This is a genomic window from Mycobacterium sp. SMC-15, assembly GCF_045310925.1.
Classification (GTDB): domain Bacteria; phylum Actinomycetota; class Actinomycetes; order Mycobacteriales; family Mycobacteriaceae; genus Mycobacterium.
Window position 1 is genome coordinate 1 of sequence record NZ_JBJIAJ010000010.1, and the last position, 56542, is coordinate 56542.

General features: G+C 66.6%; 59 protein-coding genes and 1 pseudogene (1 of these 60 cut by a window edge). 38 read left to right on the plus strand and 22 right to left on the minus strand.

Annotation, left to right across the window (positions count from 1 at the left end; translation table 11 throughout):
- Positions 1–102: 102 nt before the first annotated feature.
- Entirely contained in the window at positions 103–1002 is a 900-nt protein-coding gene (locus tag ACJH71_RS15325; RefSeq protein ID WP_406758863.1) for an alpha/beta hydrolase, read from the minus strand.
- Between the two features lie 48 nt (positions 1003–1050).
- Between ACJH71_RS15325 and ACJH71_RS15330 the strand changes: the two genes are divergently transcribed.
- Positions 1051–2415, plus strand: a complete 1365-nt coding sequence (locus tag ACJH71_RS15330) for an FAD-binding oxidoreductase (RefSeq protein WP_406759020.1) — start codon at positions 1051–1053, stop codon at positions 2413–2415.
- Here ACJH71_RS15330 and ACJH71_RS15335 read toward each other — a convergent pair.
- Positions 2412–2948: a TetR/AcrR family transcriptional regulator gene (locus ACJH71_RS15335; RefSeq protein ID WP_406758864.1), complete on the minus strand. Its 537-nt coding sequence runs from the start codon at positions 2946–2948 to the stop codon at positions 2412–2414. The two genes, ACJH71_RS15330 and ACJH71_RS15335, sit on opposite strands and share 4 nt — an antisense overlap.
- A 163-nt stretch (positions 2949–3111) precedes the next feature.
- Between ACJH71_RS15335 and ACJH71_RS15340 the strand changes: the two genes are divergently transcribed.
- Positions 3112–3729 carry an SDR family NAD(P)-dependent oxidoreductase gene (locus ACJH71_RS15340; RefSeq protein WP_406758865.1) on the plus strand — a complete coding sequence of 206 codons (618 nt, stop codon included), beginning with the start codon at positions 3112–3114 and terminating at the stop codon, positions 3727–3729.
- Here ACJH71_RS15340 and ACJH71_RS15345 read toward each other — a convergent pair.
- Both ACJH71_RS15345 and ACJH71_RS15350 read right to left on the minus strand, forming a co-directional pair.
- Positions 3706–4512: a thioesterase family protein gene (locus ACJH71_RS15345; protein WP_406758866.1), complete on the minus strand. Its 807-nt coding sequence runs from the start codon at positions 4510–4512 to the stop codon at positions 3706–3708. The two genes, ACJH71_RS15340 and ACJH71_RS15345, sit on opposite strands and share 24 nt — an antisense overlap.
- A gap of 10 nt (positions 4513–4522) precedes the next feature.
- On the minus strand, positions 4523–5383 hold the full coding sequence (locus ACJH71_RS15350) for an SMP-30/gluconolactonase/LRE family protein (RefSeq protein WP_406759021.1): 861 nt from the start codon (positions 5381–5383) through the stop codon (positions 4523–4525).
- An 88-nt stretch (positions 5384–5471) separates the two neighbouring features.
- Between ACJH71_RS15350 and ACJH71_RS15355 the strand changes: the two genes are divergently transcribed.
- Entirely contained in the window at positions 5472–6371 is a 900-nt protein-coding gene (locus ACJH71_RS15355) for an acyl-CoA thioesterase (protein WP_406758867.1), read from the plus strand.
- Here the strand turns inward: ACJH71_RS15355 and ACJH71_RS15360 are convergent.
- Positions 6366–7061 carry a DUF427 domain-containing protein gene (locus tag ACJH71_RS15360; RefSeq protein WP_406758868.1) on the minus strand — a complete coding sequence of 232 codons (696 nt, stop codon included), beginning with the start codon at positions 7059–7061 and terminating at the stop codon, positions 6366–6368. The genes ACJH71_RS15355 and ACJH71_RS15360 overlap by 6 nt on opposite strands.
- A gap of 144 nt (positions 7062–7205) precedes the next feature.
- Between ACJH71_RS15360 and ACJH71_RS15365 the strand changes: the two genes are divergently transcribed.
- The 7 genes and pseudogenes from ACJH71_RS15365 to ACJH71_RS15395 all read left to right on the plus strand — a co-directional run bounded on the left by ACJH71_RS15365 (position 7206) and on the right by ACJH71_RS15395 (position 13606).
- A complete protein-coding gene (locus ACJH71_RS15365; RefSeq protein ID WP_406758869.1) occupies positions 7206–7763 on the plus strand; it encodes a hypothetical protein in 558 nt (185 codons plus the stop codon).
- Complete coding sequence (locus ACJH71_RS15370) at positions 7763–8479, plus strand: NIPSNAP family protein (protein ID WP_406758870.1); 717 nt, start codon at positions 7763–7765, stop codon at positions 8477–8479. Before ACJH71_RS15365 ends, ACJH71_RS15370 begins: the two co-directional genes overlap by 1 nt.
- Before the next feature lie 50 nt (positions 8480–8529).
- Positions 8530–9705, plus strand: a complete 1176-nt coding sequence (locus tag ACJH71_RS15375; RefSeq protein ID WP_406759022.1) for a cytochrome P450 — start codon at positions 8530–8532, stop codon at positions 9703–9705.
- Positions 9706–9708: 3 nt separating this feature from the next.
- Positions 9709–10677, plus strand: coding sequence for a zinc-binding dehydrogenase (locus ACJH71_RS15380; RefSeq protein WP_406758871.1), 969 nt, complete (start codon positions 9709–9711; stop codon positions 10675–10677).
- Positions 10674–11415 (plus strand): annotated as a pseudogene (locus ACJH71_RS15385) (HpcH/HpaI aldolase family protein). Before ACJH71_RS15380 ends, ACJH71_RS15385 begins: the two are co-directional and overlap by 4 nt.
- Positions 11412–12143 carry an SDR family NAD(P)-dependent oxidoreductase gene (locus ACJH71_RS15390; protein WP_406758872.1) on the plus strand — a complete coding sequence of 244 codons (732 nt, stop codon included), beginning with the start codon at positions 11412–11414 and terminating at the stop codon, positions 12141–12143. The pseudogene ACJH71_RS15385 and the gene ACJH71_RS15390 overlap by 4 nt, the downstream one beginning before the upstream one ends.
- The gene (locus tag ACJH71_RS15395) at positions 12125–13606 is read left to right on the plus strand and encodes a flavin-containing monooxygenase (RefSeq protein ID WP_406758873.1); all 1482 of its coding nucleotides are present in this window, start codon (positions 12125–12127) and stop codon (positions 13604–13606) included. The genes ACJH71_RS15390 and ACJH71_RS15395 overlap by 19 nt, the downstream gene beginning before the upstream one ends.
- On the opposite strand, the gene ACJH71_RS15400 is transcribed toward ACJH71_RS15395, so the two are convergent.
- Complete coding sequence (locus ACJH71_RS15400) at positions 13587–14702, minus strand: alcohol dehydrogenase catalytic domain-containing protein (protein WP_406758874.1); 1116 nt, start codon at positions 14700–14702, stop codon at positions 13587–13589. The genes ACJH71_RS15395 and ACJH71_RS15400 overlap by 20 nt on opposite strands.
- Before the next feature lie 14 nt (positions 14703–14716).
- On the opposite strand from ACJH71_RS15400, the gene ACJH71_RS15405 reads away from it, so the two are divergent.
- From ACJH71_RS15405 to ACJH71_RS15480, 16 genes are all read left to right on the plus strand, one after another.
- Positions 14717–15193: an acyl-CoA thioesterase gene (locus ACJH71_RS15405; protein ID WP_406758875.1), complete on the plus strand. Its 477-nt coding sequence runs from the start codon at positions 14717–14719 to the stop codon at positions 15191–15193.
- 36 nt (positions 15194–15229) lie between these two features.
- Positions 15230–15670: an SRPBCC family protein gene (locus tag ACJH71_RS15410; RefSeq protein ID WP_406758876.1), complete on the plus strand. Its 441-nt coding sequence runs from the start codon at positions 15230–15232 to the stop codon at positions 15668–15670.
- A 20-nt stretch (positions 15671–15690) separates the two neighbouring features.
- Complete coding sequence (fadD5, locus tag ACJH71_RS15415; RefSeq protein ID WP_406758877.1) at positions 15691–17274, plus strand: fatty-acid--CoA ligase FadD5; 1584 nt, start codon at positions 15691–15693, stop codon at positions 17272–17274.
- Positions 17275–17597: 323 nt separating this feature from the next.
- Positions 17598–18335, plus strand: coding sequence for an ABC transporter permease (locus tag ACJH71_RS15420; protein WP_109413487.1), 738 nt, complete (start codon positions 17598–17600; stop codon positions 18333–18335).
- A 1-nt stretch (position 18336) separates the two neighbouring features.
- Positions 18337–19206, plus strand: a complete 870-nt coding sequence (locus tag ACJH71_RS15425; protein WP_047320359.1) for an ABC transporter permease — start codon at positions 18337–18339, stop codon at positions 19204–19206.
- 5 nt (positions 19207–19211) lie between these two features.
- On the plus strand, positions 19212–20423 hold the full coding sequence (locus ACJH71_RS15430; protein WP_046190985.1) for an MCE family protein: 1212 nt from the start codon (positions 19212–19214) through the stop codon (positions 20421–20423).
- A complete protein-coding gene (locus ACJH71_RS15435) occupies positions 20420–21448 on the plus strand; it encodes an MCE family protein (protein ID WP_046190986.1) in 1029 nt (342 codons plus the stop codon). The genes ACJH71_RS15430 and ACJH71_RS15435 overlap by 4 nt, the downstream gene beginning before the upstream one ends.
- Positions 21445–23049, plus strand: coding sequence for an MCE family protein (locus ACJH71_RS15440; RefSeq protein ID WP_083071079.1), 1605 nt, complete (start codon positions 21445–21447; stop codon positions 23047–23049). The genes ACJH71_RS15435 and ACJH71_RS15440 overlap by 4 nt, the downstream gene beginning before the upstream one ends.
- Positions 23046–24611, plus strand: a complete 1566-nt coding sequence (locus tag ACJH71_RS15445; RefSeq protein ID WP_046189170.1) for an MCE family protein — start codon at positions 23046–23048, stop codon at positions 24609–24611. Before ACJH71_RS15440 ends, ACJH71_RS15445 begins: the two co-directional genes overlap by 4 nt.
- A gap of 14 nt (positions 24612–24625) precedes the next feature.
- Complete coding sequence (locus tag ACJH71_RS15450) at positions 24626–25777, plus strand: MCE family protein (protein WP_046189171.1); 1152 nt, start codon at positions 24626–24628, stop codon at positions 25775–25777.
- Positions 25771–27363: an MCE family protein gene (locus ACJH71_RS15455; protein WP_046189172.1), complete on the plus strand. Its 1593-nt coding sequence runs from the start codon at positions 25771–25773 to the stop codon at positions 27361–27363. The genes ACJH71_RS15450 and ACJH71_RS15455 overlap by 7 nt, the downstream gene beginning before the upstream one ends.
- Positions 27333–27989: a hypothetical protein gene (locus ACJH71_RS15460; RefSeq protein WP_046189173.1), complete on the plus strand. Its 657-nt coding sequence runs from the start codon at positions 27333–27335 to the stop codon at positions 27987–27989. Before ACJH71_RS15455 ends, ACJH71_RS15460 begins: the two co-directional genes overlap by 31 nt.
- Complete coding sequence (locus ACJH71_RS15465; RefSeq protein WP_406758878.1) at positions 27986–28942, plus strand: RDD family protein; 957 nt, start codon at positions 27986–27988, stop codon at positions 28940–28942. Before ACJH71_RS15460 ends, ACJH71_RS15465 begins: the two co-directional genes overlap by 4 nt.
- Entirely contained in the window at positions 28939–29487 is a 549-nt protein-coding gene (locus ACJH71_RS15470) for a mammalian cell entry protein (RefSeq protein ID WP_406758879.1), read from the plus strand. The genes ACJH71_RS15465 and ACJH71_RS15470 overlap by 4 nt, the downstream gene beginning before the upstream one ends.
- Entirely contained in the window at positions 29454–30179 is a 726-nt protein-coding gene (locus tag ACJH71_RS15475) for a mammalian cell entry protein (RefSeq protein ID WP_406758880.1), read from the plus strand. The genes ACJH71_RS15470 and ACJH71_RS15475 overlap by 34 nt, the downstream gene beginning before the upstream one ends.
- Before the next feature lie 29 nt (positions 30180–30208).
- Positions 30209–30877 (plus strand): YoaK family protein, encoded by a 669-nt coding sequence (locus tag ACJH71_RS15480; protein WP_406758881.1) that lies wholly within the window; start codon positions 30209–30211, stop codon positions 30875–30877.
- A gap of 23 nt (positions 30878–30900) precedes the next feature.
- Here the strand turns inward: ACJH71_RS15480 and ACJH71_RS15485 are convergent, their stop codons facing one another.
- The 10 genes from ACJH71_RS15485 to ACJH71_RS15530 form a co-directional block, all read right to left on the minus strand.
- Positions 30901–31686, minus strand: coding sequence for a mannan-binding family protein (locus tag ACJH71_RS15485; protein WP_406758882.1), 786 nt, complete (start codon positions 31684–31686; stop codon positions 30901–30903).
- A 10-nt stretch (positions 31687–31696) separates the two neighbouring features.
- Entirely contained in the window at positions 31697–32311 is a 615-nt protein-coding gene (locus tag ACJH71_RS15490; RefSeq protein ID WP_406758883.1) for an Mce protein, read from the minus strand.
- 19 nt (positions 32312–32330) lie between these two features.
- Positions 32331–33581: an MlaD family protein gene (locus tag ACJH71_RS15495; RefSeq protein ID WP_406758884.1), complete on the minus strand. Its 1251-nt coding sequence runs from the start codon at positions 33579–33581 to the stop codon at positions 32331–32333.
- Entirely contained in the window at positions 33578–34825 is a 1248-nt protein-coding gene (locus ACJH71_RS15500; protein WP_406758885.1) for an MCE family protein, read from the minus strand. The genes ACJH71_RS15495 and ACJH71_RS15500 overlap by 4 nt, the downstream gene beginning before the upstream one ends.
- Before the next feature lie 2 nt (positions 34826–34827).
- Positions 34828–35967 (minus strand): MCE family protein, encoded by a 1140-nt coding sequence (locus ACJH71_RS15505; RefSeq protein WP_406759023.1) that lies wholly within the window; start codon positions 35965–35967, stop codon positions 34828–34830.
- A 62-nt stretch (positions 35968–36029) separates the two neighbouring features.
- Positions 36030–37082: an MCE family protein gene (locus ACJH71_RS15510; protein ID WP_406758886.1), complete on the minus strand. Its 1053-nt coding sequence runs from the start codon at positions 37080–37082 to the stop codon at positions 36030–36032.
- A gap of 4 nt (positions 37083–37086) precedes the next feature.
- Positions 37087–38166, minus strand: a complete 1080-nt coding sequence (locus ACJH71_RS15515; protein WP_406758887.1) for an MCE family protein — start codon at positions 38164–38166, stop codon at positions 37087–37089.
- Positions 38163–39731, minus strand: a complete 1569-nt coding sequence (locus ACJH71_RS15520) for an MlaD family protein (RefSeq protein ID WP_406758888.1) — start codon at positions 39729–39731, stop codon at positions 38163–38165. The genes ACJH71_RS15515 and ACJH71_RS15520 overlap by 4 nt, the downstream gene beginning before the upstream one ends.
- A gap of 1 nt (position 39732) precedes the next feature.
- Complete coding sequence (locus ACJH71_RS15525) at positions 39733–40590, minus strand: ABC transporter permease (protein ID WP_406758889.1); 858 nt, start codon at positions 40588–40590, stop codon at positions 39733–39735.
- Position 40591: 1 nt separating this feature from the next.
- On the minus strand, positions 40592–41461 hold the full coding sequence (locus ACJH71_RS15530; protein ID WP_406758890.1) for an MlaE family ABC transporter permease: 870 nt from the start codon (positions 41459–41461) through the stop codon (positions 40592–40594).
- 425 nt (positions 41462–41886) lie between these two features.
- Here ACJH71_RS15530 and ACJH71_RS15535 point away from each other — a divergent pair, with 425 nt between their 5' ends.
- Both ACJH71_RS15535 and ACJH71_RS15540 read left to right on the plus strand, forming a co-directional pair.
- Positions 41887–42432 (plus strand): hypothetical protein, encoded by a 546-nt coding sequence (locus ACJH71_RS15535; protein ID WP_406759024.1) that lies wholly within the window; start codon positions 41887–41889, stop codon positions 42430–42432.
- A gap of 140 nt (positions 42433–42572) precedes the next feature.
- Entirely contained in the window at positions 42573–43208 is a 636-nt protein-coding gene (locus ACJH71_RS15540; RefSeq protein WP_406758891.1) for an Mce protein, read from the plus strand.
- Positions 43209–43232: 24 nt separating this feature from the next.
- Here the strand turns inward: ACJH71_RS15540 and ACJH71_RS15545 are convergent, their stop codons facing one another.
- Positions 43233–44321 carry a phosphodiester glycosidase family protein gene (locus ACJH71_RS15545; RefSeq protein WP_406758892.1) on the minus strand — a complete coding sequence of 363 codons (1089 nt, stop codon included), beginning with the start codon at positions 44319–44321 and terminating at the stop codon, positions 43233–43235.
- A 124-nt stretch (positions 44322–44445) separates the two neighbouring features.
- Complete coding sequence (locus ACJH71_RS15550; protein ID WP_406758893.1) at positions 44446–45168, minus strand: pirin family protein; 723 nt, start codon at positions 45166–45168, stop codon at positions 44446–44448.
- A gap of 124 nt (positions 45169–45292) precedes the next feature.
- Here ACJH71_RS15550 and ACJH71_RS15555 point away from each other — a divergent pair, with 124 nt between their 5' ends.
- Both ACJH71_RS15555 and ACJH71_RS15560 read left to right on the plus strand, forming a co-directional pair.
- The gene (locus ACJH71_RS15555) at positions 45293–47206 is read left to right on the plus strand and encodes an alpha/beta hydrolase (RefSeq protein ID WP_406758894.1); all 1914 of its coding nucleotides are present in this window, start codon (positions 45293–45295) and stop codon (positions 47204–47206) included.
- 83 nt (positions 47207–47289) lie between these two features.
- Complete coding sequence (locus ACJH71_RS15560) at positions 47290–47763, plus strand: LppA family lipoprotein (RefSeq protein WP_406758895.1); 474 nt, start codon at positions 47290–47292, stop codon at positions 47761–47763.
- 4 nt (positions 47764–47767) lie between these two features.
- On the opposite strand, the gene ACJH71_RS15565 is transcribed toward ACJH71_RS15560, so the two are convergent.
- Entirely contained in the window at positions 47768–48892 is a 1125-nt protein-coding gene (locus ACJH71_RS15565) for an NDMA-dependent alcohol dehydrogenase (protein ID WP_067968924.1), read from the minus strand.
- Between the two features lie 68 nt (positions 48893–48960).
- A complete protein-coding gene (locus ACJH71_RS15570; protein ID WP_406758896.1) occupies positions 48961–49704 on the minus strand; it encodes a glucose 1-dehydrogenase in 744 nt (247 codons plus the stop codon).
- 48 nt (positions 49705–49752) lie between these two features.
- Between ACJH71_RS15570 and ACJH71_RS15575 the strand changes: the two genes are divergently transcribed.
- Genes ACJH71_RS15575 through ACJH71_RS15595 form a run of 5 tightly spaced genes read left to right on the plus strand, consistent with a single transcriptional unit; the run spans position 49753 to position 54030 of the window.
- Positions 49753–50592 (plus strand): alpha/beta hydrolase, encoded by an 840-nt coding sequence (locus tag ACJH71_RS15575; RefSeq protein ID WP_406758897.1) that lies wholly within the window; start codon positions 49753–49755, stop codon positions 50590–50592.
- A gap of 45 nt (positions 50593–50637) precedes the next feature.
- Positions 50638–51387 (plus strand): DUF2786 domain-containing protein, encoded by a 750-nt coding sequence (locus ACJH71_RS15580; protein ID WP_406758898.1) that lies wholly within the window; start codon positions 50638–50640, stop codon positions 51385–51387.
- Positions 51384–51893, plus strand: a complete 510-nt coding sequence (locus ACJH71_RS15585; RefSeq protein WP_406758899.1) for a TIGR04338 family metallohydrolase — start codon at positions 51384–51386, stop codon at positions 51891–51893. The genes ACJH71_RS15580 and ACJH71_RS15585 overlap by 4 nt, the downstream gene beginning before the upstream one ends.
- Before the next feature lie 59 nt (positions 51894–51952).
- The gene (locus tag ACJH71_RS15590) at positions 51953–53638 is read left to right on the plus strand and encodes a hypothetical protein (RefSeq protein ID WP_406758900.1); all 1686 of its coding nucleotides are present in this window, start codon (positions 51953–51955) and stop codon (positions 53636–53638) included.
- A 5-nt stretch (positions 53639–53643) separates the two neighbouring features.
- Positions 53644–54030, plus strand: a complete 387-nt coding sequence (locus tag ACJH71_RS15595) for a hypothetical protein (protein ID WP_406758901.1) — start codon at positions 53644–53646, stop codon at positions 54028–54030.
- Positions 54031–54128: 98 nt separating this feature from the next.
- On the opposite strand, the gene ACJH71_RS15600 is transcribed toward ACJH71_RS15595, so the two are convergent.
- The gene (locus ACJH71_RS15600; protein ID WP_406758902.1) at positions 54129–54485 is read right to left on the minus strand and encodes a DUF732 domain-containing protein; all 357 of its coding nucleotides are present in this window, start codon (positions 54483–54485) and stop codon (positions 54129–54131) included.
- Positions 54486–54610: 125 nt separating this feature from the next.
- Between ACJH71_RS15600 and ACJH71_RS15605 the strand changes: the two genes are divergently transcribed.
- Entirely contained in the window at positions 54611–55225 is a 615-nt protein-coding gene (locus tag ACJH71_RS15605) for a transglutaminase family protein (RefSeq protein WP_406758903.1), read from the plus strand.
- A gap of 83 nt (positions 55226–55308) precedes the next feature.
- Here the strand turns inward: ACJH71_RS15605 and ACJH71_RS15610 are convergent, their stop codons facing one another.
- Positions 55309–55458, minus strand: a complete 150-nt coding sequence (locus ACJH71_RS15610) for a metallothionein (protein WP_406758904.1) — start codon at positions 55456–55458, stop codon at positions 55309–55311.
- Positions 55459–55581: 123 nt separating this feature from the next.
- Between ACJH71_RS15610 and ACJH71_RS15615 the strand changes: the two genes are divergently transcribed.
- Both ACJH71_RS15615 and ACJH71_RS15620 read left to right on the plus strand, forming a co-directional pair.
- On the plus strand, positions 55582–56241 hold the full coding sequence (locus ACJH71_RS15615) for an O-methyltransferase (protein WP_406758905.1): 660 nt from the start codon (positions 55582–55584) through the stop codon (positions 56239–56241).
- A gap of 129 nt (positions 56242–56370) precedes the next feature.
- On the plus strand, positions 56371–56542 hold the start of the coding sequence (locus ACJH71_RS15620) for an SPW repeat protein (RefSeq protein ID WP_406758906.1). The gene runs 272 nt beyond the window's last position; the window shows 172 of its 444 coding nt (coding positions 1–172); the start codon lies at positions 56371–56373; its stop codon lies off the right edge, out of view.

Here is a 56542-nt window from a genome sequence, read left to right on the forward strand (position 1 = left end):
TCCCGAGTCCCCAAGCGCGCACAATCACGTGAGGCAACGAACCCGCCCTCGCGCGCATCTTGACGTGAGGCAACACGGGTGTGACAAGTTGGTGCCGCGCGCTCAGGCCCCCGCGATCTTGAGGTTGCGGTCCAGGAACTCCAGCTGATCTGCGACCGCTCGCTCGAAAGCGTCGCCGACATAGATGTCGAAGTGGCCCTCGCGATATCTCTTGACGGTGCCGCGGGGCGCCTTCGCGGCGTAGCGCAGGGTCGGTTCGGGCGGGGCGACCGAGTCGGTGTCGCACACGCAGAACAGAATCGGGCAGCTCACCTTGGCCGCCTGCCGGCCCGGCCGGTAGGCCAGGATCTTCATCCCGATCCGGGCGGCGACCTCGTTGCGCAGGTTCTGCCCCTGCGGAACCAGCTTCAGGTAGCCCGGGTACGAGTCGGGCGTACTCATCAGCGCGACGTCTCCGGGGCGGCCGGCGGTCGCCACCATCACCGGCGGGTTGCCGAGCCGGGCCGCGGCCAGATCCCGCAACGCCAACAGGCTGATCCGCGCGATGGTCAACGGTGGAATGGTGCGCGCGGAGGCGATCCCGTCGGTGAACGGGCATTGCGCCACCACCGCCGCCACCCGCAGTCGCGCCGCGGTGGCGATCACGTGGCCACCACCGAACGACGTGCCCCACAGGCCGATCCGGTTGCGGTCGACACCGGCCAGGGTGTGCGCGAAGTCGACCGCGGCGGACCAGTCCGCCAGCTGCATGTCCACATCGAGCAACTGGCGGGGAGCGCCGTCGCTGTCGCCGAAGTTGCGGTAATCGAACACCAGGCAGGCGTAACCGGCCGCGGCGAACCGCTCGGCGTAGGCGTCGAGCCGCATGGTTCGCACCGCACCCAGGCCATGCGCCATCACCAGCAGCGGGGCACCGTCGCGGCCGGCGTCATCGGGGCGGTACAGCCAGGCGCTGATTCGGTCCGCGCCCGATCGAAACGAGACATCTTCGCGGATAGCCATGCCTAAAGGTAGCCCCGCGTGTGGTAAACCGGCTTCGTGACCGGGGCGGTGACTCAAAGCCAGTTTCGGAGCCTTTTGCAGAGCCTGACGGAGGTAGTGGGCTCCGCCTACGTCACTGACGATCCCGACGTGCTGGCCGGCCGCAGTGTCGACTACACCGGTCGTTACCGGGGCCGAGCGGGTGCGTTGGTGCGGCCCGGGTCGCCCGAGGAAGTCGCCGCGGTGCTGCGGCGCTGCCGCGACGCCGGCGCGCACGTCACCGTCCAGGGTGGGCGTACCTCGTTGGTGGCCGGCACCGTCCCCGAGCACGATGACGTGCTGCTGTCCACCGAGCGGCTGAACACCGTCGGTGAGGTCGACGTCGTCGAGCGACGGGTGAGTGTGGGGTCGGGTGCCACGCTCGCGGCGGTGCAGCGCGCGGCGACCGATGCCGGGCTGATCTTCGGTGTCGACCTGACCGCCCGCGACACCGCGACTGTCGGTGGCATGGCCTCGACCAACGCCGGCGGGCTGTACACCGTGCACTACGGCAACATGGGCGAGCAGCTACTCGGTCTGCAGGTGGCGTTGCCGGACGGCACATTGGTGCATCGGCACAGCGCGGTGCGCTCCGACAACACCGGCTACAACCTGCCGGCGCTGTTCGTCGGTGCCGAAGGAACCCTGGGCGTCATCACCGGCCTGGATCTGCGCCTGCATCCCGTGCCGGTGCACCGGGTCACGGCAGTCTGCGGCTTCGCGGAGCTGACAGCCCTGGTCGATGCGGCCCGAATCTTTCGCGACCTCGACGGCATCGCCACCTTGGAGTTGATCGACGCCCGCGTCGCGGCGCTGACCGGGGAGCGGCTCGGGATCGGCGCTCCGGTGCGCGGTGACTGGCTATTGCTGGTGGAATTGGCGGGCGACACCGATCAGACCGATCGTCTCGCCGAACTGCTGATGCAGGTGCGGTCCTGCGACGAACCGGCGGTGGGCATCGACCTTGCAACTCAGCAGCGGCTCTGGCGGATTCGCGAGGCGATCGCCGACGTGCTGGGTGCATTCGGGCCGCCGCTGAAGTTCGATGTGTCCCTTCCTTTGGCAGCGGTCGCCGAATTCGCCGCGGCGGCGAGCGCGGTGGTACGCCGGCATGCACCCGAGGCGCTTCCGGTGCTGTTCGGTCACATCGGCGAGGGAAACCTGCACTTCAACGTGCTGCGCTGTTCGGGATCAGCCGAGCCGGCACTGTACGCAGCGATGATGCAACTCATCGCCGAGTGCGGCGGCAACGTCAGTTCCGAACACGGGGTGGGCAGCCGCAAGCGGGCCTACCTGGCGATGTCGCGCGGGCCGGACGACATCGCCGCGATGCGGACGATCAAAGCCGCATTCGATCCGACCGGCTATCTCAATGCCGCGGTGCTCTTCGACTAGTCGCGGTGCTTGATGCCGACGGCCTGACGCAGCTGGGCGAGGAACTGCTCGGAGTCGTCGCTACGAATGATGTAGTGCGAGATGGCAATCCGGATAGCTGCGGCCGCCTTCACCGGGGCGTCCGGTCCGGTCAGCATCCGTTGCAGACCCTCGCGCATCGGCACGATGATGCGGGAGAAGTCGGCGAGCACATGTTTGGGCTCGATGTCGATCATGCGCACGCCGGTCGACGAGTGCTGGTAGTCGACAATGAACCGCAGTGCAGCATCGAGCTTTTCGGCGCCCTTCAGCCCTTCGGTGGCGCGGGCGATCCCGCTGTCGAAGATGTGCCGCTCGTAGCGGGAGAACGCCGAGATCAGCTCTTCCTTCGATGGGAACCATCGGTACAGGGTGGGGCGGGATACCCCGGCCTGGGAGGCGACCTCGGACAGGCTGAGCTTGGTCATCCCATTGCGCCCGAGCACCTCGGCGGTGGCAGCGAGGATCCGCTGCCGGGTCGAGCTGTCGGGTGCGTCCACCGTGCTGCGGGTCATAGCGGAGACTTTACAAAAAATAGCGATAGTGTCACGCTGGTTCGGTGCCTGGACATAGTTCCTCACCGTCACGGGCCCCGGAGGATCGGGACGTAGGGCAATTATTGTGATCGAAGCGCCGCAAGTCACGTGCGAGGAACGCACGCATCCGCCGCGAGCCGTGATGATCGTCATCGAAGCAGTCGGGATCGGCCGGGCGGTCGCGGCCCAGTTGGCCGCGCAAGGACACCTGGTGCTGATCGGCGGTCGACGACTCGAGGAGTCCGAGCGGCTCGCAGCGCGGTTGCGCGACCGCGGCGGCAGTGCCTTCGCGGCGCACCTTGATCTCGCCGACCCGCGTTCGATCAACCGATTCCTGGCTTCCGCGCACTACCTCATCGGCACCCCGGACGTTCTCATCACCGATTTCGGCCTGGCCGGCCGGGCGGGCGAGTGTTCGGAGGCCGCCGGAGTGGGGGCGCAAACCCTTGCCACCCGGGTGATTCCGGCCATGATCGCCCGGGGCAGCGGTGACGTCGTGCTGGTCGGCCCGGAGTTGGCCGGGGTGAGCTGCGCCGCCGCCGGGCGCAAGGTCGACGCCTGGCTCGCGGCCCTGGATGCGGAGTTCGTCGGCACCGGGGTGCGGGCGTCAGTGGTGCGGTCGGCCCAGCCGGGTGCCTTCGCGTTCACCGCTGAGGCCGGCCGCCTGGTGGCCGGGATGGCCAACGAGTCGCGGCTGCGTCTGGTCGAACTTCTCCCGGCCGCAAGGAGCGATCCGCTAACGACGGCGCACGAGGACTGACTGCGCAATGCCCGCCACCGGGCCCTGCTGGTCGAACAGGGTGCCGATGGTGGTCCCGATGCCGTCCGGACCGTAGTTGGTCTCGGCGCGGATCCCGATCCACTCGCCGTCGGGAATCCGGTGCACGTGCACCACCAGGTCGGTGTTGAGGAACGTCCACTTCCTGATGTCGAGCTTGGTACCGACCCCGTTGGCGTCGTCGGCCACCGCGAACAGCCGCTGCAGCGGAGTCATCGCTTCGCCCTTGACCAGGTCCACGATCGGTGAGATCCAGGATTCGCCGGCCCCGGGGGCCAGTGGCGTGGTCAGCCACCGCCAATCCAGGCTGTGCACGTAGTTGCGGTCCCAGTTCTGCTGCATGTTGTTGCTGCGCGCCTCGCTGACGGGCCGCAGCGGGGGAGCCGAGGCGTGCTGCACGTCGCCGGTGTCCAAGGTCTGCAGCCGCCAACCGCTGGCGCGGGCGACCGGCCGAGGCAGCTGGTCGGGACCGGGTGCCAGCATCTCGGCGCTGACCAGTTCGATCTGCTTGCCGGCCCGGTCGACCTGGCCGCGTACCCACAACGCGCCCTCGGCCGGCACGGGCCCCAACAGGTCGATGCTGACCCGGCTGAGCCGGGTGTCGTCGCGGGGCGCCAAGCGCTCCAGCGCCCGCACCAGCAGCGCCGAAACCGGTGCGGCGTGCTGAATCTGAGCCGACCAGGTACCGCGCACCAAGTCGGTGGCAGCGAACTTCTCTCCCCGCGGATCGGCGGCGTCCAGCAGCTCGTAGTAGGAGTCGGTCATCGAATCCCTTTCAGGGCAGTCCGGCGCCGGGAATCTCCACGGCCACCGTGTCCAGACGCGACTCGCGGCTCCCGACCAGCCGTTTGGGGTAGGCGGACGGGCTGGACAGCAGGAACAGCGTGCGGCGTTTGGGCCCGCCCAGCGCGCACGCGATCGCGGCCCGCCCGTCGGTTGCGATGCGGTCGGTCACGACACCGCCCTCGGTGATGCGCTCGAACTGATTGGCCAGGGTCATCGCTGTCCAGATTCCGCCGGCGGCGTCCAGTGCGATGCCATCCGGTGGACCGTCCAACCCGTCGGCGAACACCCGGCGGTCACGCAGGCCACCGTCGGCGCTGATGGTGAACCGGGTCAGCCGGCGACCCATCGACTCGGCGACGATCAGCGAGCCGCCGTCCGGGGTGATCACCATCCCGTTGGGAAAGTCCAGGTCCTCGGCGACGATGCGCACGCTGGCGTCCGGATCGACGCGCACCACCACACCACCGGAGTAGGCCTGCGACCCGATATAGCTGCGGCCTGCCGCGTCCACCACCATGTCGCCGAGATCGGCCGGCACCAGCCCGCCAAGGTCGACCAGCGTGCTCACCGCGTCGCCGTCGTAGCAGAGCACCTGGCGGTCCGAGGCCGAGGCGATCAGCAGCGATCCGTCCGGCCGGAAACCCAGGCCACTGGGGGTATGCCCCGGCAGCGGGACCGTAGTCATCGAGCCGCGCAGGTTCACGGTGTGGATCGCCTCGCCGAGCATGTCCGAGAACCACAACAGGCCCTCGAACCAGCGCGGTCCCTCCCCGAAGCAGAAGCCGCCCGCCAGCGGCGCGGGTGGTGACGTTGACCCCGGGTTGTCCTGCTGCGAAGTCGTTTCGGCGATACCCAACACTGTCGCCCTCCTGTCCTGCGGCCGCGGGCGCGGTCAGAGCCCACTTTACAAAATGTGGCTTAAATGTCACGCTCGCGGAATGGCTGAAGCGTCTCCGACCACCGAAACCTCCCCTGCGGCGCAATGGTCGGTGAGTGGCCTGCTGGAGCTTTTCGAGGTGACGGCGGACGGCCCGGACCGGTTCACCGGCGCGACCGGGCTGGCCGGCGACGACGAGCGCCAAGTCGTGGAGGGCACCCAACTACTGGCGCAGGCGATCGTCGCGGCGGCGAAACGCTTCTCGGACAAGTCCGTCCGATCGGTGCACGCGGTCTTTGCCCGGGCTGTGCTGGTGGGGCCGGCGGCGGAATACGTGATCGACGTGGTCAGCGAGGGGCGTTCTACGGCCACCGCGGTGATCTCGGTGCTGCAGAACGGCAAGCGGTGCGCAACCATCACGGTGCTCGCCGACGTCCCGTCGGCGGATGTCATCACGCACCACCTGCCCCGCCCCGACGTGGCAGCCCCCGCGCAGGCCAACCCCTGCGTCATGCCGATGACGGGGCGCGAGGTGCGCCTCGTGGATGTCGTCGACGTCAACAGTCCCGACGAGGTGGGCCCGCCGGAGCTCTACGCGTGGCTGAATTACGACCCCATACCCGCCCGCGACGACCTCGCCAAGGCGCTGATCGCGTATTTCACCGGGCATTTGGGCATCTCGACGACGATGCGTGCGCACGCCGGGATCGGTACCAGCCAGTCGCACCTGACGGTGTCCACCGCTCCCATGACGGTCACGGTGAGCTTCCACGAACCGGTGCGCTGGGCTGGATGGATCCTCTACGGCCATGAAAGCACCCAGGTGGGTGCGGGCATGTCCTACGTCCGCGGCACCGTGCACACCGAGGACGGCGAACTGCTCGCCTCGTTCGCCCAGGACGGTCTCATTCGGCCACTGCGCACCAGCGACAACAAGATCGCCGAGCACTCGCGGCTATAGCCGCGGGCGCCGGGCCGGCTTCGGCAATTCGGCGAAACCGCCGACGCGTGACAGGTCAAAGCTGAAAAGGCCTGCGATGGGCGCACTCTCGGGCAGCGGGTCGGCGTAACTCCAGGCCACGTCCGGCACGACGGTGTCACCGACCACCGCAGACCAGTACGTGGCGTAGCCCTTGTAGTTGCAGTAGGTCGACGTCGTCGAGGCCTGCAACAGAGCGGTGTGCACGTGGTCCGGGGCGACGTAGAGCCGCGGCGCCAGGGCGGTCTCGAACAGGATCACGGTGTCGTCGGTGTCCACCAGGACCACCCCGGCGAGTTCGACGCGCAATGCGCGGCGGGTGGGCCGGCAATCGACCCGGTGATAGGGGTTCGGCGGGTAGTGCACCAGCCGGCGGCCCTCTTCGAACCAGGCGTCCACGGCGTCCCAGGGGACCTGCACGAAGCCGGATGCCTCCGGCAGCGCCCGGTGCGGCAGGTCGCCGATGGAATCGGCGGGGAAGGCGTAGCCCAACGGCTCGCCCTGGCGATGCACCAGCAGCGCGTTCTCGGTATCGATCACGGTCCGTTCGTCACGGATCGCCCGCACGCGGCGCGGATGCGGTTCGACGTACACCAGGGCGCCGGTGATCTCCGGCGAGAACCAGCCGGCTCGCTCGGTGCTGAGCGGGCCCTGCCCGGCAACCAGACTCATTTCACTCCCACCCGCGTTCGCCTCATTCGGCTTTACAAATTCGACTCCAACTGTAATATCTCGGAAAAGTTGTGCTGCGCGGTCGGACGGTTTGTCCGGCCGCCGGCGCCGTCTGAGATTCTCGCGACGAGCTGGGATGATGTGATGACGAGTACCGCTGCGGCCCTGGATTCCCCGGCGCAGGACCAGTACCTGCGCTACCGCCTCGATGTCATCGCCCTCGATATCCCCGCCCTGGTGCACGGGGCGGGTGGCTGGCTGTATCACCGTGCGGCGACCGGCTGGGACGTGCGTGTGCTGGTGCCACCGCACCTGGATCTGCGGCCGTTACAGATCCTGGGCCTGACCCCCGCCGACCTCGAGGCGGAGCTGTCCGCCCCCGAGGGGGAGGCCTCCGGACACAGCCTGGCCGTGGTCGCCGACGCGCTCGCCGCCGACCCGCGGATCAGCCGGCGGGTGCACCAGGCGCTGCGGCGCAGCCTGACCGAGGTCGTGTTGTGGGGTGAGCGCTGGCCGCTGGAGGTGGAGCACCGGCTGAGCGCCGTGCAGCACATCCCCACCGTGGCGGGCCGGGCGTTCAAGAGGCAAGCGCTGGCCGCCGCCGACATCAGCGACACAGCACAGGTCGACGGTCCGGAGGTATTCCGCAGCGACCAGAAGCATTGCCTGCCGGTCAATTCCGACCTGGTCCCGGTCGGCTGATGCGCAAACACTACGACCACACCCTGCTGTATCTGCACGAGACGATCGACCTGGGCCGCGGCCTGCGCGACGAGTTCACCCGCAACTTCACCGAGATCTACCAGCCGATGATGACCGAGTTGGGCGCCCGCCTGTTCGCGCTGTGGGAGAGCACCGCCTACAACGGGCACTGGCCGCAGGTCACGGTCATCTGGGAGATCGACGCATTTGCCGACTACGCCCGAATCGGGCGGGCGCAGAGCAGCGGCGGCAGCCACGCCCAGCGCGCGACCGAATGGTCGACTTACTTAGGCGGTATCGGCGCGTCGGGGGAGGGCCGCATCATGTACCCCGGCCCGCACAACAAGACCCTGGCTGCGCTGCGCGCGGCGGAGTTCGACGCGACCGTGGTGATTCAGGAGATCATGCAGACCAAGCCCGGTCGCCAGGACGACTATATCCGCGAACTGGAGCGGCTGTACGTGCCGTGGTCGGAGAGCACCGGCAAGCGCTGGCTCGGTTCGTTCACCACCACGTTCCGCTACAACGAGGTCATCCACTACTGGGCGCTTGACGGCGGTTGGGAGTGCTTCGCCGAGCACTACCCGTCGTGGAAGGACCACCCGCCGGCGGAGATCGTGACGTGGATGAGCGTGGCGCCCGCGTTACGCGACGGCTGGGAGGACTCGATCCTGCAAGCCCTGCCGCCCTCCCCGCTGCAGCGAGACGCCACGTGACAAGCGTTGCCGCACCGCAGTTCTCCTACGATCCGTTCGACCCGGCGGTGATGGCCGACCCCCTGCCCTACTACCGCGTGCTGCGCGACCGGCACCCGATGTACTACGTCCCGCAGTGGGACCTGTACGCCTTGTCCCGTTTCGATGACATCTGGGATGTGCTGGCGGTCAGTGACGGAACCTTCGTGGCTTCCGAGGGAACGCTGCCGGCGGCCAATGTGCTGGCGCAGCACAACAACGGGGCGGTCCCGGATCCGCCGCTGCACCCGCTGCCCTTCCACGCCGTCTTCGACAAGCCGATCTACGACGACATTCGCCGCCTGCAGTCCCCGGCGTTTCGGCCCCGGTCGGTGGCCGACTGGGAAGACCGGGTCCGCAACTTGGCCAACCAGCGGCTCGATGAGTTGCTTCCGCTGGGCCGCTTCGACCTGACCTGTGACTACGGCGGAGTCGTGGTGGCCCAGGTGGTCTGCGAACTGCTGGGCATTCCGATCGAGTGCGCCGCGGAGGTACTGGCAGCGGTGAACGCCGGCAGTCTCGCGCAGGCCGGCAGCGGGGTGGACACGGCCGCGGCACGGCCCAACTACCTGCAATACCTCGTCCCGGCCGTGCAACGCCGGCGCGCCGAGCGGGGTCCCGCCGAACTGCCGATCGTCGACGGGATGCTCGCCTACCGCCTACCGGACGGTAGCGATCTCGATGACGTCGAAGCCGCGACGCAACTGCTGTGCATCTTCATCGGCGGTACCGAGACCGTGCCCAAGATCGTCGCGCATGGGTTGTGGGAACTGGCTCGGCGCCCGGACCAACTGGCCGCGGTACGGGAGAATCCGCAGGACAAGGTGCAGCTGGCACGCGAGGAGATGATCCGGTATTGCGCACCGGCGCAATGGTTCGCCCGCACCGCCCGCAAACCGTTCACGCTGCACGGGACGACGGTCGAGCCGGGCCAACGCATCATCACCCTGCTGGCGTCGGCCAACCGCGACGAGCGCCAGTATCCCGAGCCCGACGAATTCCACTGGGACCGGCCGATCAAACGGTCACTGGCATTCGGGCGCGGGCAGCACTTCTGCATCGGCTACCACCTGGCCCGACTGGAAGTGACCGTCCTGGTACAGGAATGGCTGCGCCGAGTCCCGAATTATCGGATCGTCGACGACGGCGCGACCAGGCTGCCGTCCAGTTTTCAGTGGGGCTGGAACACCATCCCGGTGGAGGTCTGAAACATGTGGGCATACCGGTTGATCGCGCCGTATGAGTTCGAGAAGGTCGAGCTCGCCGATCCCGCCGCGCAGCAGGTCGGTTCGGGGCAGGTGCTGTTGCAATTCATCGCCGCCGGGGTGTGTGGCAGCGACCTGCCGGCCTTTCGCGGCGCGCAGGGCAGATTGCCCGGTGACGACGGCGCCGGCGCCGCGGAGAAGCTCGGCTTCCCGATCCACGAAATCGTCGGCGACGTCATCGTCAGCCGGCACCCGCAGCACCAGCCCGGGGACCGCGTCGTCGGCTGGGCGTCGGGCTTTGACGGACTGAGGGAACAGGTGATCAGCGACGGCGAGGGCCTGGTGGCCTACGACCCGGCGCTGGCGCCCGCCCAAGCCGTAGGCCTGCAACCGCTGGCCTGCGTGCTCTACGCCGTCGAACAGTTGCCCGACCTGGCCGGCCGCCACGTGGCGGTGATCGGTCAGGGCTCGATCGGACTGCTGTTCAGCGCTGTCGCCAAAGCGGCGGGTGCGCGCCGCGTCACCGGCGTGGACCCGATCGACCGCCGAGATGTGGCCTCCGCCTTCGGGGTTGACACCGTGGTGCAGGCGACCAGTGACCGGTGGGTACGCCACCTGGACGCGGGCGACCGCCCGGAGATCGTGATCGAGGCCGTGGGCCATCAGGTTGCCACCCTGGGCCACGCCATCGAGGCCGTCGCACCCGGCGGCACGGTGTTCTACTTCGGTGTCCCCGACGACGACAGTTATCCGATCAGTATGCGCACCATGCTCCGCAACAATCTGACGTTGATCTCCGGAGTCACCCAGGATCGGCGGCGGATGCTGGCCGCCGCAGGCCGATTCGCCGCTGATCATCCAGAACTGCTGGGCAACTACGTCACTCATGTCTTCGGTTGCCACGAAGCCCAGGCGGCGTTCGAGTTGGCGACCCGACCGGTGCCGGGCCGAGTCAAGATCGCGATGGTCGCATGACGTCGGCGCTGCGTGCCGCCCTGGCCGACCGGGCACCGCTCTGGGGCGGTTGGGTCACCGGGCCCACGGTGCTGGGCCCGGAGGAATTCGCCCGTGCCGGCTATGACTACGTGGGTTTCGACGCCCAACACAGTTACCTCGACGATGCCGATATCGCCGCCATGCTGCGGCACACCGAACACCTGCCGATCGCCACGGCGGTCCGGTTGCCCAATGCGGATCCGGCTCCCATCGCTCGATGCCGGGGCCGACGCGGTCATCATCGCTCTGATCGAGACCGCCGAGCAGGCGGCCGCCGCAGTGGCCGCCACGCGCTACCCGCCGGCGGGGGTCCGCAGCTTCGGGCCGCTGCGGCTCGGCCTGGGCCGCGACCTGGCCACGCTGGAATCGCGGGCAGACGTCTTCGCGATGATCGAGACCGCCGCCGCCTTGGCCGATGTGGAACGGATCTGCGCGGTTCCCGGACTGGCCGGCATCTACGTGGGGCCCGCCGACCTGGCGATCTCGATGGGCGTCGACGTCTCCCAATCCACCACGCACCCCGAACTGGTCACGGCGATGACACGAATCCAGTGCGCGGCAACGGAAGCGGGCGTGATCGCGGCGATTCACGGCGGATCGGGCGCGATCGGAGCGGCGCTGGCCGCGCGGGACTACCAGATGATCACGCTGGCCGCCGAGTCTGCGGCGCTGCGCCGCGGAGCCCTCGAACACCTCGACGAGGCGAGGGGCCGATGAGCTCAGCCCGCGTAGCGCTGGTCACCGGCGCAGCCCGCGGCCAGGGTTGGGCGATCGCCGAACGGCTGCGCACCGACGGATTCGCCGTAGTCGCCTGCGACATCAACGACGCCGAACTGAATGCCGCCGTCGCCGCGAGGGCCGACGATGCGCTGATCGGCGTTCGGCTCGACGTGACCCGCCCCGAGCAATGGAAGGCCGCGGTGGCCACCACCGTCGAGCGGTTCGGGGCGCTGACCGCGCTGATCAACAACGCCGGCACCCTGCACCGTGCGGCGATCGCCGACGAAACACCCGAGGACTTCGAAAACGCTTGGCGGGTCAACTGTCTCGGGGCGTTCCTGGGAATCCAGGCGGCGCTTGCGTCCCTGTGTGCCGCCGACGGTGCCGCCATCGTCAACACCTGCAGCACCGGGGCGATCCGCCCCTTCCCGCAGCACAGCGCCTACGGGTCGTCGAAATGGGCGCTGCGCGGCCTGACCCAGACCGTCGCCGCCGAGCTCGTCTCGGCCGGCGTCCGGGTCAACGCGGTGTTTCCCGGGCCGATCGCCACCCCGATGCTCGACGACGTCACCCAGCAGCGCCTGGCCGCGGTGTCGGCGGGCGGCCGGCTCGGCCGGCCGGTCGAGGTGGCCGACGCGGTGGCGTTCCTGGTATCCGAAGCCGCATCGTTCATCACCGGCGCCGAGCTCGTCGTGGACGGCGGCCAATGCCTGCAGATCCGATGAAGATCGGCATCATCGGCGCCGGACCGGGCGGGCTGGCACTGGGAATCCTTTTGCGGCGTGCGGGATTTTCCGACTTCACCATCTTCGACCGGGAGGACGGGGTCGGTGGAACCTGGCGGATCAACACCTATCCCGGGCTGGCCTGTGACGTCAAATCACACCTGTACTCCTATTCCTTCGACCTGAATCCGCACTGGTCGCGGCAGTGGTCGCAGCAGCCCGAGATCCTGGCCTATTTCGAGCGCTGCGCGGCCGAGCACGGCCTCGATGCGCATCTGCGGCTGCGCACCGAGATCCGTGCTGCCCGTTGGGAGCCGGACCGACGGCAGTGGTGTCTGAGCAGCAGCGACGGCGCGCAGCATCGGTTCGACGTGGTGGTCTCGGCGGTCGGGCTGTTCACCCAGCCGGTGCTGCCCGATCTGATCGAAGAACAGCCCTTCGCCGGCACGGTGATGCATACGGCGCGGTGGGACCATTCGGTGCCGATCGCCGGAGCCAAGGTCGCCGTGCTCGGCACGGGTTCGACCGCGGCGCAACTGCTGCCGGAGCTGGCGGAGGTCGCCGAGAAGGTGTACTCGCTGCAGCGGTCTCCGACGTGGATCCTGCCCAAGCCGGACCGGCGCTACACCCCGCGGGAGCGGTGGGCCTTCGTCCGCATTCCGCTGGCCAAGCGGCTGTACCGGATGCGGCTGTGGCTGCGCAGCGAGTCGAACATCTCGGTGATCGAGAACGGCAGCGACAAGACCCGAGAGTTCACCGATATCGCACGAAAACTCTTGAACAACACTATTTCCGACGAGCAACTGCGGGCAGCGCTGACCCCGGACCACCCGCTGGGCTGCAAGCGTCTGGTGTTCTCCTCGGACTACCTGCCCGCGTTGGCCCGACCGAATGTCGAAGTGGTGACCAGCCCGGCCCGCGCGCTGCGCTCGCGATCGGTGGTCACCGAGGACGGCACCGAGTGCGAGGTCGACGTGGTGGTCTGCGCCACCGGATATGCCGCGGCGGACTACCTCGGTCAGATCGAGGTGACCGGCGAGGCAGGCACCGCACTCAAGCAGGCCTGGCGCGACGGTCCGCGTGCCTACCTCGGTATGGCGATGCCCGGCTTTCCCAACTTCTTCATGCTCTACGGACCCAACACCAACGTCGGCTCCAACAGCGTCATCTTCGTGCTGGAAGCCCAGGCGCGCTACATCGTTCGGGTGCTCAAACATCTGCGGCGCACACGCAAGTCCTATGTCGCCGTGCGGCCCGCCGCGCTGACCGACTTCATCGCCAAGGTGGACCGGTGGATGCACGGCACGGTGTGGACCACCCGCTGCAGCAACTACTTTCGGGCTGCCAACGGCCGGGTGGTCACCCAGTGGCCGCGCAGTGCCGGAGCGTTCTGGGCGATGACCCGCCGGTTCCGGGCCACCGACTTCACCTTCGAACCGGCAGTCAGTGCGGATCGAAGGTAATGATCTGACGTACCGCGGCGCCGTCGGCGAGTTGGTCCATGGCCTCATTGATCTGCTCGAGCGGCACGGTCGCCGACACCAGCTGCTCAACCGGAAGACGGCCGGCCCGCCACAACTCCACGAAGCGCGGGATGTCGCGCGCGGGGACCGCCGAGCCCAGATAGCTGCCGATCAGTGAGCGCCCCTGCGCAACCAGACCCAGCGGGGACACGCTGATCCGGGCATCCGGTGGCGGCAGGCCGACGGTGATGGTGCGCCCGCCCGGTGCGGTCAGACCAATCGCGGCCTCCAGCGCGGCGGGATGACCCGCCGCCTCGATCACCACCGATGCGCGCACGCCGCCGTCGAGCGCCTGCTGCGGGGTGTAGGTGAGATGGGCGCCCAGCGCGGTTGCGGCGGCCAGCTTCTCCGGAAGGCGGTCGATCGCGATGACCTGCACGCCGTCGTGGGCCAGCGCGGTCAGCACCGCAGCCATCCCGACTCCGCCGAGCCCGACCACCGCGACGGTGTCACCCGGGGCCGGACGGCCGACATTGAGGACGGCGCCGCCGCCGGTCAGCACCGCGCAGCCCAGCAGGGCGGCCACCGTCGGCGGCACGTAGTCGGGCACCGGCACCGCGCTGGCCTGGCTCACCACCGCATGTGTGGCGAACCCGGAGACCCCAAGGTGGTGGTAGACGGTTTGGTCGGCGCGGTGCAGCCGCAGCCCGCCACCGAGCAGCGTGCCCGCGCCGTTGGCGGCGCTGCCGGGCTCACACGGCGCCAGGCCGTCGGTGGCGCACGCCGGGCAGTGCCCGCAGCGCGGCAAGAAGGTCAGCACCACCCGCTGGCCCGGCTGCATCCCGGTGACTCCGGCGCCGACCGCTTCGACGACGCCGGCGGCTTCGTGGCCGAGCAGCATCGGCACCGGCCGCACCCGGTTGCCGTCGACCACCGACAGATCGGAGTGACAGACCCCGGCGGCCTCCACCCGCACCAGCAGCTCGCCCTCGCCGGGCGGGGCCAGCTCCACCTCCGTCACCGTCAGCGGGCGCGAGACGGCGTAAGGGCGCGGCGCCCCGATCCGCTCCAGCACCGCCCCGCGGATCGTGGTCATGCTGGAATACAACCATGAGTTCGGACGCAGCGGTCCCGCCCGCTCCGGAAGGGTTGACCAGTCACGACTTTCCGGTGCACTGGCCGGTGCTGACCCGCTGGGCCGACAACGACATGTTCGGCCACCTCAACAACGCGGTGTACTACCAGCTGTTCGACACCGCGATCAACGGATGGATCGCGGCCCATGTCGACGTCGACCCGGTCGCGATGCCGGAGCTGGGGGTGGTCGCCGAATCGGGCTGCCGCTTCCTGGGCGAACTCGCCTTCCCGGACCGTCTCGCGGTGGGACTGGCCGTCACCCGGTTGGGCCGCAGCAGCGTCACGTATCGGCTCGCGCTGTTCCGGGCCCCTGAAATCGGAAGTGACACCGGCGCCGTACCGCTCGCCGCGCTCGGGCATTGGGTGCACGTTTATGTCGACCGCGCCACCCGGCGGCCGGTGCCGATCCCCGACGGTATTCGCGCGCTGCTGGCCACCGCCCAGGTTTAGCCCGGCGGCTTTTTCGCCGGTGGTTATGCTCGGCGGATGCCGCTCGTGAGCAAGACCGTCGAAGTCGCCGCCGACGCCGCCACCATCATGGGGATCGTCGCCGACTTCGAGGCGTACCCGCAGTGGAACGAAGAGATCAAGGGGGCTTGGGTGCTGGCCCGCTATGACGACGGCCGGCCCAGTCAGCTGCGGCTGGACGCGTCCTACTCGGGCTTCGACGGCACCTTTATCCAGGCCGTCTACTACCCCAGTGGCACCCAGATCCAGACCGTGCTCCAGCAGGGCGACCTGTTCACCAAGCAGGAGCAGCTGTTCTCGGCGGTCGAGATCGGCCCCACCACGTTGCTCACCGTCGACATGAACGTCGAGACCCAGATGCCGGTGCCCAAGCCGATGCTCAAAAAGGCATTCAGCAACGCCCTGGACTATCTGGCTGACAATCTCAAACGGCGCGCCGAAGAACTGGCTTCGGGCTAGCACGAAGCGGGAGACCCGAATTGAGCCACCCAACCGTCGATCCCGCAGAGCAGCCCTACCGGGCTCGTCGCCAGAACTGGGTCAACCAGCTGGACCGGCACGCGCTGATGCAGCCGGACGCTCCGGCGCTGCGGTTCCTGGGCCAGACCACCACCTGGTCGCAGCTGCGTGATCGGGTCACCGCGCTGGCCGACGCCCTGAGCCGCCGCGGGATCCGCGCCGGTGACCGGGTGATGATCCTGATGCTCAACCGCACCGAGTTCGTCGAGTCGGTGCTGGCCGCGAACATGTTGGGCGGCATCGCTGTCCCGGTCAACTTCCGCCTCACCCCACCGGAGATCGCCTACCTGGTCACCGACTGCGAGGCCAGGGTGCTGATCACCGAACCGGCGCTGGTGCCGGTCGCAACCGGTGTGCGCGAGCTGACCGGACTGCTGGACCACGTGGTGGTGGCCGGCGGTTCAACGAGTGAGGGCCTGATCGCCTACGAAGACCTGATCAATGAGACCGGCGAGCCGCACGCGCCGGTGGACATCCTCAACGACTCACCAGCCCTGATCATGTACACCTCGGGCACCACCGGCCTGCCCAAGGGAGCGGTGCTCACCCACACCAACCTGGTCGGTCAGACGATGACGGCGCTGCACACCGCCGGAACCGGCACCGCCGACGTGGCCTTCATCGGGGTCCCGTTCTTCCACATCGCCGGTGTGGGCAACCTGCTGCCCGGCATGTGGCTGGGCATCCCGACCGTCATCAACCCCCTGGGTGCGTTCGACGCGGGCCAACTGCTCGACGTGCTGGCCGCCGAGCGGGTCACCGGAATCTTCCTGGTGCCGGCCCAATGGCAGGCGGTGTGCGCACAGCAGCAGGCCAACCCGCGCGACATCCGGTTGCGGACCATGTCGTGGGGCGCGGCGCCGGCTTCGGACGCCTTGCTGCGCCAGATGGCGCAGACCTTCCCCGGCACCAAGATCCTGGCGGCCTTCGGGCAGACGGAGATGTCGCCAGTGACCTGCATCCTGCTCGGCGAAGACGCCACCCGAAAGCTCGGCTCGGTCGGCACCGTCATTCCGACCGTCTCCGCCCGGGTCGTCGACGAGCAGATGAACGACGTCGCCGTCGGCGAGGTGGGCGAGATCGTCTACCGGGCGTCCACCCTGATGGCCGGCTATTGGAACAACCCGGAGGCCACCGCGGAGGCCTTTGCCGGTGGCTGGTTCCACTCCGGCGATCTGGTCCGGATGGACGAAGAGGGCTACGTCTGGGTGGTCGACCGCAAGAAGGACATGATCATCTCCGGCGGAGAGAACGTGTACTGCGCCGAAGTGGAGAACGTGCTGGCCGATCACCCCGCCATCACCGAGGTCGCTGTCATCGGCCGTCCGGACGAACGATGGGGTGAGGTTCCCATCGCGGTCGCGGCGCTGTCCGGGGCGGGCCTCACCCTGGCCGACCTCGACGATTTCTTGACCGAGCGGCTGGCGCGCTACAAGCACCCCAAGGCGCTCGAGATCGTCGACGCGCTGCCACGCAACCCGGCCGGGAAAGTGCTCAAAACCGAACTACGCATTAACTACGGGTCGGCTCAGGGATCCGAGTAGGACAGCGCCCCAAGCGATGCCGCCCGAAACAGCGATGAGTGAGGTCGCGGCACGTTACTCTCCGGTAGGAAACCCGCGGAGGTTCCTACCGTTCGATGCCCCTCTCACGCAGCCATCAGGTATTGTCCGATGGTCGCCAAGGGCACTTCGGGCCGATAAGGTGACGCGGGTCTCGCTGATCGACGGACGGGAGAAGACACTGTGCGACGCGGTTCCTTGCTGAGTCGTGCGGCGGGATTTCTAGTGAGGGGGGTGGTGTGACGGCTCCAGCGCGTCCTCGTGTCACCGACTTCCTCCGGGATCGGGTGCTGCCGCCGCTGATCATGGTCGGCGGATTCTTCAGAATGTGTGCTCTGACCGCTCGTGCGCTTTTCGTACGGCCGTTCCAATGGCGTGAGACTCTGCAGCAGGGCTGGTTCATCACCAGCGTCGCCATCATTCCGACCATCGCGGTCGCCATTCCGCTCACCGTGCTCCTGGTCTTCACCCTGAATATCCTGTTGGCGCAGTTCGGTGCTGCCGACGTTTCGGGTGCCGGAGCCGGCATCGCCGCGGTCACCCAGCTGGGTCCGCTGGTCACCGTGCTGGTGGTCGCCGGAGCCGGGTCCACCGCGATCTGTGCCGACCTGGGAGCCCGCACCATCCGCGAAGAGATCGACGCGATGGAAGTGCTCGGGATCGATCCGATCCATCGACTGGTGGTGCCCCGGGTGATCGCCGCGACCGTGGTGGCCTTGCTCCTCAACGCATTGGTGATCGTGATCGGCCTGACCGGAGGCTTCCTCTTCGGCGTGTACCTGCAGAACGTGTCCGGCGGCGCCTATCTGTCCACGTTGACTCTGCTCACCGGGCTGCCCGAGGTCATCATCTCGACCGTGAAAGCCAGCGTCTTCGGACTTATCGCCGGCTTAGTCGGGTGCTATCGGGGACTTACCGTCCGCGGCGGCTCCAAGGGTCTGGGAACGGCCGTGAACGAAACCGTCGTGCTGTGCGTGCTTGCGTTGTTCGCCGTGAACGTGGTGCTGACCACCATCGGCGTGAAGTTCGGAACGGGGACCTGACATGTCGACATCGACAGTGGTTCGGGGCCGCTTTCCCGGGCTGGTTGCGAACTACCAGCGCTACGTCGGGATGGCGGGCCGCGGGCTCGAAAGGAGCGGTCGGCTCGGCTGGTTCTCGGTAACCGCCCTCCGGCAGATCCCCTGGGCCCTGCGTCGGTATCGCACCGAGACGCTGCGCCTGGTCGCGGAATTGGGCATGGGCACCGGCGCCATGGCCGTGATCGGCGGCACCGTCGCCATCATGGGTTTCGTGATGCTGGCCGGCGGCTCGCTGATCGCCATTCAGGGTTTCACCTCGCTGGGCAACATCGGTGTGGAGACCTACACCGGTTTCGCCGCGGCCCTGGTCAACGTCCGCGTGGTCGGCCCGGTCAACGCCGGTATCGCCTTGGCCGCGACGGTCGGAGCGGGCGCCACCGCCGAACTCGGCGCGATGCGCATCAGTGAGGAGATCGACGCCCTCGAAGTGATGGGTATCAACTCGATCGCCTACCTGGTGTCCACCCGCGTGGTGGCCGGTTTCACCGTGATCATCCCGCTGTACGCGCTCGCGCTGATCATGGCGTTCGCCGCACCGCAGATCGTCACCACCTTGTTCTTCGGCCAGTCGTCGGGTACCTACGATCACTACTTCCGAACGTTCTTGCGGCCAGACGATGTGTTCTGGTCCTTCATCGAGACCATCCTGATCGCGGTGGTGGTCATGGTCACGCACTGTTATTACGGGTTCAACGCCAGTGGCGGTCCGGTCGGCGTCGGCGCCGCCGTGGGCCAGTCGATGCGCCTGTCCCTGATCACGGTGCCCACAGTCGTGCTGCTCGCAGCGTTGGCGCTCTACGGCGTCGACCCCAACTTCAACCTAACGATGTGACGGGCATGGCAACCGGGAAGCAGAACAAAGTGCACAACCCGCCGTTCCGGATCGCGGGCCTGGTGACCTTCGCGGTCCTGGCACTGATCGGCGGGCTGGTTTACGGTCAGTTCCGCGGGTCCTTCACCAAGACCACGTCGCTGACCATGGTGGCTCCGCGCGCCGGCCTGGTGATGGATCCCGGTGGGCCGGTGACCTACAACGGCGTCCAGATCGGCCGCGTGGCCGCCATCGCGCCGACGGAGTACGAGAACAAGCCGGCCGCCAAGTTCACCCTCGACGTGAACCCCAAATACATCAAGCTGATCCCGTCCAACGTCAAAGCCGACATCCTGGCGACCACGCTGTTCGGCAACAAGTACGTGTCGCTGACGGCCCCGGAGCATCCCGCGCGGGAACGCATCACCAGCAAGAGCATCATTGCGACGTCGGTGACGACGGAGCTCAACACGCTGTTCGAGACCGTGAACAACCTGTCGGAACACATCGATCCGATCAAACTGAACCTGACGCTGCACGCCGCAGCCGAGGCGCTGACCGGGTTGGGCGACAAGCTCGGCGAATCGCTGGTCAACGGCAATGCGATTCTCGACGACGTCAACGCGCGGATGCCTTCGTTCCGCCGCGACCTCAAGGGCTTCGCGACCCTGGGCGAGGTCTACGCCGACGGGGCACCGGATCTGATCGGCTTCTTGGACACCTCGGTCGTGACGGTCAAGACGATCACCAACCAGCAGAAGGAACTGGATTCGGCGTTGCTGGGCGCCGCCGGAGTGGGCAACCTCGGGGCGGACGTCACCGAGCGGTTCGGGCCGTACTTCCGCCGGCAGTTCTCCGACTTGGTCCCGGTGTCGGCACTGCTGGATGAGTACAGCCCGGAGTTGTTCTGCGCCATCCGCAACCTGGCCGAGGGCGCGCCCAAGGTCTATGAATTCCTCGGCGGCGACGGCTACGCGCTCGACACCGTCAGTGAACTGGTCGGACCGGCCAACCCGTACGTCTATCCCGAGAACCTGCCGCGTTACAACGCTCGCGGTGGCCCAGGCGGTGCGCCGGGCTGCTGGCAGGAGATCACTCACGACTTCTGGCCGGCGCCTTACCTGGTGGCCGACACGGGAGTCAGCCAAGCGCCGTACAACCACTTTGATACCGGATCGCCCCTGGCCATTGATTACGTCTGGGGTCGCCAAGTCGGGGATAACACGATCAACCCATGAACATCACCAGAACCGCCCTCAAACTCGGCGCCGTCGGCTCGGTGCTGCTGCTCTTCACGGTTGGCCTCGTCGTGGTCTTCGGGCAGATCCGGTTCGACCGGACGGCCCGCTACTCCGCGGAATTCAGCAACGCCAGCGGCCTGCGTCAGGGGCAGTTCGTCCGCGCCTCCGGCGTGGAGATCGGCAAGGTCAAAAAGGTCCGGCTGGTCGACGGCGGCCGTCGGGCCGTGGTGGACTTCGACGTCGATCGGTCACTGCCGCTGTTCCAGTCGACCACCGCGCAGATCCGCTACGACGACCTCATCGGCAACCGCTACATGGAGCTCAAGCGGGGCGAGGGTGAGGGCGCCGACCAGCGGTTGCCCATCGGCGGATTCATTCCTGCCTCCCGTACCGAGCCGGCGCTGGACCTGGATGCGTTGATCGGCGGATTCAAGCCGGTGTTCCGGGCGCTGGACCCGGAAAAGATCAACACCATCGCCTCGACCATCGTCACGGTCTTCCAGGGGCAGGGCGGCACCATCAATGACATCCTGCAGCAGACCGCCCAGCTGACCGCCCACATCGCCGACCGCGATGCCGCCATCGGCGAGGTGGTCAAGAACCTGAACGTGGTGCTGGACACCGCGGTGCGGCATCGCCAGACCTTCGACGAAACGGTCGACAACTTCGACAAGCTGGTCAAGGGTTTGAACAGTCACGCCGACCCGCTGGCGAACGGTACCGCGGAGTTCGGTAACGCCGCCGGCAACCTGGCGGATCTGCTGGCCGACAACCGCACCCAGTTGCACAGCCTGTTCCCGGTGGCGGGCCCGGAGCCGCCAGACCGGCTCAACGACGTCGACGAGCTGCTGCAGAAGATTCCCAAGGCGCTGAAGCTGATCGGGCGCACCGGTGTCTACGGTGACTTCTTCAACTTCTACATCTGCGACGCGACCATCAAGCTTCCTGGCTTGCAGCCGGGCGGGCCGGTCCGAAACGTCCGGTTGTGGCAGCAACCGACGGGGAGGTGCACGCCCCAGTGAGGACCCTGGAACCGCCCAACCGGGCGCGGATCGGCATCATCGGTGTTGCCACAGTGGCGTTGGTGACCCTGGTGGGTCAGACCTTCACCACGGTGCCGATGCTCTTCGCCGAGCCGAGTTACTTCGGACAGCTCTCCGACACCGGCGGCCTGACCGCCGGTGACAAGGTGCGCATCTCGGGCGTGGACGTCGGCAAGGTCCAAGACCTGTCGATCGAGAACGACCACGTGCTGGTGAAGTTTTCGGTCGGGGCCAACCCGATCGGCAGCGACAGCGTGATCGGCGTCAAGACCGACACCATCCTGGGCCGCAAGGTTCTGTCGATCGAGCCCAAGGGCGAGCGCCGCATTGCGCCGCAGGCCGTCCTGCCGTTGGGCCAGAGCACCACCCCCTACCAGCTCTACGATGCGGTCTTCGACGCCACCAAGGCCGCCTCCGGCTGGGACATCGACACGGTCAAGAAGTCGTTGAAAGTGCTGTCGGAGACGGTCGATCAGACCTACCCCGACTTGAGCGAGGCGCTCGACGGCGTCGCGAAGTTCTCCGACACCATCGGCAAACGCGACGACGAGATCACCCATCTGCTGGCACAGACCAACCAGGTGGCGAGCGTCATCGGTGACCGCAGCAACCAGATCGATGCGCTGCTGCGCAATACCCAGACCCTCTCGGCAGCGGTCAACCAGCGCAGCCAGGCGATCTCGGCGTTGCTGGGCAACATCGCCTACTTCGGCGAACAGGTGCAGGGCTTGGTCCGCGACAATCCGGGCCTGGATCTGAGCCACGTGTTCACCGAGGCCTCCAACATCACCGACATGTTGGTGCGGCGCCAAGATGACCTCAGGGAGATGTTCACCATCCTGGGCAGGTACCTGACGATCGTGAACGACGCGATCGCCTCGGGGCCCTACTTCAAGGTCTCGACCCTGAACCTGATCCCGTACTGGATCCTGCAGCCCTGGGTCGACTCAGCCTTCAAGAAGCGCGGAATCTCGCCGGAGGAATTCTGGCGCAACGCCGGGCTGCCCGAGTTCCGCTACCCCGACCCGAACGGAACCAGGTTCGCCAATGGTGCACCGCCGCCTGCTCCGCAGGTGATCGAGGGCACCGCCGAGCACCCCGGGCCGGCCGTCGCACCCGGATCGCCGTGTTCCTACGCACCGGCTGCGGGCATGTTCCCGACTCCGGGCAACCCGCTGCCGTGCGCCAACCTGGACCCGAACGATGGCCCGTTCGGACGGAGCGGACCGTACCCGGGCCCGACCGATGTGTTGGTCTCGCCGGCAAACCCCGATGGCATCCCGTCCTCGCCGGGCATCTCGATCGCGGGCCGTCCGGGCGAGACGCCGCCGGTGGTGCCTGGCACCCCGGTCCCGATGCCCGACGCCAACCCCGGCGGGCGTTCCGAGCCGATGGGCCCGATCGCCGGTCCGGCTCCCGCCAACCCGGGCGCGGCACCGCCGCCGGCACCCCGGGCACCCGGTCCGCCGGCTCCGCCTGGACCCGGCAACCAGCTACCGGCACCGTTCATCACGCCCGGCGAAGGTGGCAACAGTCAGCCCGGTGGTGGCGGTGGCGCAAGAGGGAGTGAGCGGCCGTGAGTACCGTCTTTGATGTTCGCAACCTGCGACTGCCGGAGCGGTCCCGGTCGACGATGATCGTCGGTTCGCTGCTGCTGGCGCTGGCGCTAGTGGCCGGCTTCGGGGGCATGCAGCTCTTCCGCAAGCTGAACAGCACCAGTGTCGTCGCCTACTTCCCGCAGACCGACGCGCTGTACCCCGGCGACGCGGTACAGATCATGGGTGTCCGGGTGGGCGCGATCGACAAGATCGAGCCCGCCGGCGACAAGATGAAGGTCACCCTGCACTTCAACAACAAGTACAAGGTGCCCGCAGACGCCAAGGCGATCATCTTGAACCCGACACTGGTTGCGTCGCGGACCATTCAGTTGGAGCCGCCGTACCGGGGCGGGGCGGTGCTGGCCGACAAGGCCGTGATCCCGGAGGAGCGCACTGAGGTCCCGGTCGAGTGGGACACGCTGCGCAACGATGTCACCAACATCATCAACAAGTTGGGTCCGACGGCCGAGCAGCCGAAGGGGCCCATCGGTGACGCCATCGAATCGTTCGCCGACGGACTCTCTGGCAAGGGCCAGGAGATCAATACGGCGTTCAACAGCCTGTCGGATGCGCTGACCGCACTGAACAAAGGCCGCGGGGATTTCTTCGCGGTGGTGCGCAGCCTGTCGTTGTTCGTGAAGGCGCTGGACCACAACGACCAGCAGTTCGTCGCGCTGAACCATGACTTGGCCAAGTTCACCAGCAACCTGAACAGCACCGACCAGGCACTGGCAACGGCTACCGACCAGTTCTACGCCACCATGACGATCATCAAGGCGTTCCTGAACCAGAACGCAAAGCCGTTGGTACAGAGCATCAACAACGTGGCCGAGGTGACCACGGCGATCACGCAGCCGGATGCATTGGACGGTTTTGAGACCGCGCTGCACATCCTGCCGAACGTGCTGGCCGGTGTGGACGAGATCTACCACCCGGCGCAGGGCATGGTCCTCGGTTCCCCGGTTATCGTGAACTTCGCGAACCCGATGCAGTTCATCTGCAGCGCGATTCAGGCCGGCAGCCGTTTGGGCTACCAGGACTCCGCGGAGTTGTGCGCGGAATACCTGGCACCGGTGGCCGACGCGATCAAGTTCAACTACCTGCCGTTCGGTATCAACATCTGGACGAACGCGTACACCACGCCCAAGCAGATCGCCTACTCCGAGCCGCGGCTGCAGCCGCCACCGGGGTACAAGGACACCACCGTCCCGGGGATCTGGGTGCCGGACACCCCGACCTCCCACCGCAACACCCAGCCGGGCTGGATCACCGCGCCCGGGATGCAGGGTGTGGAGCCCGGTCATGACACGGCGCGACTGCTGACCCCGGAGTCGCTGGCGCAGTTGATGGGTGGCCCCGACCCGGCCCCGGTCGACTCGCAGTATCAGACGCCGCCTGGCCCACCGAACTCCTACGACGAGTCCGCCGGTCCGCTGCCGTTCATCGGCCTGCCTGCGGGTCAGGCGCCGATCGCGCCGCCCCCGCCGGGACCGAACGTGATTCCGGGGCCGGTGGCACCGATGGCTCCGCGAGGTGACGGCTGATGAGGAGGACAGCGATGAACACGGTCAGCCGCCGCGGCTGGCAGGCGCTGGTGCTGCTGATGGCCGCCCTGACGCTGACGTCCTGCAGCAGCTGGCGCGGTATCGCCAACGTGTCGTTGCCGGGTGGTCCGGGTAGTGGCGCCGGTGCCTACACGGTGTATGTCCAGGTGCCGGACACCCTGGCGCTCAACGGCAACAGCCGGGTCCTGGTCGCCGACGTCTTCGTGGGCGCGGTCGAGCGGATCGAGCTCAAGAACTGGGTCGCCACGCTGAAGCTGAAGCTGAACAAGGACGTTCATCTGCCGCGCAATGCCACGGCCAAGATCGGCCAGACCAGCTTGCTGGGTTCGCAGCACATCGAGTTGAAGGCACCCGACAACCCGGAGGGCGAACTCCGCAACGGCGACACGATCGGACTGAGCAACTCGACGTCGTACCCGACGATCGAACGCACGCTGGCCGGGCTGGCGCTGCTGCTGCAGCGCGGTGGGCTGTCGGATCTGGACACCATCACCACGGAGTTCGCTGCGCTGTCCACCGGGCGGGCCGACCAGATCCATGCGTTCCTGACCAAGCTGGACACGTTCATCGGCAACCTCAACGACCAGCGTGAGGACATCACCCGGGCGATCGACTCGAGCAACCGGTTGCTGAGCTACTTCGGTGCGCACAACGACAGCATCGAGAAGGCCCTGACGGACTTCCCGCCGCTGTTCAAGTACTTCAACGCGCAGCAGGGGATCTTCATCAACGCGGTCGAGGCACTGGGTGCGATGGGCACCCAGGTCAACCAGCAGATCGCACCCGCCCGGTCCGACCTGCACAAGGTATTGACGTCGTTCCAGTGCCCGGGACGGGAACTGCGGAAGGCGTCGCCGTACCTGCCCGACCTGTTGCAGGTGATGATCACCGCCCCGTACCACGTCGACGGTGCCTTCAAGGCGGTCCGCGGTGACTTCATCAACACCTCGCTGGTGGTTGACCTCACCTACGCGTCCATCGACAACGCGATCCTGACCGGAACGGGTTTCTCCGGGATGCTGCGGGCGTTGGAGCAGTCCTTCGGCCACGACCCGGCGAAGATGATTCCGGACGTTCGGTACACGCCGAACCCGGCTACCGCGCCCGGCGGTCCGTATGTGGAAAGGGCTGACCGGAATTGCTAAAGCCTCAGATCAAGCGTCAACTGGTCATCTTCAGCGTCTTGACCGCTGTGGCCCTGCTGGTGTTGGGCGTTTACTACCTGCGGTTGCCGACCTTGGCGGGCGTGGGCCAGTACTCGCTGAAGGCGGATCTTCCTGAGGCGGGCGGCCTGTACAAGACCGCGAACGTCACCTACCGGGGCACCATCATCGGCCGGGTCACGAGCGTCGAACCGACCGAGACCGGCGCCCAGGCCACCTTCCAGATCTCCAGCAAGTACAAGATCCCCGTCGACGCCAGCGCCAACGTGCACTCGGTGTCTGCGATCGGTGAGCAGTATCTGGATCTGGTATCGACCGGTAATCCCGGTCAGTACCTGAAACAGGGCCAGACCATCACCACGGGCACTGTCCCGGCGGCGATCGGGCCGGCGCTGGACACCGCCAACCGCGGGCTTGCGGCCTTGCCGGCCGGCAAGATCTCGGCCCTGCTCGACGAGACCGCGACGGCCGTGGGCGGGCTGGGCCCGTCCCTGCAGCGCCTCGTCGATGCGACGCAGGCCATCGTGGGCGACTTCAAGACGAACCTCGCCGATGTGGACGACATCGTGGAGAAGTCGGCGCCGATCATCGAGAGTCAGACTCAAACCGGTGACGCCATCCATCAATGGGCGCGCAACCTGAACGTTCTGGCCAGTCAGGCGGCCAGCCGAGAAGACACGGTGAAGCACATCGTCACTGATCTGCCGCCGCTGATCGACCAGGTGCACACCGTGTTCAGCGAGACCAAGGACTCGCTCCCGCAGCTGATGGCAAACGCGTCGATCCTGACCGAGATGGCCAAACGGTACAACCGGAACACCGAGCAGGTCTTGGTCTTCCTCCCCCAGGCCGGCTCGATCATCCAGACGGTGAGCTCGACCTACCCTGGTCGCGCATCCCTGGGCGTGGCGCTCGGGGCGTTCCCCGGACCGATCTTCCCGGTGCCGGTTCCGGGCCTGAGCCTGAACACCCCACCGCCGTGTCTGACCGGCTATCTGCCGGCATCGGAGTGGCGGGCGTTCGCCGACACCAGCCCTGCCGAGCTGCCCGACGTCTCCTGCCGGATTCCGCAGGACACCCCGGCCAACAACGTGCGCGGCGTGCGCAACATCCCGTGTGTGGACGTGCCCGGTAAGCGGGCTCCCACACCGAAGGAATGCCGCAGCGACAAACCGTACGTCCCGCTGGGTACCAACCCCTGGTACGGCGACCCGAACCAGATCCGGAACTGCCCGGCCCTGGGCGCTCGCTGTGACCAGCCGGTCGAGCCGGGTCACGTGATTCCGGCGCCGTCGGTCAACACCGGCCTGAATCCGCTACCTGCGGATATGGTCCCGGCAACCCCCCCGCCGACCAGCGACCCGCTGTCTCGGCCGGGTACCGGTAGCGTGCAGTGCAACGGGCAACAACCTAACCCCTGCATCTACACCCCCGGTGGGGGACCAGCCGCGATCTACAATCCGCAGAGTGGCCAGGCGGTGGGGCCAGACGGCGTCGAATACTCCGTCGAGAACTCGATGAACATAGGAGACGACGCATGGAAGGGGATGCTGGCACCGTTCCGCTGAGCACGGACGAGGACCAGCAGACCGCAGAGACCTCGGCTGAGGACGCTGACAACGCGGTGGCGGACACGGAGCAGGAGGCTCCGGAGGAGTCGACCGACTCGGTGGCGGTAGACGCCGGACCGGCACCGTCGCGTCTTGGCCGTCGCCAGCAGGCGGGTATCTGTGTGCTGTTATTGCTGTTGGCAGCCGGCCTGGTGGCCGCGGGCTTCGTTGGGTTACGTGACCACGCGACAAGCCAGCAACTGGCCCGCGACAACGCCGAAGCCCTGGAGGCGGCCAAAGCCTGTGTACTCGTGACCCAGGTCCCGGACACCGGCGATGTGTCGCTGTCCCAGGAGAAGATGCTCAACTGTGCGGCCGGGGAGTTCCGCACCCAGGCAGCGCTGTACGCCCAGATTCTTCCGCCCGCCTATCAGGCGGCGAAGGTCCACGTCGAGCTGACCGAGATGGGTGCCGCGGTGGAGCGCAACAACCCCGATGGCTCCGTCGACATCCTGGTGGCCTTCCGGATCAAGGTCGACAACATCGAGGCCAAGGGCCGAGAGGTCGGTTACCGGCTGCGCGTTCAGATGGTCCGCGATGACGGCCAGTACCGGATCGGCAGGCTCGACCAGGTGGCCAAGTGACCGACACAGTGGCCGACCCGCCGCGTCCCGAGCCGGCCAGGTGGAAAACCCGCGCGACGGCGTTGGTGATCGACCTGCTGCCGGGGTCGGCCGTGATGGTGACCATGGGCATGGCCGCGCTGTGCTTCCCGTCCGGTGGCCTGTGGCGGTGGCTCGCGACCATCGTCGGCGCCCTGGCATTCCTGGCTACCGAGGTCAACCGAGTTATTCTGCCGGCGCTCAAGGGGTGGAGCCTGGGCCGCGCGTTCACCGGAATCGAAGTGGTGCGCGGCGGGGAAGGGTCTGCTCCGGCTGTCGGTGTGGGCCGACTGTTGCTGCGTGAGATCGCGCACCTGCTCGACACGGTGCCGGTGCTATTGGGCTGGCTCTGGCCGTTGCGGGACCGACGGAGACGCACCTTCGCCGACGTGCTGGCGCGTACCGAGGTTCGCCCGGCCGGTGAGCGACAGCCACCGGCAAACATTCGATCCGTCACGGTTGCGGTGTTCGTGGCCGCAGCCGCCCTGAGCGTGGTCGCTGCCGGCACGGCGTACTCCGTGGTCTACCAGAATGATCACAAGTCGGATCTGGCCCAGGCCGAGATCGCCCGGCAGGGCCCGAAGATCGTGGCGGACATGTTGTCCTACGACCCCGAGACTCTGCAGGACGATTTCGATCGCGCGCAGTCGTTGGCCACCGAGAAGTATCGCCAGCAGCTGGTTCCCCAGCAGGACGCGATCCGCGACGCCAACCCGGTTCCGAACTTCTATCGGGTGACCGATGCGGCGGTGCTCAACTCTGCCCCGCATCGCGCCACCATGCTGCTGTTCTTGCAGGGCCAACGCGGCACCCCGGGCAAGGAACGCCTGATCAGCGCTACCGTCCAGGTGATGTTCGTGCAGAAATCGGGAATCTGGCGTGTCGACGATCTCGCCGTCGTCAGTAAGCCGCTGCCCGCCGAGGGGGACAGATGAGCCCGCGCCGCCGCGTACCCACCGAAGGGCAACCGCTCTTCGTCGACCGGGAGGTGCCACGGCGCCAACGGCTGCCGATGGTGATCGCGAGTTCGCTGGTGGTAACCGCTGCCGCCGTCGCGGTGTGCGCGGCGACGTTGGTGACCCACGAACAACACCGGCGGACAGTGGTGCGCAATCTCGAGGCGCGGGATGCGGTCGCATCGTTCATGACGATGTTCACCTCGCCGGATCCGTTCCACGCCAATGACTACCTCGCCAATGTCATGGACCATGCCGTCGGCGACTTCGCCAAGCAGTACCAGGAGAAGGCGAATCAGATCCTGATCGCCGTGGCACGCAGCGAGCCGACCACCGGGACGGTGACCGCGGCCGGTGTTGAACGGTGGAACGACGATGGCAGCGTCAGTCTGCTGGTGGCCGTGGAGAACAGCGGAAAGTCACCGGACGGAAAGCACGATGTCAAGGTGGCAACCCGCTGGCTCGCGACAGCGCAGAAGGAAGGGGACCAATGGAAGATCAGCAATCTGAACCAGGTGCTGTGACCGACGAGTCCTCCGGGGCCGAGGTCGATCCGGAGATCGATCCCGCCGCTGAACCTACGGACGACCTTGAGTCGGCAGCCGAGGGCACCGAGGCGGAGCCGGAGACCGAAGCCGAGGCCGCGACCGAGGAGACGGCCGAGACCGATCCGGTGGCGGACAAGCGCCCTGGGCGGCGCAAGTTCGGTGTGCGGCTTGCGGTTGCGGTCTCGGCCGCGGCATTCGTGGGCGCCGCCGCGTTCTCGGGTGCCGCAGCCCAGCCGTATCTCCTCGACCGGGCAGAGGTGGCGACCAAACTCGACATCGCCCGGACCGCGGCCAGGGCGATCCACACGCTGTGGAACTACACCCCGGAAAACATGGATACCCTCCCGGATCGGGCCTCGGTCTATCTCAGCGGCGACCTGGAAGCCCAGTACCGCAAGTTCATCGACGCCATCGCGGACAGCAACAAGCAGGCGAGGGTCACCGACACCACCGAGATCGTCGGTGCGGCCGTCGAGACCCTCGATGGCCCCGAGGCGACGGTGATCGTTTACACCAACACCACGGCAACCAGTGAACTGAGCAAATCGATCCCGCAGATCAAGTACCTGACCTACCGGCTCTTCATGAAGCGCGACCAGAACCGGTGGGTGGTCACCAGGATGCCCACCATCACCTCGCTCGACCTCACTCCGCGTCTCCAGGGCTAGCGCAGGCCGGGCGAAGGTAGCGGGGGAGCATGCCGATCGCGTCGCCGTTGTCGCAGCGGCGCACCGTTGTCGCGTTGCTTCTGCTGACCTTCGCCACGGGTCTGGTCGACGCGGTCAGTGTCTTGGTGCTCGGGCGGGTGTTCGTGGCGAACATGACCGGCAATGCGATCTTCCTGGGGTTCCTGTTCGTGCCCGGTACCGGGTTCGATCTGACCGCCGCGGTCGTCGCGGTCGCGGGCTTCCTTCTCGGCGCGGTCATCGGGGGGAGGCTGTTCCGGATCTTCGGGGAACAGCGACCCCGGGACTGGATCAGCATTGCGCTCGGTCTGGAGGCGGTGATGCTGTTGGTGCTGGCCGCCCTCGCCGGTCTGGGTGTGTTGCACTACGACGGCAACAGCAAGCTGCTCTTGATCGCCGGCCTCGCGGTCGCCTTCGGTGTGCAGAACTCGACCGCCCGCCAGTTCGGCATTCAGGAGCTCTACACCACGGTGCTCACCTCGACGATCGTCGGTATCGGGGTGGACAGCCGGTTGGCCGGTGGGACCGGCGAACGCGGAAAGCTACGCTACGGCGTCGTTTTCGTGATGATCCTCGGCGCCGTCGTCGGCGCAACGCTGACCCCCCTCGTCGTGGCGCCGATCATCGGCATGGCCGGGGTAGTGGTTCTGGTCAGCCTGGCGTTATTCCGGTACGGCTAGCGGCATCCGCGCGCCGAACGGGCTCATGCCCCGCCGTACTCCGGGCGCAGAATCGAACTGAGCGCCGACAGCGGGATGTGCGCCTGGACGTTGCCGCCGTCCATGTACCACTGCATCTGGTTGTACTGGATCGGACTGTCATGGCTGACCGGGTAGTCGGGCATGTACAAGATCAGCTCATCGGGTGTCAGCGCCCAAGACCGGTAGCCCCCGGAGAAGACCTTGTCGGGCGTGAAGCGCTCCGGGACGAACGGGTAGTCCCCCGGGCGGTGTTCCCAGAACGCGCGGTCCAGCGCCTCTACGATGTAGGGCTCGCCGAGCTGCGGGATCATCGCCAGCGGGTCGATGCCGGGCTTGGTGATGTCAGCCAATTGCAGCTGGCGGCCACCGGCCCCCATGTCGAACGTGAAAGTCCGGTAGGCATTATTGATGTACGGGCCGTCGGAGTGGTAGTCCTCGTGGAAGACCGCGGTCAACGCGTTGCCGTGCTGGAAGATCTGGTAGTTCTCGTTCCCCCAACTGTCGGCGACCATGGAGGCGCCCTTGCTGCGCCAATTGGCGAACAGCTTCGACAGGTAGTCGCGGATCGGAGGCCCGGCGACCGGGTGGTCGACCAGATCTCCGGGCACCGCCATCCGGATATAGCGGGTGGCCAGCCGTTCGGAATGCACGTCGGTGGTGCAGTACTGCCCGTCCCAATTGCCGCCCAACCCGCTGCAGAACGACGGCGCCGAAGCGTCGGCCACGGGCGCCGCAGATACCGCAAGTGCCGCGGCCAGCAAGCCCGTCAATAGCCGGGTCGCCCACATAGCTTCTCTCCTAAGGCAATTCGACTTTGCTCGCCAGCCACCGGCCGTCGACCTTCTGCATCGTCATCTTCATTCGGGTGCGGTCTACCCGCGGGTCGGGACGCGTGGTGTTGGTGATCGTCTGGTTGACCATCAACAGGACCACCACTTTGTCGGTGGAACTGGACTGAACGGCCGACTCCACCACGGTGCCCTGTGCGGTCGCCTTGTTGTCGATCAGCAGCTGCCGAAGCTGGACGCTGGCCTTGGTGTAGGTGTCCTTGAACTCCCCGGTGGCGCCATTGAGCACCGTGGCGAAGTCATCGTCGACCTTGTTCGAGTCGATGCTGGTCAACACCTGGGCGTAGTCCACCGCTGCATGGCGTCCAGCCGCTTGCGCCGCGGAGATCCGATGCTGTTGCCACAGTTGCCATCCAAGACCGATGACCAACCCGAAGACGGCCAGATAGATGGCCGCGATGGCCGCGTTCGGCCACAGGTCCCGACGTCTGCGAGCCGGCGCGGAGGCTTTCTCCACCGGGGTGGCCTCGACCGCCTCTTCGACGGCTTTCGACTCCGGCTCAACCGCCGTGGATTCCACGTCCTCGGGCGTGGCCTCGGCGGTCGGTTCGTCGGCGGTGCTCACCGCGATATCTCCTTGAGCATCAGCGAGGCGGCTCGATCAACAGTGGCGGACCGCCGTACGGGGTGGGAATGGTGTAGCGACCCTTGGGTGTCGGATCGGTGGTCGCCGCCAGGTCCGCACCCGGTGGCGGGCCCGCGGTGTCATCGCCCGGCGGACGCGGCGCGTTATGGGCACCGCGCACCAGCACGGACTGATCGGTGTCGCGGCAGTAGCCATAGAGGAACGGTTCGGGGTAGTCCGCCTGCGACGGGGGCCGCCGGGGTGTGCCGTAATCGCAGGTGTAGCGCGGATAGATATCGACCGTCGCCCACATCCCATCCTCATGGATGGCCGAGCTGAGCGCCTCCACCGTCGACCCCCGGTAATTGGGGAACAGTGCGTTGAGCGCCGGAGTCCGTACGTAGAGCAGCTGAGCGGGGGTGACCAGATTCCCCAGCAGGCCGACCATCGTGTCGGAGTTGTCGTCGAAGAGCCCGTCGACCTGCGTCAGCATCCCTGGCGCCTGGTCCACCAGTCGGTGGTACCCACCGATCATCGGGTTGATGCCCTTGAGCACCTTGTCGAGGTTCTTCGAAGTTGCGGCCATGCCGTTGTTGACGTCGCTGAGCATGGTCAGCACGACCCGGCTCGACTTCAGCAGGCTCACTGTCTCCGGCAGCACCGAATCCAGCGTGGACAGCAGGAACGACCCGCCATCGACGATGTCGGTCAGCTTGCGCGGACCCTCGTCGGAGAGGCTGAGTTCGGACTTGATCAGATCGAGTTTGCGCGGATCGGTCTGGGCCAGCATGCCGTCCGCGTCGGCGAGCAACTGCGAGATCGGAATCGGAGTCGTCGCGCGATCCCGGGAGACCACGCTGCCGGCGGACAGGAACGGACCGGAGCTCGACGGGGGCTCGAAGTCGATGTACTGCTCGCCGGCGGCCGACAGGCCGGAGACGCGCACCGGGCTGGCGGCGGGAATCTTCACCGTCGAATTGATATTGGCGACCGCGTCGACGCCGTTAGGCGTGACGCGCAGTGACTCGATCCGGCCGACCGGGACGCCACGCACCGACACGTCCTGATTGGTGAGCAGGCCGCCGGAATCGGGCAGTGCGATGGTGATTTGGTAAGTGGATCGGGCCGGATTCACCCGCAGTGCGCCCACCAGCAGATAGGACACCGCCACCACCAGGGTTGTCGCCAACGCGAGCCCCGACAGCAGGTTCTTCCGCCGGTAGCCGGCGCGGACCAGGGCCACGATCTGGCGACTGAGTGCGTCGATCATGGCGTCGGCCTCGGTATCAGCGGCACGGGTTCGGCATCTTCCATCTCGACCTCCGCCGGTGTGGGCGGTATCGGTGGACCGACCGCCGTCCACGGAGCCTGGCCCATGTCGGTGTCCGGGCCGCGACCCACCACCCGCTCTTGCAGCCGCCACAGCGCGTACTTGATCGATCCGGCCATCTTGGCCCAGTCGTAGCGCTTCGGGCCGTGGAAGGCCGGGTCGCCCTTGAACCCGGCGTCGGGCATCGAACCCCACACCAGGCGGTCGACGCTGGCGTGCACCGAGACACCCGAACCGGCCGTCATCTTGATGAACGGGGCCATCAGCCGGTTCAGGGCGGCCAGGCTGGTGCTGGGATCGGTTGCCACGTCATTCCAGGCGCCGGCGAGGATGTTGGCGTCCTTGATGAAACTGTGTCCGGAATCGTCGGTCCCGGCAATGGACGGGAACCGGGCCAGCTGTCGGCTGGTCGCACCCAGTTGCTCGACCAGGTCGGCGATCTGGCTGGTGTTGTCCACCAGCGTGTCGGTCGCCGGTCCCGCCGCGTTGAGCACGTCGGTGAGTGCGGCGCTGCGGGAATCGAGCTGGTCGGCGAGCCGGCTGGTCTCGCGCAGTGCCGTCTCGATCTCACCGGAGCGGGCGTTGAGCTTGGCCAGTAGATCGTTGGACTGGTTGATCAGCTTTCCGAACGCCTTGCCCTGGTCTCCGGTGGCCTTCCCGGCGCCGTTGACGATATTGGTGAAGTTCTGCACGGCACCGCCGTTCACCAGCAGCGCCGCCGAGCTCAGCACCGATTCCACGGTGGCAGCCGACGTGGTGGACTCCAGTCCGATGGCATCGCCGCCCTTCAGCAGCGGCGCCGACTGGTCGACCGGGACCGGCGGCTTGATCGCCACGAACACATCGCCGAGCGGAGTCGCCGACCGCAATTCAGCGGTGCTGCCCACCGGGATTCGGACACCGTCCATGATGCGCAGAGTGGTGACCGCGGTGTAGTTGCGCGCGATCATCGACTCCATCTGGCCGATGTCGGCGCCGGAGAGCTTCACCTTGGCGTGCCCAGGCAGGTTCAGCGCGTTCGCGAAAACCGCGGTGATCAGATATCCACCACTGCCGATACCAGGAGCCGGCAGCGGGAGGCTGTCCAGACCACTGGTGCCGCAGCCCACCGCTGATGAGGCGACGACCGCGCTGCACAGCAGTGCCAGGGCAGTCCGCGGTGTCCGCTTCGATCGTGATGTCACGGCTACTGTCCCATCATCGAAAGGCCGTCGAGGACATAGGTGAGGCCGAAGTCCGGACCGTAGTCGGCCAAGGTTCCCGTGCCGCAGCCCAATTGCCGCAGATGCATCATGTTGCACAGTTCCTTGGTGCTTTGGCTGTCGACGAGGATCTTGTCCACCAGGGCGTGCAGGCGGACCGCCCCGTTGTTGGTGTCGACGGCGTTGTAGAGGTTCTCCATCGTCAGCGGCAACACGTTGATGAGCTCTGCCAGGTCGCGCTGCTTCTCGACGAGGGTGGTCACGGCGGTATCGCCGTTGAGGATGCTCTGCTTGAGGTTGTCGCGGTTGGCCTGCAGCAGCGACGTCGCCTGGGTGACGATCTCGTTGAACTTGCGGCCCGTGCGCCCAGTCCCGAAATCCTCGTTGGCAAGCATTTGACTCAACTGACGTGTGGTGGAGCCGAATTCACGCAGCTTCGCATCATTGCGGGCCGCCGCGTCCATCAACGAGCTGAGATTGGTGATGATCGTGGTCAGCTGATCGCCGGTCGCCTCACCCTGGTCGGAGCTGAGTCGCAATGCCCGGGACAGCTCGCTCAGTGCCGATTTGATCTTCTCGCCGTTGCCGTCGGCGATGTCGGCGCCGGCGTTGATCACATCGGCCACGGGTCCATTGCCTTTGCCGTCGCCGCCGAGTGATTTGGACACCTTGTCGAGCATGTCCAGCACGCGATCGAATGCCACCGGTGTCCGGGTGCGGTTCAGTCCGATGGTGGTTCGGTCGGCCAACACCGGGCCGCCCGAATACGCCGGGGTCAGCTCGATCTGCCGCGCGGTGAGGATCGAGGTGTTGATGGTCACGGCATTCACGTCGGCGGGGACCTTCACCCCGCGGTCGACGGTGAACTCAGCCTCAACGTATTCGCCCTTCGGCGTGACCTTCTTGACCTTGCCCACCGGCATGCCGAGCACGGCGACCACGTTGCCTTCGTACAGCCCTGCGGCGCTGTCGAATTGGGCGGTGACGGTGATGTGTCCGCCGAACGGGTTGAGGTGCGAGCCGGCCACGACCGCGATGATCAGTGCACCGGCGAGCAGCGTTGTCACCAGCGCCATGACGCGGCGACGGCTCTTTCGGGCAGCTGCCGGCTGGGGCTCGCGCATCGCGGAGTCGACGTCCGTCGGCTCCTCGATCGGATCGTCAGCCGCGGTGGTCGGTGTCGCGCTCATTTGCAGTCCTTGAAGTACTCGATCATGCCGAACTGCTTGGCGCGGCCGCTGATGGCGCACATCCACGAGTCGATCGCAATGCCGTTGCCGGCGAAGAACTCGATGCCCGGGCCGTAACCGGTGGCGTTGGTGATACCCCGCAGGGTTGGTGGCGCGGACTGGATCAGACTGCGCAGCAGGTCGTCGTGCTGGCCCAGCATGTCCGAGAGCGCCCGCAGGTTGACCAGCATGTCGTCGAGCATCGACCGGTCGGTGACCACGACGTTGTTGAGTTGGCCCACCAGGCTGGTCAGCGCGGCCAGCATGGCGTGGAAGGTGTTCTGCCGTGCCACCAATTCCCCGAGGAAGTCCTGGCCCTGATCAACCAGGTTGCCCAGATTCGTCTGCTGGTTGCGCAGCGTGTTGGCCACCCGCTGGGTGCTGGCGAGCAGGGTGCCGAGCTGATCGCGTCGATCGGCGGTGATCTTGGACAGCGCATGCAGATTGGCCATCGCTTGCGGAATCACCGGGGGCAGTCCGCTCAGTTGTTGGCCGAGTACGGCCAGGGACTGCCCGAACTGGTCGGAGTCAACCTGGTCGAACGTGGTGGTGGCGTCCTCCAGCAGGGACTCCAGCGAGTAGGGCACCTCGGTGTGGGCGAGATTGATCCGTTTGCCGGGCAGCGAGCCGGGGCCGTCGGGCTCAAGCTTGAGATACCGCGACCCGAGGATCGTCATCACCTGGATCTTGGCCCGGGTGTCCTTACCCAGTGGGACGTCGTTGCGCACGGTCAGCCCGGCCACCACGTGATCCCCGGCGAGTCGCATGCTCGTGACCCGGCCCACCTCGATGCCGGCGACCATGATCGGGTTGCCGGGGGCCAGCGCGGCCGCCTGGGCGAACTCGGCGGTGTAGCGGGAATAGCCGAAGCCGATCACCTTGACGAACAGTGCCCCGGCTACCACGACCCCCACCATGGCCAGTGCCCCGAACCCCAGCCACGTGGTGTTGTAGGACTCCAGCGGTCGGTTGCGCCACTCGCGGAAGAACTTCTTGGCCCGTGCGGTCATGGCGCTATCCATCGACTGTGTTCCTGCATCGGGGCGAGTGCCATGCCAGGTTCTCCCGGGTTATCGGGCGAGCATTGCCGGGGGTGGCTGCGTTGACGATGATCGTGGTGACGTCGTTGAAGCCGGGGAAGAATCCCGTGGCGTTCAGGTCGCAGAGGTAGGCGTTGCCGTAGGCGCCGTCCCCGAATGCCCGGCCCAGGCCCTTGAGCATCAGCGGCAGGTTGGCACCGGTGAACGCCAACTGCGGCTCGATCCCGGCCATGTGCTTGGTGAAACCCGGCTCCCGGTTGATCATCTCTTCCAAGGAGGGGAAGACTTCGTCGGCGATCCGTGCGAGCTGCCGAGTCGTCTGCGCCAAGGAACCGACCGAGGACTGCAACGCCGGGCGGCGCGAGTCCAGATCGGTGACCGCTCGGCGGGCCTGGGTCAGGGCGTGGTCCAACTGATCGTTCTGTCCGGCGATGGTGCCGGTAAGCCTGTTCAGGCTGGTGATGAGGTCTCCCAGCACCTCGTCGCGCCCGGCCAGCGTCGCGGTCAGCGTTGACGACTGATCCACCAGCGCGGTGATCGAGGCCTGGTCGCCCGACAGCGACTCCAGCACACCCCGGGTCAGATCGTCGGCCTGCTTGGGGTCCAGCAGCGACATCAACGGTTTGAAGCCGTTGAGCAGGGCGCCGACGTCGAAGGACGGATCGGTCTGCTCCACACTGATCACGCTGCCGCGGGGCAGCTCTTCACTGGTACCGAGTGTGCCCAGCGACAGCCCGAGATAACGCTGGCCGATGATGTTCTGGTACGTCACCGAGGCGACGGTGTTGCCGTACAGCTTCTGATCGTTCTGGACGATGAACGAGACTTTCGCCAGCTTCCCGTCCAGGGCGACCTTCTCCACCCGGCCCACCCGCACCCCGGCCATCCGGACATCGTCGCCCTCGCGCAGTCCGTATACGTCGGTGAACATGGCTGCGTACGGGGTCGTGGATCCGGCCACATCGCGGCGCAGCGTGGCATAGACCAGCCAGGTCAGCACCGTCGAAACGACCATGAAGATGGAGAGGCCGATCAGCGGTCCGCGGAATGTCACTTGTGGCCTCCCGTGCTGGCGGGGCCGGCTGGGGCCCAAGAGACGGCGTTGCCCCGCGCGACCGGGCCGAGCAGCAACTGCGTGGCCACCGATGCCGGCTCGCGTTGCCCGGTGATCAGACCGAGCTGATTGCGCTCGGCCTGACTGCCGACCGGTCCGACGTTGCCGCCGAAGGACGCCGGCGCCGCCGGCTGCCACTCCGGTGCGTGGGGTTGGGCCGGGATCGGCGGGCTCGGCGGGGGCGGGGGAGCAGGGTCAAGCGGGTCGGCGTTGCTGGGAACCCGCGGGAAGGGCCCGGTCCACCAGGGCAGCGGCGGGTTGGTGTCCTCCAGGCTGCGATTCGGGTTGACCAGGGGCGGTCCGACGGCACGGAGGTTCCCATCCGGGCCGATCTCGGTGCCTGCCGGCGGCTCGAGGCCTGCCGGGAAGTGGTAGTTCTGCGGCAGCAGTGTCTCGGGCAGTTCGGGCCGTACCGAGATCATCGGCGCGGTGTAGCAGCTCGGTCCCTTCACGTCGCCGTACTGCGGGCAGTCCGCCCGGGTGTAGGTGTGCAGCGGGGTGAAAGACAGGTTGGCCCGCATGTTCCGGGTGATCAACTTGGGGTCGTAGAGCTGGTCGAAGAACTTGTCGGAGAGCCGGTTGACCCTGGTGAAGATCGGGACGTACTTGTCGGCGTTGTTGGCCAGTACGCCGATGACGGGCGTGAGGTCGTGGGTGATCTGGATCAGCTGGTCGATGTGATTGTCGAGGGCTTCCCGGGCCACACCCACGGTGTGGTGGCCGCCGGAGACCAACGAGGCCAACTCGGCCCGCTTCTGGGCGAACGCGCGCATCGGTTCGACGGCCTGGTGCAGCGCGTCGACGAGGTCGGGAGCGGTGGACTGCAGGCCATGGGTGGCGTCGAGCAGGGCCGAGACGGTCGACGGCCCGGGCTCGGTGGCGACGATGCTGTTGAGCTGATCAAGCAGGCGAGACATCTGCCCTGCCGTGTTGAGCAACTTGACGCGGCGGTTGTCGGTGGCCGCGCCGACGGCAGCCAGGATGCCCAGACTGTGGTCTTCGCGCCCGCGGCCGGTGGCCGCGAGGATGTCGCGCAGTTTGGACACGGTGGTCTGGAAGATCACCGTCGACAGTTCACCGTTCTCGGCGATGTGGCTGCCGTTGCGGATAGTGGGCCCGCCGTTGCCGGAATCGACCAGCTGAATGGACGAAACCGCGAAGACGTTGGACGGCACCACTCGGGCGGTCACCGAACTCGGAATGTCTTTGGCGTAATCGGGTTTGAGGTTGATGTGTACGTAGTTGGGTTTGCCGTAAGCGGCCGGGATCACGTCGGTGACGCTGCCGACCAACAGCCCGTGGTACTTGACGTCGGACTGGGCCGGCAGCCCGTCGCCGACGTTGATCAGGTCGGCCACCACCCGCACGTAGGAGTTGAGCATGCCGGTGGACTTGGCCAACAGGCCGCCGGTGGTCAGCGCGATCACCAGCAGGACCGCGATCCCCGCGCCCAGCAGTTGGTGTTCGGAGGGGCCGCGGCCGTCGGTGTCCAGCGAATTGGTCATGTCAGCCACCGAACCTTGCGCCGGCGTCGATGCTCCACAGCGCCATCGTCAGCAGCATGTTGACCATGATCACGATCGTGATGCTGGCGCGCATGGCGCGGCCCGCGGCCACCCCGACCCCTTCGGGTCCGCCGGAGGCGTAGAAGCCGTAGTAGCACTGCACGGTGGAGGCCAGCCACACGAACACCACGCACTTGAGCACGGAGTAGACGATGTCCTTGCCGCTCAACATCATTGTGAAGTAGTGCATGTAAGGGCCGATGGAGCCGCCGCCGATGATGCCGGTGACCAGCTGGCAGGTCAGGTAGGTGATCGCCAGACAGGCCACGTAGAGCGGGATCACCGCGATGGTCGCGGCCAGCAGTCGGGTGGTGACCAGGAACGGAATGGGCCGGATCGCGATCGAATCGAGGGCGTCGATCTCCTCGGCGATTCGCATGGCGCCGAGCTGCGCGGTGAAGCGGCAACCGGCCTGCATCGCGAACGCCATCGAGGCCATGATCGGTGCCAGCTCGCGGGTGTTGACCAGTGAGGAGATGATGCCGGTCGCGGGCCCCAGCCCCAGCAGATTCAGAAAGTTGTAGCCCTCGATCGCCACCAGCGCACCGGCGGTGAAGCCCAGGACGATCGCCACCCCAGCGGTGCCGCCACCCACCACGATGGAGCCGTTGCCCCAGGCGATGTCGGAGAGCAACCGCAGAAACTCCTTGCGGTAGTGACGTAGCACGGTCGGAACACCGGCCGCGGCGCGGCCGAAGAACACCAGCATGTGTCCCAAGCGGATGGTCGGCTCGGACGCCATCCGGTAGGCGCGCAGCAGCGGGCGCGCGAATGCCGGGACATAGGACGACGCGGTCATCTCACAGCCCCGTCCGTGGGTAGAGCACGTTGTAGAGCTCGCTGATGCCGACATTGACGATCATCAGAACCAGGATCGACTCGACCACCGAAGCGTTCACCGAGTTGGCGACGCCGGCCGGACCGCCGCGGGTGGACAGTCCTTTCTGGCAGGACACCACCGCGACGATCGCGCCGTAGACCACGGCCTTGATCAGCGCGACGATCATGTCGCCGGTGGTGGCGAACGAGGAGAACGTGGCCACGAAGCTGCCTGGCGCGCCCTTCTGGAAATACACGTTGAACAGGTAGCTGGCCAAAAAGCCTACGAAGCAGGTGATTCCGGTCAGCGCTACGCCGATCATGATGGCCGCGGCGAAGCGGGGGACCACCAGCCGACGGATCACCGAGACGCCCATCACCTCCATGGCGTCGGTCTCCTCGCGCATGGTTCGCGAACCCAGGTCGGCGGTGATGGCCGACCCGACCGCGGCGGCCATCAGCATGGCCGCCACCAAGGATGCGGCCTGCCGGATGACGGCCAGCCCGGCGGCCGCGCCGGCCAGCGAAGTGGCGCCGACCTGGTTGGCCAACAGCGCGAACTGAATGGAGAGCGTGACCCCGATCGGCAATGCGACCAAAACCGTCGGCAGCACAGCGGTGTTGGCCATGAAGGCGCTCTGCCGGACGAACTCGCCCCATTGGAATCGGCCGCCGAACAGGTCGGAGAAGAAGTACTGCACGGTGCGCACCGCCAGTACGCACTGCTCGCCGACGGTGGTCAGCGAGGCCAGTGGGTGGCGGTTGACATACCCGGCGGTCCAGTCCTGGATTGCTGCCACACCGTCGAGCGGCGCCTCGGCTGCGAGGTCGCGGTCGTCCTGGGTGGTCATTTGTCGCCGATCGTGGTCGTGAGATCACCTGTGGTTGCCGAGCGCGTGTACGGCAGATGATCCATGGCGGCCACCATAGTCAGCGTTCTTACTCCGCGGTAGGGTTCGGAACTTCTCGGACCAACTGGTGGGTAGATAGAAAGGATACGCATGGCTACCAATGGGGAGGAGCTCATGGGGTCTCGCCGCGACCTTTCATCCGGACATGATGTCGGACACAATGCCCCGGCAAGGGCGCTTCAGGCAACATGACTCCGGTTATGGCGGGGTTACCGGCCAGTAGCACGCGTTTTCGTGGTTTTGGCATCCTCGTGCGGGCGTCGATGGCGATACTCGACCGGGACAAGCGCGACACGTGGAAGGAGATCGGGACGGTGCCGAAGCGGGCAGGGTGGACCCAGATCGCTGCCACAGTCGCGTGTGCGATGGCAGTCGCCGCAGTGGTGGCACCGGGGTCCGCCGTCGCCGATCCGGACCAACCGCCGGCGCCTCCAGGGTTCACCCCCGCGCCCAGCGACTGGTCTCCGCGGATGGACATCTGGCCGTACAGCACCTTCACCTATCAGGTGACTCCCGAGATGATCGGCGGCATGTCGGATTCGTGCCAGTGGTTCAACACGCAGTTCGACCCGCTGATGGGACAGATCAACGCCTTCAACGGCAATCTTGCCGACCACCGCGACGTCTACGCCAGCGTTCAGTCGCAGGCGGATGCGGTGGTGGCCGACATCGACCGGTCGACCGGCTTCTTGGGGCCACGACTTCAGCCGCTGACCATCCGCAACACGCCGGACAACTTCGGCCCCTACTCGCCGATCTACGGCGGAGAACAGCTGACCGGCGTGCTGTTTCAGCTGTCCCGCATCGCCGACAGCATGCGCAAGAAACAGCCGGCCGGCTTCGCGCGCCCCCACATCGACTCCGCGATCGGATGGGCCAACGCCTTGCGGAATTCCCGGGCCTGCACCTAAGCGGCGATCGCAAGCGCGGCGCCGCCGGGCGCTGCAGGTCGCCGCCATCAGGCGAGAACCCGCCGGAGCGGGTTGGGGTAGGTTCGGGGGGCGTTGCGGCCGGACGGCCCCCAGCAGGCGGACCACGAGAGGTAGTTCAGGTGTCGGACCGTGAGGACGAGCAAGCGGCCGACCACGTCGAACCGGCGGTCGAGGCCGTCGACACCGAGGTAACCGAGGCTGCCGAATCCGCCGAGACTGCCGCCGCCGACGATGCCGCGGACGAGACCGCTGAGGGAGCCGACGAGTCCAAGGAACGCGGCCTGACACCGAACCGGCGGCGGATCGCCGCGGCGGTCTTGGCGCTGGGCCTGATCGGGGCGACCTACGAGGGCTGGCTGCTGTTCGCTCACCACCAGCGCACGGTTGCCGCCGAAGAGGCACTCGAGGCGGCCCAGAAGTACACCCTGGTGCTCACCAGTGTGGACCCCACCGCGATCGACAAGAACTTCGCCGAAATCCTCGACGGTGCCACCGGGGAGTTCAAGGACGTCTACAGCGCATCCAGTGAACAGCTGCGCCAATTGCTGATCGACAACAAAGCGTCCGCGCATGGCACCGTCATCGACTCGGCGGTCAAATCCGCCACCAAGAACAAGGTCGAGGTGCTGCTGTTCGTCGATCAGGCGGTGAGCAACAAAACCGCCCCCCAGGCGCAGATCGACCGCAGCCGCATCGTGATCACCATGGAGAAGGTGAAGGGCCGTTGGCTGGCCGCCAAGGTTGAGATGCCCTAAGCGGTGGCGGTGGCCCGCCGCTGATCAATTGAATCCGAGCCAGCTGGGCAGCCCGCGTTCGTGCGCGTCGCACAGCACCTGTGCGGTGTCGCAGGATCCGCGTGGCACTCCGGCGCCGGTCCACATGCCGCCGGAGTCGCGGCGCAGTACGACCGCCGACGAAGAACCGCCGTCGAGCAGGATGGCGTGGTCGCTGCCCAGGCCGCGGAACAGATCCTGCATGTTGTCGGGTGTGTAGTGGCCGCCCTGGAAGATATACAGCTCGTCCTTGGCTCGTGAATAGCCCACGGCGGTGCGTGCCGCGCTCGGCCCGCCGTCGTTCAGTTGCCCGGTGACGCCCGGGGCCAGCAATCCCAGTCCGCTCACCGCGACGAACCGGTCCCCGCGTTCCACCAGGCCGGTGACCGTCGGACCGGCCGAGTCGTAGTCCCCACCGTCGCGACCGCCGCGCGGCCACAACACATATGGTGCGCCGCGAGTCGGCAGGATCATCGTGGTCAGCGTCGACCAGTGCTCGTTGCCGCCGGACAGTCCTTGCTTGCCGGCGTAGGGGACGGTGCCGGTGACTGCGACGTTGGCCCGGCCCTTGCCGCGGGTGTTGTCGACGTAGGCGCCCAGTGGGGAACTGCACTTGGTGGTTCGCCAGGATCCGCCCCGCTGGCCGCGGATGTCGAAGAAGTTGGCGTTGATCGCCACCATCGGCCGGCCCAGCACCTGCCAGGCTTGCAGCGGGGTGTAGAGCTCGGAGGCCTGCATCAGGCCCTCGCTGGTGCGGGCCCGCGGATCGCGCTCGCAGCGGCTCTGAGCGCCGCTATGGCTGTCGACCAGCAGGTGCGGCTCGATGCGTTGCGAGGCCGACTTGAGGACTACCAGATGCCCGCCGCCGGACATCTCATACCAGTCGCCAGCGGCGTTGAGCATCGGTGTGGGATGCCCGCTGCCGAAGTTGTACACCAGGTAGGAGCCCGGGGTCCGGGCGATCGCGGCGGCCAACTGGTCTTGGGCGGCGGCACGCGCGGTCGGCTGGCCCGGGCCGATCGCCAGGGTTGCGCAGAGCAGCACCGCGGCGCAGCCGGCCGCCAGTCGGCGCGCGAAAGCCACTGGAGTCGACACTGTTCATCCCTTCGGCTCCGGACTGGGGGAGACACCAAATTCCTACGGTAGCCACCGAAACCGCAGAGACAACCTGCGTGACCGGATTGTGCTGCGTCGGTGGCGGATTGGTTATGGCCAGCGATCAGCCGCCGAGACGGCTGTGCATCTCCCAGATGAGGATCTCCGACTGTGCGGATGCGGTAAGGCGTTGACCGCCGCCGCCGGTGCAGCGGACCGCGTCACCGGTGTGTAGCGCACCGGCGTCCTCCAGATCGACGTGGCCGGCCGCGACGAACAGATGGGTATACGGCGCATCGGGTAGCCCGACCTGGTCTCCGGGCTGCAGCCGCGCCACGTACAGCGTGGCACCCGCATTGCCGATGCTGATCGCGGCGTCGGGGGCACTGCCCGAGGCGACGGTGATGAGCCCACCGCCCGCCAGTGCCTCGCCGATGTCGTGCTGCTGATAGCCCGGCGTGCGCCCCGCTGTATCCGGCATGATCCACATCTGGATGAAATGCACCGGCTCGCTGGCGGATTCGTTCTTCTCCGAATGCAGAATGCCGGTGCCTGCCGACATCCGTTGCGCCAGGCCAGGATGAATGACGCCTGCGTTGCCGATCGAATCGTGGTGGCTCAACGCGCCGGACAGCACCCAGGTGACGATCTCCGCGTCGCGGTGCGGGTGGGTGTCAAAGCCAGCACCCGGCGCGACGACGTCATCGTTGTTGACCAGCAGCAGCCCGTGATGGGTGTTATCCGGGTCGTAGTAATCGTTGAACGAGAACGAATGCCGCGAGTTCAGCCACGGCGCATGGGTGGTCGCGCGGTCATCAGCCCGTCGTACATCAAGCAGGCTGGTCATGACTTCCAAGGTTAGCGCGCAATCCGGCCGGTGCCGGTAGTCTCACTGCAACCGCCGAGGCGATACGGAGGTAGCAGGCGATGTCCGTCGAAACCGGCGCGCGCTATGACGCCGGTATCGTCGCGTGAGCCGTCCAACGCTGCAGCATCTGCAGATCGCCGAGCTCATTTCCCACGCCGGCGGTGATCCGTGGGCGGTCGATGACAGTCTGCAGGCCGGCAGCCCCACCCAGATCAACTTCCTGGCCCAGGCATTCCACTCCGCCGCCGGCTCGGCGACAACGGCCGAGGAAACGTTTGTCACCGCCCAGCAGCACTTCGAGCAGTACAACAGGGAGAACGGCGAGCAACCGATCAACAACAGCGCCGAGGTGCAGCGGGTCAAGGACGGCCTGCACGCCACCAATCAGCAGCTCGGCCAGATCGCCGCGGACCTGGAGACCATCGCCGCGGCTTTGGCGCAGGCCCGCGCCGCCTCGCTGGCCAACATCACCGCGCTCAACGCTAACCTGATCGTCCTCGACGCCCGTATCGGGGTGTACCTGGAGCAGGAGAACCAGGGCTACGACCACGACGCGGACATCGCGCAGTGCCGCCAGCTGGCCGAGGACGACACCGCGACCGCGCTGCACAACGCCACGGTCATCCGCAACGGCTACTCCAAGACCCTGCAACAGGCCCTGACGAATCTGCGGGTACGGGACGGCTACGACCCTGACGTGACGGTGCGCAAGTTCGACGCGGACGCGCCGGCGCCGCCCCCGGGACCCGTGCCCGACGATCCCAAGCAGTTCAACGACTACTGGAACAGCCTGACTCCTGGACAGAAGGACTGGCTCTACAACGCCGACCACAACATCGGCAATCATCCGGGCATGCCCAGCGATCCGCCGGATCACTTGGGTTACGACCACTACAACAAGCTGCACCTGGCCGACGAACTCAGCCGGGCACAGGGCGCCGCAGCGCAGGCCGACGCATTGAAGAACCAGCATCCGGACTGGGCTGCCGGCAACAACATTCCGCGTCCCAATGAGCCGGGGGCGATTTTTGATGACCGTGTTGCCTACGAGAATTGGCAGCGTCAGTACGACGCGGCAAGGGAGGCGTCCAAGTATCTACCCGACCTGCGGGCTGTCGACTCGGTGCTGCGGGCCAGTCCGGATCGCAAACTGATGCTGCTGGACACTCAGAGCGGAACGCAGGCCCGCGCGGCCATCGCGGTCGGGGATCCAGACAAGGCGACCCACGTGTCGGTCACCACCCCTGGGCTCAACACCACGGTGCACGGGGGCATCGAAAGCATGGCGGAAGAGGCCACCAACGTCAGGCGGGAAGCACTGCGGCAATTGCGGTTCGAGCCGGGACACGAGAGCGATACCGTCTCGACGATCGCCTGGATCGGGTACGACCCCCCGCAGGTTCCCGGCTTCGACGACAAGACCGCATCGCTGGCCGGAATCTGGGGAGTCACGCACGACGACCTCGCCCGCTCCGGCGCGCACGATCTGGCTCGCTTCTACGACGGGATCCAGGCCTCGCACCTGGGCGGCCCCGCCGACCTGACCGCGATCGGGCACTCCTACGGATCGCTGACCACCGGACTGGCCCTGCAGGAGCCCGGCGATCACGGCGTGTCGCGGGCGCTGTTCTACGGGTCTCCTGGCATCGAGGCGTCCACGCCGGGGGACCTGCACCTGCAGCCCGGTCAGGTGTTCGCCATGGAAGCCCCCGACGACAAGATCCAATGGGTCTACGACGCCAGAGCGGTCGGCCAGGGCATTCCGATCCTCGGCACCTACCTCAACAACGAGCTCGGCGATTTCGGGCCCAACCCGGCCACCAACCCCGAATTCACCCGCTTGGAAACCGGTGCCGCGACAGTGCCCGACGGCCACGGTGGCACCATCACCCTGCAAGAGGCTCACGGACACAGTGACTACCCCCGCTTCCCCGACGGTGGAGGCCTTCGAACGACCAACTACAACATCGCCGCCGTCCTCGCGGGCCTGGGCGACAAGGCGGTTCAAGGAAATTGATGTTTCACCGAGTGTCCCCACCCCAGCCGCGACGATGCCTGCTCGCTGTCTTGGCCATCGCCGCACTCACCGCAGGATGTCACATGACGCAACCGTATGAACCCACTCCGCCCAGCGTCGCCGCCGAGGCCCTGGCCGTGCTCAAGTCGTTGCCGTCGTTTGAGGACACTCAAACTCAGGTAGCCGCCACGATGAATGAGATAACGGCCGCCGCAAAACAACTCATCCCGTCGATCGTCTGGGAGACCCTGGACGAGGGCGACGGCGGAAATTGCGAGCGGCCATACGAGCAAACCGACGGTAAGCGTTACTTCCTACCGGACGCGGTTGCCCGCGATGTCGCGGTGTCAGAGCAGGCCTGGGCCCAGCTTGAACGGACCGCCAAGGAGGCGGCCGCCAAGCTGGAGGCCACCGAGGTGCAGGTGATGCAGAACCAGCCGGGCAATCACGACGTCGGCTTCTACGGTCCCACCGGCCTTTTCATCAAGGTCGGCTACCGCGGCAACCTGGTGGTCTCCGGTTACACCGGTTGCCGGCTGCCGCGGGAGGCGAAGTAACCGCCTACCAGTCCGACTCGTCGTAGGTGATCACGCCGCGGATGTTCTTGCCGTCGACCATGTCCTGGTAGCCGGTGTTGATGTCCTCGAGCTTGTAAGTCGTGGTGATCATCTCGTCGATCTTGAGCAGCCCAGACTTGTACAGACCCACCAGCTTGGGCGTCTCGATGTGCGAGCTGCCGCCGCCGAAGATGTTGCCCTTCAACGTCTTCTGCAACATGGTGAACAAGAACAGGTTCAGCTTGACATCGGCGTCGACCATCGAGCCCATCCCGGTGACCACGCAGGTGCCGGTCTTGGCGGTCAGGATGAGCGCCTCTTCGATGTACTCGCCCTTCATGTCGCCGACGGCGATGATCACCTTGTCGGCCATCAGGCCCCAGGTCTCCTCCATGACCGGCATGATCGCCTCGGCCATCGACGGGTAGACGTGGGTGGCGCCGAACTTGACGGCCTGGTCGCGCTTGAAGGGCACCGGGTCGATCGCGATGACGCGGCGAGCACCGGAGAGCACCGCGCCCTGCAGGGCGCTCATGCCGATACCGCCCACACCGATGATGATCACGGTCTCGCCGGGCTTGACCTCGGCGACGTTGGTGGCCGAACCGAAACCGGTCGGCACCGCGCAGCCCATGATGGCCGCGGTCTCGAACGGCACGTCCTTGTCGATCTTGACCACGGAGTCCTGGTGCACGGTCATGTAGGGCGAGAAGGTGCCGAGCAGGTTCATCGCCGAGACCTCGTGGCTGCCGGCGTGGATCCGGTTGGTGCCGTCGGCGATGGCCTTGCCGCCCAGCAGTACCGCCCCGCGGTCACACAGCGAGCGGAAACCCTTCATACAGGGCGGACAGTTGCCGCAGGCCGGGATGAAGGCCATGACGACGTGGTCGCCCTCTTCCAGGCCGGTGACGCCCTTGCCGACCTTGGTGATGACGCCGGCGCCCTCGTGCCCGCCCAGCGCCGGCAGGGCCATCGGGGTGGCTCCGGTGGTCAGGTGGTAGTCGGAGTGGCACATCCCCGCGGCGTGCATCCGGACCTGGACTTCGCCTTCAACGGGGTCGCCCAGCTCGATCTCGTCGACCCGCCACGGCGAGTTCAGCTCCCACAACAATGCGCCCTTGGTCTTCATGACCGGCCATCATAGAACACGTTTCAGAAGTTGCCCCGACGGGTGCTCTTAGCTGGGAGAATGCTGTCCTATCCAGTCTTGTGGGGGATACCCACCGACAGGCCCCCGTCGATCACGATGTCGGCCCCGGTCATGTAGGAGGACTCGTCGGAGGCCAGGAAAACCACCGCGGTGGACACCTCCGCCGACTTGGCGCCCCGGCCCAGCGGAATCTGCAGCGAGTCATCGGGGATCGCGATCGTCATCCGGGTGCGGATCAGCCCGGGCAACACACTGTTGATCCGGATGTTGTGCGGCGCCAGCTCGACGGCGGCGGCCTTGGCCAGCCCGCGCACCCCCCACTTCGACGCAACATAGCCGTAGAGGCCAGCGGTGCCACGCATGCCTTCTACCGAGGAGATGTTGATGATGGAGCCGCCGCCGGCGGCCTTCATCGGCGCGACAGCGGCGTGCATGCCCAGCATGGTTCCGGTCAGGTTGACGTCGAGAACCTGCTGCCAGGCGGCGGCGTCGAAGTTCTCCAGGGTGTTGTATTTGGCGATCCCGGCGTTGTTGACCACGACGTTGAGGCTGCCGAAAGCATCGACCGCGGTCTGGGCGGCTGCCTGCCACTGCTCGGCCTGGGTGACGTCGAGGCGGACGAACCGGGCGGTGTCGGCCCCCAGCTCATCGGCGAGTTTGCTGCCCTCGTCCTCCAGGACGTCCGCGATCACGATCTTGGCGCCCTCGGCGGCCAGCGCCCGGGCGTGTGCCGCGCCCATTCCCCGCGCGCCGCCGCTGATCAGCGCAACTTTGCCCTCGACTCGTCCCATGGCTGGCGAGGTTACCTGGGCGGGCGCTTTGCCCGTTACGCTGCCCTGATGGCTGTGACCCGCACCGAGCGAACCTTCGATGGAGTGCGGGCGGTACCGATCGTCTACGACACCTGGACGCCGGACGTGCCGCCGCGTGCCGTGGTGGTGCTGTCCCACGGTTTCGGCGAGCATGCCCGTCGCTACGACCACGTCGCGCAGCGGTTCGCTGCGGCGGGGTTGGTGACTTATGCGCTGGACCACCGCGGACACGGGCGCTCGGGCGGCAAGCGAGTGCTGTGCCGCGACATCGCGGAATACACCGGTGACTTCCACACACTGGCGTCTATCGCTGCCCGCGAGCACCCAGGACTGCCACGCGTGGTGCTCGGGCACAGCATGGGCGGGGCGATCGTGTTCAGCTACGGCGTCGACCGCCCCGACGACTACCAGCTGATGGTGCTGTCCGGGCCCGCGGTGGCCATGACCGACACGGTGTCGCCAGGCTTGGCGTTCGTCGCCAAGGCGGTCGGGGCCATTGCGCCGAGCCTGCCGGTGGAGAAGCTCGACAGCGCCCTGGTCTCGCGTGACCCGGCAGTGGTGGTCGCCTACAACGAGGATCCCCTCGTGCACCACGGTCGGGTACCGGCCGGTGTCGCACGGGCGCTGATCAAGGTCGGCGAGACCATGCCGACGCGGGCGCAGGCACTGACGGTGCCGCTGCTGGTGGTACATGGGGCCGAAGACGGTCTCGTGCCCGCCGAGGGCAGCACGCGGCTGGTGCAGTGCGTCGGTTCGGACGACGTGCAGCTGACCGTGTACCCGGGGCTCTACCACGAGGTATTCAACGAACCAGAGCGCGCGCAGGTGCTCGACGACGTGGTGGGCTGGATCGACGCGCACCTGTGAGTTGCCGTCGGCGCGGTGTCGCCGGCGTCGGTTAGCGTGGCGGCCATGAGCGACGACAAGATGTTGGCGCGGATCGCCGCCCTGTTGCGCCAGGCCGAGGGCACCGACAACGCCCACGAAGCCGACGCATTCATGGCGGCGGCGCAACGGCTGGCCACTGCGACCTCTATCGACCTGGCGGTGGCTCGTGCGCACTCAGCCACCCGAACAGCGGCCACCGCGCCGGTGCAGCGCACCATCACCATCGGAGCGCCCGGTGCGCGGGGGTTGCGCACCTATGTGCAGCTGTTCGTCGGGATCGCCACCGCCAATGACGTGCGCTGCGACGTGGCGACCAATTCGACCTATGTGTACGCCTACGGCTTCGCCGAGGACATCGACGCCACCCACGCCCTCTACGCCAGCCTGGTCGTTCAGATGGTCCGGGCCTCGGACACGTATATCGCCACCGGCGAGCACCGCCCGACCCCGACCATCACCGCTCGGCTGAACTTCCACCTGGCGTTCGGCGCCCGGGTCGGCCAGCGGCTGGCCGAGGCCCGCGATGAGACCCGACGCGATGCCGAGAAGGATCGGAGCCGGGCGCCGGGGACCGCGATCGCGTTGCGCAACAAGGAGGTCGAGCTGCGCGACTTCTACCGCGGTACGTCGAAGGCGCGGGGCACCTGGCGGGCCACCCGGGCGTCGGCGGGGTATTCATCTGCGGCGCGTCGGGCCGGGGATCGGGCTGGGCGCAAAGCCCGGCTGGGCGACAGCGCTGAGCTGTCGGTGGCGCGGTCCGCGCTGGAGCGGTGAGCGGCAACGCTTCAGAGCGCGATGGTCAGCGCGCCAAGGTCTACGCCGCGGAGGTCTTCGTCCGCACCTTGTTCGACCGCGCCGCCGAGACCGGCAGGCGCAATCTGGAGTTCTTCGGCGCCGAGCTGACCTTGCCGCCCGAGGCCCGCTTCGGTTCGGTGGCCGCCGTGGGGCGCTACGTCGATGACGTCATGGCACTGTCGACGGTGCGCGTTCGGTGGCCGGATGCTTCCGGGTTGGCCGTGCGCGCGCGCCGCGGCGCCACGGCAGCGCACTACGAAAAGATCGGTGCGGCAGGCGTTATCGCCGTGCCGGATCAACGCGGCGTGGACTGGGCGTTGCGAGAACTGGTGGTGCTGCATGAGATTGCGCACCATCTGTGTGATGCTCGGCCGCCGCACGGCCCCGAGTTCGTCGCGACGTTCTGTGAGCTGGCCGAAATGGTGATGGGCCCGGAGTTGGGATATGTGCTGCGGGTGGTGTTCGCCAAAGAGGGTGTGCGGTGACGTGCGCTCCGGTGCGGTGTCGGTCATGATCTGACGATGGCGAGTAGCGCGGGTGCGCCGTGAGTCGTCCGAGCCTGCAGTATCTGGGGCTCGGTGACCTTGTCGCCGGCGCGGGCGGTGATCCGTGGGCCGTTGACGACGGCGTGCAGGCCGGCAGCCCCGCCCAGATCAACTTCCTGGCGCAGGCGTTTCATTCGGCGGCCGGTTCGTCCACCGCGGCCGAGGAAACCTTCCGCACCGCCCAGCAGCACTTCGAGCAGTACAACCGCGAGAACGGTGAGCAGCCGATCAACAACGGCGCCGAGGTGCAGCGGGTCAAGGACGGCCTGCACGCCACCAACCAGCAACTCGGCCAGATCGCGGCCGACTTGGAGACCATCGCCGCCGCCCTGGCCCAGGCTCGGCAGCGCTGCGATGAGCAGATCGAGGCGCTCAATGCGAATCTGCGGGGCTACGACGAGTATCTGGCTGACTACAACACCCACTACTTGGCGTACACGTTGCACGGCGACGACATCGATGGCCTGATCGAAAAGTGTTGGAACGGTGCGATAACCGACACACGGACGGTCCTGTCAAACGTCACGCTCATCCGCGGCGGCTATGCCAAGGTGCTGCAGTCTGCGCTGACGAACCTGCGGGTCAAGGACGGCTACGAGCCCGATGTCGTGGTGCACAGCTTCGAGGCCGGTCGCGACGTGCCGGCACCGGTGAACCCCGGCGATGTGGAGAGTTTCAAGGTCTTAGCCCAGGAGGTCCTGGCCAACGACGGTGTTCCGCCGGATCAGATCGGAGCGCGCATCAACGCGGCGGTGCTGCAGGCCCAACAGCCGCTATCGCGCTACGGTGCCCCCGAATCGCAGCGGCAGGCGCCGCTGGGGTTCGGCGATGCATTCGGGGACCGTTGGCAAGCCACAGAAGAGGTCGTCAAGAACCTGCTCGGGCAGGGCGGACCAGGTGCCCCCGGTGTCCTGGAATCGTGGGGTGGCCTGGCCAAGGGGCTCGGTAACTCCTTCCTCAACCCGGTCGGCGCGGGTGTCGCCCAAGTCAAAGACGCCCTGAACGCGCCCAGTCCCGCCTACTTTCTGGGCGAGAAGGCTTTCGATGTCAGCGCCGCCGCCGTCACGCTTCCTTTTGGGGCGGAGGGGGCATCGATTCGGGCCGGGCTCGGTGAGATCGGCCGCGGTGTACTCGACACAGGCCCGGTGGTTTCGTCATACGCAGATGTCGGATTCGACGTTCCCGCCACCTACCATCCGTGGGCGGAATACTCGGCCATGGATCTCAACTACGCGAGTAGGCACGGAGGGCCGACAGCCGGCTTCAGTGAGGAAGTCGCTGACATGTCCACCCACTATGTGGGCGACAACCCAGACCGCGTCGTCCTGGGTAGGTTCGACGGCCAGGAGGGTGGCTACATCGGCGAAGCCCGGGGTAACGGTGGCATCTACTTCGATACCGGTGACCGAACCTGGGATGCGCTGACCAACGGATTTGGCGATACGCAGCAGCGAGGCGTGGCGTGGCAAGTAAACAAACAGTTTCTCCGCGCTCAGATGGAAGAGGGTGTGCCGCGGATTGAATACGTAATACCTGAGGGCTATACAAGCGTTGAGCAACTGGCCGTGGAGGACAGGTTGTCGTACTCCGCTGCTGAGATAAATTTTCTGAAAGAAAACGCCGCTCAATATGGCTATCAACAATACGGAAATGTGTGGCTGTACGGAGGAGGCGGCTTACCATGAAGCCAATGGATCTGGGCCAATTCCTCGGCCACACGCTTTCCGGCGCCGGTTTAGAGATGGACGAAGTGCTGGACGACCTCATATATGCTGATCGTGGGGCCTGGGCGATTTTCTACCGAGGGCCTGACTGCAAGTTGCAGCTCTATTGGTCTGCGCGAAATGGTGGCTTGAACTTCATGCTAGCGCCGCTCGACGCGCCGAATGAGTTCGGTTTATCGAACCAATCGAGGGCGTGGCAGTCCATGCTTCGTCTTAGCGATGCGCACGATCAGTTGAAGACGCCCGGAATGAGTGCCGACGATAACGAGATTATGGCGTGGTTGAAGGATATTTTTGAAATACATTTTGGGTCGGCGCGTGCAGCCTTATTGGCAGAGGAGCGTCCTCGCTAGCCCCGGCGCGGTCACTTGCAAGGACGCCTGACTGTTGGTATGTCGGGCAACGCGCCGTCGACGATTTCTGTCGAGAAGGCGCGCGTTCCGGCGACTAGTTAGGTATTCGGTCTTTCACTGGGCGCACCAAGGGTGTCAGGGCAAAGTTTCTCCTGTGCCGCCTGAGCGATCTCCCAATAAAAAAGCGGAAAAGCGTTGAGGATCGGGCTAAGCGACGCCTTCGGTTCCATCTGCTCAAGGGTCATGCCCTCTCTGAGGCCACGACAAGTCCCCAATCCTCCAGCAAGAGTGCTGTTGTCATCCGCACGCCCAAGGAAGCCGTACTGACTTGGTACGCCAAGCTCGTGAACCCGGTCGAGGAATGATTGATTACGGTCGAGGAGTGATTGGTCATCAGCACTGGCAATCGGTGCCGCTGCGATGCTTGCCGCGAGAGCGGCGATGAGTAGCTTCATCCCGACCTCTCCTTTTCTTGTGGTCGTGGTTTGAGGATGTGACGCGTTGGCGGGTTCACCCATGGGTTTCGCTCATAATAGCGCCCCGTGGATTGGCGGACTTTGGATCTAGCTAGGGTCAGTGAGTGACGAATTCCTTCCCGGTGCTTGAAGCCACAGGACCAGGGGCGTATCTGGGAGAAGATGAATTCGTCCAGTGCAACGGGTCGCCTGTCCGGTACCTTGCTCGGGAATTACGGCGGCCTGTGGTCGATGATTTTTCGTTCGCCCAGGCCGCGTTCGAGTGGGTGCGAGACGAGGTCGCTCACTCCTACGACGTTGCAGACCCCCGGGTGACGCTGACCGCCAGTGAAGTTCTCGAGCATCGCGTCGGACTCTGCTACGCCAAATCACACTTGCTGGCGGCACTGCTTCGAGCAGAAGGCATCCCCGCCGGTCTCTGCTATCAGCGTCTGGTGCACGGCGACAGCCACGTTCTCCACGGACTTGTCGCGGTCTATCTCGACGGAGCCTGGCATCGCCAGGACGCGCGCGGCAACAAGGACGGTGTTGACGCGCAGTTCTCCCTCGGCTCGGAACGACTCGCGTGGCCCGTTGACACCTCTCTCGGTGAGATCGACTACCCGCAGGTCTTTGCTTCCCCCGTGCGGTGTGTCATTGACGCCTTGCGTGATGCGACCGACGTCCTTGCACTGTGCGATGCGGGCCTGCCGAATGCGCTCGGTGCCGAAGCCTGCTAAACGGCCCCCGGGTGGTGTAAACCAAGAAGAGGCGCCGGTGACGCACAACAGTCGAGGTTGTGCGTCACCGGCGCCGTCTGTCGTTAGTTCTTGACGGGTACCAGTTCGTCGCCGCAGGTGCAGCGGTAGCTCACGTTCGCTCCGGAGCAGTGGCACGCAGTCTCGATACGCACCCGGCATCCACAGCCGTCGTGGCCGCACGTCAGTACGGTCCCATCCTCGTAGTTCGCCATGTGTCCCACCTTCCTCTGTGATCCCCCAGCGGGTGCCGGGTTCCCCGACTATATACCCCATAGGGGTATGGGGTAAAGAAAATTCGGGAGCCAGAACCGCGATCGCGGGCTAGCCTGGGTTAAGTGACTGAAAAGCCCACGCCCCGCGAAATCGATACCCTGCTGGACAACCTGTACGCCGGAGCGGACCCGGCGCTGACGGCGGCGCTGGCCGCCAGCGACGAGGCCGGACTACCGCCGATCGCGGTCTCGGTACAACAAGGCAAATTCCTGAATCTGCTGGCGACCGCGGCCCGTGCCCGCCGCATCCTGGAGATCGGCACGCTGGGCGGCTACAGCACCATCTGGCTGGCGCGCGCCGTCGGGGCTACCGGCTCGGTGGTGACGTTGGAGTACGAGCCCAAGCATGCCGAGGTCGCTCGCGCCAATCTCGACCGTGCCGGTGTCGGTGACCGGGTGCAGATTCTGGTGGGTGCCGCACTGGAGACCCTGCCGACGCTGACCGCCGACCCGTTCGACCTGGTGTTCATCGACGCCGACAAGGAGAACAACGTCGGCTACCTGAATTGGGCCGTGCAGCTGTGCCGTGCCGGCTCGGTGATCGTGGTGGACAACGTGATCCGCGAGGGCGCGATCCTGGAGCCGCGCTCGGATGACGCGACGGCGCGCGGTAGCCGGGACGTGTTGGAGCTGATGGGCAAGCATCCGCGGTTGCGGGCCGCAGCGCTGCAGACAGTCGGGGCCAAGGGCTGGGACGGCTTCGCCCTGGCCATCGTCGACTAGCGGTGGCCGATCGCCGTTTTGCCGGCTAATTTTTCGTTGCTGGCGAACAGCGTCCGGGCGTAATCTTTCATCAGATGGATGGGTGCAGCTGGCACCAAACCGCCTGTTAAATAACAGAAAGGTTACGAAATGAGTACAGTCCATTCATCAATCGATCACCACCCTGACCTGTTAGCTCTGCGGGCACGGTACGAGCGCGCCGCCGAGTCGATGACTGCGCAGGGAACCTTCGGATTGACGCTGCTTGCGGCCGTCTACGGGGCCGTATCCCCGTGGATTGTCGGATTCGACGCGAGCACCC

Bases quoted from the DNA above. Each gene is read 5' to 3' on its own strand.
- ACJH71_RS15550 (WP_406758893.1), bottom strand. From the start codon at position 45,168: ATGACCAGCCTGCTTGATGTACGACGGGCTGATGACCGCGCGACCACC.
- ACJH71_RS15390 (WP_406758872.1), top strand. From the start codon at position 11,412: ATGAGCTCAGCCCGCGTAGCGCTGGTCACCGGCGCAGCCCGCGGCCAG.
- ACJH71_RS15475 (WP_406758880.1), top strand. From the start codon at position 29,454: ATGGAAGATCAGCAATCTGAACCAGGTGCTGTGACCGACGAGTCCTCC.
- ACJH71_RS15470 (WP_406758879.1), top strand. From the start codon at position 28,939: ATGAGCCCGCGCCGCCGCGTACCCACCGAAGGGCAACCGCTCTTCGTC.
- ACJH71_RS15365 (WP_406758869.1), top strand. From the start codon at position 7,206: ATGACGAGTACCGCTGCGGCCCTGGATTCCCCGGCGCAGGACCAGTAC.
- ACJH71_RS15525 (WP_406758889.1), bottom strand. From the start codon at position 40,590: ATGACCGCGTCGTCCTATGTCCCGGCATTCGCGCGCCCGCTGCTGCGC.
- ACJH71_RS15485 (WP_406758882.1), bottom strand. From the start codon at position 31,686: ATGTGGGCGACCCGGCTATTGACGGGCTTGCTGGCCGCGGCACTTGCG.
- ACJH71_RS15410 (WP_406758876.1), top strand. From the start codon at position 15,230: ATGCCGCTCGTGAGCAAGACCGTCGAAGTCGCCGCCGACGCCGCCACC.
- ACJH71_RS15505 (WP_406759023.1), bottom strand. From the start codon at position 35,967: ATGCGCGAGCCCCAGCCGGCAGCTGCCCGAAAGAGCCGTCGCCGCGTC.
- ACJH71_RS15325 (WP_406758863.1), bottom strand. From the start codon at position 1,002: ATGGCTATCCGCGAAGATGTCTCGTTTCGATCGGGCGCGGACCGAATC.
- ACJH71_RS15340 (WP_406758865.1), top strand. From the start codon at position 3,112: ATGATCGTCATCGAAGCAGTCGGGATCGGCCGGGCGGTCGCGGCCCAG.
- ACJH71_RS15335 (WP_406758864.1), bottom strand. From the start codon at position 2,948: ATGACCCGCAGCACGGTGGACGCACCCGACAGCTCGACCCGGCAGCGG.
- ACJH71_RS15595 (WP_406758901.1), top strand. From the start codon at position 53,644: ATGGATCTGGGCCAATTCCTCGGCCACACGCTTTCCGGCGCCGGTTTA.
- ACJH71_RS15460 (WP_046189173.1), top strand. From the start codon at position 27,333: ATGGAAGGGGATGCTGGCACCGTTCCGCTGAGCACGGACGAGGACCAG.
- ACJH71_RS15570 (WP_406758896.1), bottom strand. From the start codon at position 49,704: ATGGGACGAGTCGAGGGCAAAGTTGCGCTGATCAGCGGCGGCGCGCGG.
- ACJH71_RS15495 (WP_406758884.1), bottom strand. From the start codon at position 33,581: ATGATCGACGCACTCAGTCGCCAGATCGTGGCCCTGGTCCGCGCCGGC.
- ACJH71_RS15610 (WP_406758904.1), bottom strand. From the start codon at position 55,458: ATGGCGAACTACGAGGATGGGACCGTACTGACGTGCGGCCACGACGGC.
- ACJH71_RS15530 (WP_406758890.1), bottom strand. From the start codon at position 41,461: ATGACCACCCAGGACGACCGCGACCTCGCAGCCGAGGCGCCGCTCGAC.
- ACJH71_RS15510 (WP_406758886.1), bottom strand. From the start codon at position 37,082: ATGACCGCACGGGCCAAGAAGTTCTTCCGCGAGTGGCGCAACCGACCG.
- ACJH71_RS15435 (WP_046190986.1), top strand. From the start codon at position 20,420: ATGAACATCACCAGAACCGCCCTCAAACTCGGCGCCGTCGGCTCGGTG.
- ACJH71_RS15395 (WP_406758873.1), top strand. From the start codon at position 12,125: ATGCCTGCAGATCCGATGAAGATCGGCATCATCGGCGCCGGACCGGGC.
- ACJH71_RS15580 (WP_406758898.1), top strand. From the start codon at position 50,638: ATGAGCGACGACAAGATGTTGGCGCGGATCGCCGCCCTGTTGCGCCAG.
- ACJH71_RS15380 (WP_406758871.1), top strand. From the start codon at position 9,709: ATGTGGGCATACCGGTTGATCGCGCCGTATGAGTTCGAGAAGGTCGAG.
- ACJH71_RS15360 (WP_406758868.1), bottom strand. From the start codon at position 7,061: ATGAGTCTGGTTGCCGGGCAGGGCCCGCTCAGCACCGAGCGAGCCGGC.
- ACJH71_RS15355 (WP_406758867.1), top strand. From the start codon at position 5,472: ATGGCTGAAGCGTCTCCGACCACCGAAACCTCCCCTGCGGCGCAATGG.
- ACJH71_RS15565 (WP_067968924.1), bottom strand. From the start codon at position 48,892: ATGAAGACCAAGGGCGCATTGTTGTGGGAGCTGAACTCGCCGTGGCGG.
- ACJH71_RS15405 (WP_406758875.1), top strand. From the start codon at position 14,717: ATGAGTTCGGACGCAGCGGTCCCGCCCGCTCCGGAAGGGTTGACCAGT.
- ACJH71_RS15400 (WP_406758874.1), bottom strand. From the start codon at position 14,702: ATGACCACGATCCGCGGGGCGGTGCTGGAGCGGATCGGGGCGCCGCGC.
- ACJH71_RS15420 (WP_109413487.1), top strand. From the start codon at position 17,598: ATGGTCGGCGGATTCTTCAGAATGTGTGCTCTGACCGCTCGTGCGCTT.
- ACJH71_RS15480 (WP_406758881.1), top strand. From the start codon at position 30,209: ATGCCGATCGCGTCGCCGTTGTCGCAGCGGCGCACCGTTGTCGCGTTG.
- ACJH71_RS15535 (WP_406759024.1), top strand. From the start codon at position 41,887: ATGGCAGTCGCCGCAGTGGTGGCACCGGGGTCCGCCGTCGCCGATCCG.
- ACJH71_RS15345 (WP_406758866.1), bottom strand. From the start codon at position 4,512: ATGACCGACTCCTACTACGAGCTGCTGGACGCCGCCGATCCGCGGGGA.
- ACJH71_RS15450 (WP_046189171.1), top strand. From the start codon at position 24,626: ATGAACACGGTCAGCCGCCGCGGCTGGCAGGCGCTGGTGCTGCTGATG.
- ACJH71_RS15370 (WP_406758870.1), top strand. From the start codon at position 7,763: ATGCGCAAACACTACGACCACACCCTGCTGTATCTGCACGAGACGATC.
- ACJH71_RS15520 (WP_406758888.1), bottom strand. From the start codon at position 39,731: ATGACCAATTCGCTGGACACCGACGGCCGCGGCCCCTCCGAACACCAA.
- ACJH71_RS15600 (WP_406758902.1), bottom strand. From the start codon at position 54,485: ATGAAGCTACTCATCGCCGCTCTCGCGGCAAGCATCGCAGCGGCACCG.
- ACJH71_RS15560 (WP_406758895.1), top strand. From the start codon at position 47,290: ATGACGCAACCGTATGAACCCACTCCGCCCAGCGTCGCCGCCGAGGCC.
- ACJH71_RS15430 (WP_046190985.1), top strand. From the start codon at position 19,212: ATGGCAACCGGGAAGCAGAACAAAGTGCACAACCCGCCGTTCCGGATC.
- ACJH71_RS15375 (WP_406759022.1), top strand. From the start codon at position 8,530: ATGGCCGACCCCCTGCCCTACTACCGCGTGCTGCGCGACCGGCACCCG.
- ACJH71_RS15575 (WP_406758897.1), top strand. From the start codon at position 49,753: ATGGCTGTGACCCGCACCGAGCGAACCTTCGATGGAGTGCGGGCGGTA.
- ACJH71_RS15425 (WP_047320359.1), top strand. From the start codon at position 18,337: ATGTCGACATCGACAGTGGTTCGGGGCCGCTTTCCCGGGCTGGTTGCG.